Genomic DNA, 57,671 nt, shown 5'->3' with positions numbered 1-57,671 from the left:
CTGAAGGTCCGGGTTGGAGGAGTGGTAATATCAGCGTTCGAACATCATATTCGAACTCTGACATCATGAGCAAGCGCACCCCTGCCGCCAGCAAGGAAAACGACACGACACGCAACTCGCCCTCCATCCCCGAGCCCGGCCAGGGCAAGCGCGGTGAGGAAGGCTATCTTGGCTACCTGCTGCGCCAGGCCAATGCCGCCCAGCGGCTGCGCATGGAGCGCGCCATGGCCGACGTAGGCGTCACGCTGCCGCAATTCCTCGTGCTCACGATGCTCCGCGCCTACCCCGGCATCTCGAACGCCGACCTCGCCCGACTGACCCTGCTGACGCCCCAGACGGTGAGCGTGATCGTCACCAACCTGGAGCGCAGCGGCGCCATCACCCGCCGGCCCCACGCGGTGCACGGCCGAATCCAGCATATCGACGTCACTGCGGAGGGGGCCACCCTGCTTTCCGCGTGCCGGGAACGCTCGGGCGGCATTGAGCAGGACTTGCTGGAGGGGTTCTCACCCGAGGAGGAAGAGGTCGTGCGGCGCTGGCTTGTGCATGTCGCCAAGCTCGGTAGCAACAAAACTTCTCCGTAACCCTCGCACCATTTTTCCTCCGCTGCCCTTGACTTCTGGACGACCGTCACTATCATGCGATGTATCTTAAGATATATCTGATGATGTTCTTCAGGAGAATGGCAATGCGCGGTTGGTTCGGACACCACCACAAAATGTGGATTGAAAAGCACTTCATGATGGGTCGCCACGGCCATGGCGGACACGGTTTCGGGCGAGGCATGGGCGGCTTTGGCGGCCCCGGCGGCTACGGCGAAGGTGATGACGAAGGCGGCAGCCCGTGGCGCGGCCGCCGGCTCAGCTCGGCCGACCTGCAGCTCGTGCTGCTGGCGATGCTCAAGGGCACGCCCCGCCACGGCTATGAATTGATCAAGGCGGTGGAAGAGCATTCGCTCGGCTTCTACACGCCAAGCCCAGGCATGGTGTACCCGGCGCTGTCGTATCTGGAAGACCACGGTTTTGCTTCTGTCACGGTCGAAGGCAACAAGAAGCGCTACGGCATCACCCCCGACGGCGAAACATGGCTGGCCGAACGCCAGCACAGCGCCGATGCCATCCTTGCGCAACTGCGCGCCATGGGCGAGCGCGTGAAGCGCATGAACGAAGCCATGGCCTTCGACCGCGAAACCGACAACGCCGCCGAATGGACTGACACGGGACACGACCCGCTGCGTACCGCGCGCTGGCGCCTGAAGTTCGCCCTCATGGAAAAACGCTTCGCCTCGCGCGAAGAACAGCAGCGCGTGGCAGACATCCTGCTACGTGCTTTGAAAGAAATTACCGGCGAGCGGTAAGCGGTAAGCGGTAAGCGGTAAGCAGCAGCATCCGTCCAGCCGCCCCGGGGATGTTTCATCGCCCGGGCCACCGCCTCGATCCCCGGGTCGCAGTCTCGGTCCATTTCGCAGCCATCTATGTTTGCCTTCAATCGCACACAAGGTCTCATGTCGCAGCTGCTCAGTTCTGTCAAACCCGCCACACGCCGCGTGCGTGTGCGCGCCATCCATACGCTGTCCCCGCGCATGCGCCGCGTGGTATTTACCGGCGTAGCCGCGGCAGATCTCTCTGATCTGGCGGGTGCTGCCCCCGGCGCCGCCATCAAGCTGATGTTTCCGCACGATGCCGCAGGCTCCGGCCGCACGCTGGGGCGCGCTTACACCATCCGCCGCTATCACGCGGAGCGTGATGAACTCGAAATCGATTTTGTCGTGCACGACGAAACACCCGCCGCGCAGCACGGCCCTGCCGCACGCTGGCTCGAACACGCCGCCCCCGGCGATGAAGTGGAATTTGCGGGCCCCAAGCGCGGCTTCCGTGCCAACCCGGCTGCACCGTGGACGCTGCTCATTGGCGATGAAACGGCGTTACCCGCCATCTTCGCGATTCTCGAAACCCTGCCCACGCACGCGCAGGTGCTGACCTATATCGCCATTGGCGACGCCCGCGCCAGACTGCCCCTGGAAGGTGCCTTGGCCGCGCACCCGCGCAGCCGCAGCATTCATTGGGTGGAGAGCGATACGGCGCACGCCGGCGCCATGATGGTCGGCGCACTGAGTGCCCAGCCCATGCCGACCGGCACGCCACAGGTGTTCCTGGCCGGCGAGGCGTCATTGCTCAAGCAGGTCCGTACCCTGCTCGAAGGTGCCTGGGCGGTGCCCCGCGACGCCATCGATGCCAAGGGCTACTGGACGGCAGGGCTCTCGCGCGAAGAACGCAAGGCGGCCGAGGCGCGTTGATCTTCGAGTCGCCTCAGGTGGCGATCTCCGCACTAGGCGTGGCACCCCGCACCCAATCGCGCAGCAGGCGCTGCCCGTAAAGCAGCGCCGCGTCCATCGCTTCGCGCGGGGAGCCAAACGTGCATCCGGGTCGCACCGGTTGCGAGCCAGACAACGATTGCCCTTCCGTGCTGCGGAACACCACCTCGACACGCGCCTCCCAGCCCCGCCCGCCGGCGGGCACCACACGCGGGACGATCTCAACGTCTCCACAGATCTTGTGCACCTCGTTCCTCCGTCTGCAGCGCCTGAACAGCGCATTGCCAGCCAAGTAGCAACGGCCATGCCTGTCTATGAGGGCCTTGTGATTTGATCGAGATCAACTGCGGGCGCACGCATCACCTTTAGCCCGTCGCCAGTGTGCCGATGCAAAGAAGAACAGCGCGTCTCGCGCGCGCCCCTCCTTCCGTCCATCTGCGCCCACGAAGCGCGGCACAACCATGCGCAAGAATCTGCCGGTCACCCAAGCCGAAACCGCCCTCAACCCGACGGACTACCTCATCTCCCGGACCGACCTCAAAGGCCGCATCGTCTTCGCCAACCCAGCGTTCGTGCGCATCAGCGGCTATTCGCAGGAGGAACTAGTGGGTGCGCCGCACAACCTCGTGCGCCACCCTGACATGCCCGAAGCCGCGTTCGCCGACTTGTGGGCAACCCTGCAAGCCGGCAAGCCGTGGCGTGGCTTCGTCAAGAACCGTCGCAAGGATGGCGGCTTCTATTGGGTGCTGGCCAACGTGACGCCGGTGTTTCAGAACAACGCGGTGGTCGGTTATACGTCCGTGCGTTCGATGGCCACGCCTGCGCAGATCGGGCGCGCGCAACGTGCCTACACCGCCATCAACGAGGGCGACACGTCGTACACCGTGCGCGCCGGCCGCATTCTGCGCACGGGCTGGCGGCGCGCCGCGAACCTGCTCCAGCTCGAGAGCCTGCGCTTCAAGGTGATCGGTCTGCAAACGCTGATTGCGTCGGCCATCCTGATCGGTACGCTGTGGGCGCACATCGCGCTGGAAGCCGCCGATCTGCATGGCGCAGCGTGGCTCGTTTTCAGCCGCGACTGGCTGTGGCTCACCGGCGTGGGTTGCGCCGGGCTGGCGACGATGTCTGGCGTGCTGCTTGCGCGCACGCTCATCCGTCCGCTGGAAGAAGCCGCCATGCTGGCCACACGCCTGGCAGCCGGCGATCTGACCACCGTGGTCGAAGCCCGCTCCCACGACGAGCTGGGCGAAGTCATGCGCGCCATGGCGACCATGCGCGCGAGCCTGTCGTCCATCGTGCGCGACATCCAGGACGGTGCCGCCAGCGTCGCACACAGCACGCTGCAGATTTCGGCCGGCAACCATGACCTCTCTGCCCGCACTGAACAGCAGGCCGCCGCGCTGGAAGAAACCGCTTCAAGCATGGAAGAGCTGACATCGATGGTTTCGCAGAATGCCGACCACGCCCGTGCGGCCAGTGCACTTGCCGAGGAGGCCTCCACGATCGCGGCCGACGGCGGCCAGGTCGTGCAGCGCGTCGTGCACACCATGGATGCCATCCGCGCCGACAGCCAGCGTGTGACCGAGATCATCGCCACCATCGAGAGCATCGCGTTCCAGACCAACATCCTTGCGCTCAACGCGGCTGTGGAAGCTGCCCGCGCGGGCGAAGAAGGCCGCGGCTTTGCGGTTGTCGCGGGCGAGGTGCGCAGCCTCGCGCAACGCAGCGCCCAGGCCGCAGCGCAGAGCAAGGAGATCATTCGCGCATCCGATCAATCCGTGCGCGATGGCGTGGACCTCGTTCACAAGGCCGGCGCGACCATGACGCAGATCGTGCAGTCAGTGCAGACCGTCACGCAGCTCATGTCGGAAATCTCGGCCAGCTCGCGCGAGCAGAGCAGCGGCATTGCGCAGATCAACGCGTCGGTTTCGCAGCTCGATGGGGTAACGCAGCAGAACGCCACGCTGGTGGAAGAAGCTGCAGCGGCCACGTCGGTGCTGGCGCGCCAATCGGAAGATCTGAAGCATGCCATCGCGGTGTTCCGCGCGTAGCGCCGTGGCGGGTGCGGGCCTTACAGCGTGAAGCGCGTGTCGCGCTCCAGGAGCGCCGTCACCGCATCGGGCAACAGCGGCTCGCTGAAGAAATAACCCTGCAGCACGTCGCATTGGTGCGAAGCGAGGAAGGCAGACTGCGCGGCATCTTCCACGCCTTCCGCGCACACCTTCACGCCCAGGTTGTGCGCAAGCACCACGACCGTCGTGCAGATGGCGGCATCGTTGGAATCGCGGTCGATGTCCTTGACGAACGCGCGGTCGATCTTGATGAGATCAATCGGCAAGCGCTTCAGATAGGCCAGGCTCGAATAGCCCGTGCCGAAGTCGTCGATGGCAATGCGCACCCCAAGCTGGCGTATGGCCGTGAGGTCTTCGATCGTGCGCTCGGTGCCCTCCATCAGCATCGACTCAGTCACTTCCAGTTCAAGAAAGCCCGAGCCGAGGCCGTATTGGCGCTGGAGCTTGAGTAGCGTCGGCAGCACGGTGCCGCGCTTGAACTGCAGCGGCGAGACATTCACTGCCAGCGTCAGATCCTCGGCCAGGCCACGTTTGTGCCACTCGGCGCGCTGCTGCGCGGCCTCGGTCAAGACCCAGTTGCCGATCTCGACAATCAGCCCGCTTTCTTCGGCCACCGGAATGAACGCAGCCGGCGGCAGCAACCCCCGCGTCGGATGAATCCAGCGGATCAGTGCTTCCAGCCCGCACACGCGGCCCGTCTTGGTGTCGATCTGCGGCTGATACAGCAAGCGGAACTGCCCTTGTTCCAGCGCTGCCCGAATCTGGTGCTCCAGGTTCAGCCGGTACGACACACCGATGTCCATCTCGGGGGCGAAAAATTCCAGCCGATTGCGGCCGTTCTGCTTCGCGTAGTACATCGCCATTTCGGCATGGCGGATGAGGCTATCGGCGTCTGCGCCGTGCGCCGGGTATTCGGCCACGCCAATGCTTGCGGTCACGAATACTTCGTGCCCTTCCACGCGCACGGGCTCGGCAAACAGATCAAAGCCGAAATCGACGCCGCGCGAACCTGCGTGCGAGATCACCAGTGCAAACACGTCGCCGCCAAAACGCGCCACGGTGTCCACCGTATCGGCTGCATCGCGCAGGCGCTCGGCCACACGGCGCAGCACCTCGTCGCCCAGCAGGTGGCCAAGGCTGTCGTTGACGACCTTGAAACGGTCAATGTTGACCAGCGCCACATAGAAGCGACTGCGCTGGCGTGCAGCCATCTCCACCGATTGCTGCACGCGATCGGCCAGCAGCGTTCGGTTGGGCAGACCCGTGAGCGAATCGATGGTGGCGTGCTGCGCCAGGCGCGCGCGCGTCATCTCTTGCTCGGTCACGTCGTCCTGAATGCCAACGTAATGCGTGACCGCACCTTTGGCATCGCGCACCGGCGAGAGCAGGAAGTTGTTCAGGAACGCGTGGCCGTCCTTGCGGAAGTTGCGCAGCAGCACGCGGATCTCGCTCTCGTCGCGCAGGGCAGCACGCACTTCGTTGAGCGCAGGCTGCCCCGGTTCGGACGAATGCAGGAAGCGCGCGTTACGGCCCAGCACTTCTTCTGCGCGATAGCCCGTCATGCGCTCGAAGCCCGGGTTTACGTACACGACCGGAAGGTCAGGCTGCTGCGCGTCGGCCACGGTAATGCCGGACGGCACCGACTCGACCACGCGACGCAGCAAGCGCAGTTGCTCGTCGGATTCGCGCCGCTCGGTGATGTCCTGCATGGTGCCAAACAGGGCGACAACCTCATCACGATCGTTGCGCTCGATGTTGCCGCGCGAAAGCACCCAGCGGTGCTCCCCGTCGCGGCGGATCATCTCCAGGTCCAGCGCGTATGGTTCACCTTCGGTCACGGCGCGGCTGGCGGCTTCACGCAGTCGGTTATAGCTGTCGGCGGTAAAGAACTGCGCCTGCTGTGCAAAGGCAGGAGGCGCGCCCAGCGGCATACCCGTCAGCACATACATGCCCGACGACCATGTAGTCGAATCGCGCAGCACGTCCCAGCGCCAACTCCCCAGGAGCGCAATCTGCTCGGCGACGCGCAGGTTCGCTTCACTGCTGCGCAGCTCCTGCTCAATCGCCGAGCGCTGCGAAATGTCGGTCACCCCGCCGACCACGCGCACGGCGCGACCGTTCTGATCCCGATACAGGCTCGCACGAATTTCCACCGTGCGCGTGGCACGGTTGGCGTCGATCACCCGGCAGACGTGCTGCCAGCTGTCGCGGTCTGAATTCAGTACGGCGCGCAACTCTTGGGCGAAGGCATCGACGTCGTCCGGATGCACAAACTGATGGAACGTCAGCGTGCGCGAGGAGCCCCCACCTGTGCCGTCGTCGTCGCCCTGACTCAGCAGTGCGTCGCTACCAAGCAGCCGATGCAGGCTGGCGTTGGCCCAGGATTCGCCGGTGGCGATATCCCAGTCGAAGATCCAGTCGTTGGTGGCGCGCGCCACGCGCTGGAAGCGTTCGGTCAGGCGATGAACGGTGGCGTCGTGGCGCTGGATCGCGGCACGCATTTCGTTGAAGGTGCGCTCAAGCAGCGAGAGTTCATCACGCGAGCCGCCGTGCTCGGGCACGCGGGCAGAAAAATCACCCGTGGCGTAATGGCGCGCTGCATCCACCAGGGCATCGATGCGCGGCATCACCATCCGCCGAAGCGCCCACTGGATCAGCGCCAGCAGCATCACGACCATGAGCAGGATCGCGCCGCCGCCGGCCAGCGTCACGTTGCGCTGCTGGCGAACGATGTCGGTTGCATCCACGCCGCGCACGATTCGCAAATGTCCGCCGGCCGCATGCGGCACCACCATGGCGGCATAGGCACGGCGCACGCCGTCTGTATCGTCCACCAGAAGAGGCTCTCCCGGCTGCTGGGCCGCGGCAGCGACCAACTGCCCGTGCACGACAGCCGGCACCTGGGCGGACTCCAGAACACCGTGGGTCGACAACACGTTGCCGACGGCATCCACCAGGTAGACCGGCGCGTCCGGCATGCCGTCAACGGCCGCCGCAATCAACGCGCTCTGCCGCACGGCCGCGTACGCCACGCCACGGATGGCGCCGTCGCTGCCTGCCATCGGCCGCGCCGAAATCAACACCGCCTGCCCGGAGGCGCGTCCGATCACGAACGTCGAGAGGGATGGCCGCCCCGTCGCCATGATCGCGTTGATGTACGGCCGGTCTGACAGATCGACGCCGAGCTTCGCCGTGTCGGGGGTGCATACCAGCTTGCGATGCGCATCGATGATGCCGAGATTCGCGAGTTCGGTCTGGTTATGGAAGACGCGGTTGACGAAACTGCTGCACTCTTGCTGCTCCATGTGCAGGGCCGAATCGTCGGCGAGCAGCACCGAGAGCAGCGTATTGGCGTTGGAAAGCACCATGCCGACGCGGGCAGCAGCGGCCTCAGTTTCGTGGGTCAGGTGCTGAGCAAGATGATCATTGAGCCGGTCACGGTAAAGCGCCACACCAGCAATCGCCACGACAATGGCCGGCAAGGCGGCCACCGCGGCCAGAGCAAGCAAGCGGCCGCGCAGCGTGGTGGGAAAGAGAGCGTGCTTCGGCACTTGGATGACCGGTAGAGCCTTATGTGGAGAGCGGGTGCACTCTGCGGTTGCACGATGCGCGGCTCAAGGACCATCCCCCCGGCGCACGATGCAGTTGCGGCATCGTGCCGGCTGACGGCTGACGCAGTGCGCAAGCATTTTGCTTGCAATTCCTATCGCACGCAACTTGTGGATAGTCTGTAGTCGACCCGGCCGCAAATCGGCGTGGCAGGCGGCATGAGGGGTGGTAGCGGCGTTGGGGAAGCGGTGCCCGACCCGCCGTTGCCGCGATGCTGCTCAACCGTAACGCGAGCTGGTGATCACGGTGCCGGCTGCTTCTGGCGGGGGGACCCCAGAGCACGGCACGCGCCCATAGAAAAAGCCACCGGATAGCGGTATCCGGTGGCTTCAAGAATACGCTTTGAACGGGGAAGTTCAGCGCAGTTGAAGGATAGGCAATGGTCCCCGTTCAGGCCAATACCCAGGATAGGGTAATTTGGGAAAAACCCTGCATGGGCAGCGGTTTTGTCCGCCCCGCGCCTTCGCGTGTGCCTTCTGCGCAACGCCTGACTCCGTAACAACCCGTCCTCCGAAATATCCATCCTGGCGACCAGGTGCCGCAGCCCGTCACAAGGGATGTTGCGTTATAATGAAAACGATTCGCATTTAGCTTCCTTGCTTGTACCACGCTACGTTAACGATCACGCACGATGCGGCTTTCCGAGCTTTCCCGCCGGGCGACGGCGGTGGTGGATCACGTTGAAGACCGTGAACCCGCCGATCCCATCAGCCAACGCCTGCGCGAACTCGGGTTCGTGACGGGCGAAGAGGTGCGCGTGGTGGCCGTCGGCCCGTTCGGCGGCGATCCGCTGGTCGTGCAGGTGGGCTTTACCCGCTTTGCACTGCGTCGCCAGGAGGCTGCCCGCGTGCGCGTGCGCGCCGAATCGGCCACGCGACCCGCAGCCGCCATCGCCGCCCCCGAAACGGCCCCGCCCTCCAAGGTACGCGAGGCGGCGTAGCCCGCCTCCCATTGCCGCCTTCGGCTCCGCTTATCCGGCTTCATGCAGATGCACGCTTCTTCCTCCTCCGCTTCCACCCCCGCATTGCGCGTTGCCTTGGTCGGCAACCCTAACTGCGGCAAGACCGCGCTGTTCAACCTGCTGACGGGCAGCCGCCAGAAGGTCGCCAACTATGCGGGCGTGACGGTCGAGCGCAAGGAAGGCCGCTTTACCTCGCCGTCGGGCCGGCATGTGCAGATTCTCGATCTGCCCGGCGCCTACAGCCTGATCGCCACCAGCCCGGACGAAGCCATCACGCGCGATATCTGCCTTGGCACGTTCCGCGGTGAGTCCCGCCCCGACCTGCTGATCTGCGTGGTCGACGCCACCAACCTGCGGCTGCACCTGCGCTTTGTTCTGGAGCTGCAGCGCCTGGGCTTGCCGATGGTGTTGGCGCTGAACATGGTGGATGCGGCCGAGCGGCGCGGCATCCGCATCGATCGTGCCAAGCTGGAAGCCGCCCTGGGCGTACCGGTGGTGCAAACCGTGGCCATCAAACGCAACGGCGCAGCCGAGCTCGTGGCGCATATCGATCACGAACAACTCCCGGCCGTGCCGGTTGGGCTGCCGGCCGACGCCGATCCGCACGTTGAAGTGAAGCGCCTGCTCGATTCCGCCGTGACCATGCCGCGCAGCACGGCCGAGCTGGACGACCGGCTCGACCGCATCGTGCTGCACCCGGTATTGGGCCTGCTGCTGCTGGCCGTGCTGATGTTCTTTATGTTCCAGGCGGTGTTCTCCTGGGCGCAGCCGCTCATGGACGGCATCCAGGGCGGCGTGGAAGCCGTGGGCGTGTGGGTCGGCAACGTCATGCCCGACGGCATGCTCAAAAGCCTGTTGGTGAACGGCATCATCGCCGGCACGGGCAGCGTGCTGGTGTTCCTGCCGCAGATCCTGATCCTGTTCCTCTTCATCCTTTCGCTGGAAGAATCCGGCTATCTGCCGCGCGCGGCCTTCCTGCTCGACCGGTTGATGGCGGGCGCGGGGCTGTCGGGGCGTTCGTTCATTCCGCTGCTGTCGAGCTTTGCGTGTGCGATTCCCGGCGTGATGGCCACGCGCACGATTCAGGACCCGCGCGACCGGCTGGTGACGATTCTCGTGGCTCCGCTGATGACGTGCTCGGCGCGGCTGCCGGTGTATGCGCTGCTGATCGGCGCGTTCATCCCGGTGCGGCAGGTGTGGGGCCTGTTCAATCTGCAAGGACTGGTGCTGTTCGGGCTGTACATGGCGGGCATCGTGTCGGCGCTGATCGTCGCATACGTGCTCAAGTACCTGAAGCGCGATCGCAACGAGCACCCGCTCATTCTCGAACTGCCGTCGTACCGTCTGCCCAGCGTGCGCAACCTGATCGTCGGCCTGATCGAACGCGCACGCATTTTCTTGCGCCGCATCGGCACGGTCATCCTCAAGATGATGGTGGTGCTGTGGTTCCTCTCGACGTTCCCGGCGCCCCCGGCCAATGCCACGCTGCCGGCCATCGATTACAGCTTTGCCGGGATGATCGGCCGTGCGCTTGAAGTCGTGTTCGCGCCGATCGGTTTCACATGGCAGATGTGTATTGCGCTGATCCCGGGCATGGCCGCCCGTGAGGTGGCCGTGGGCGCGCTGGCGACGGTGTACTCGCTGTCGGCAACGCATGAAGATGCGGCTGCGCAGCTGGCGCCGATCATCTCCCAGCAATGGTCGCTGGCCACGGCGCTGGCCTTCCTGGCGTGGTACGTCTACGCGCCGCAATGCATCTCGACGCTGGCCACCATCCGCCGCGAAACCAACTCGTGGAAGGTCATGGCGGGGACCGCCGGTTACCTCTTCGCGCTGGCCTACCTGGCCGCGTTCGCCACCTACCAGATCGCACGGGTGCTGACATGAGCGTGTACCACGTTGTCGAAACCGGCGTTGTCGCCACGGTTGTGGCGCTGAGCGCCTTGTCGCTGACGGGCCGCTATGCGCCGGCAATGCGCGCTCGCACGGCCGCACGCGTGGCAGGCTGGTGTGATCGGCCGTCGCGGCCGGGCTGGATGCGCGCCTTCGGGCAGCGATTGCTCACGCCAGGCGAGTCGCCCTCGTGTCACTCCGATCCCCTTTCGGGCAGCGCATGCGGCAGCGGTTGCAGCGGCTGCGCCTCGGGCGACTCGGCATCCGCCGCGCCGATTGAACAGCCGATCCACTTCGTGCGGCGCAAATAACGGACGACGCAACGTCACAACACCAACGGGCTCGCATGACGCGGGCCCGTTTTGTTTTTGTCCAGCGCAGGCGTAGACTGGTCCAAACCTGAACGGGGGACGCGTCATGACCGAAGAATTGCTGGTCCAGTTGATTGCGGAAGTCGAGAAGGAAGACCCGGTGGATTTTGCCAACCTGCCCTTTGACGAGCAGATGTTGCGCGACCTGGTCTGCAAGCTGGTATCACGCCAGCTGACGCAAATGGAAAATGCCCACTTCAGCCAGGACGAGGTGATCGTCTCGCTCACCGCGAGCATCGCCAAGCTGGTCCTCGAAAATCTTGTGCTGAATGCGCGCCTGCTGGCACAGCAGGGGCAGGGTGAAAGCGCACGCGCGCTGCTGGAGCGGATTTCTCGCCAGGCGAAGGGATAGGCGGCGCGAGTTACTGGGCCGGCACCACGTTGTACTGCGTGCGGGCCCGCGTCAGTAAGCGCTTGGCGACGGACAGGCCGCGAATGGCGGCGTCATCGTCGTCGACCGGAAAATCAAACTCGGCGCTCCAGTTGCAGCCGGTGTGATCCGGGCGGTGGATGCACATCGCTCGCAGTTCGCACTGCGCGCATTCCGGATGTTGCTGGACGCAGCGGGCCAGCAAGGTCTTGAGTTCATGTTCGGACTTCAGACGGCGTTGCATCGGCATCTCCTGAATAACAGGAAGTTGGAACCCCGAGCGCGCAGTGAGTTTCGCCATGATTGCGCCGATACTGTTTCAGCAAGTTACCGGGTCACATCACGCGTTCAACCCGATCGCGCCGACCGCACCCGCACTTGCCTGACACGCGGGGCAGACGCCGTAGAGCGCCAGCGCGTGATCGCGCAGCACAAAGCCGCGCTCGTTGGCGACACGCTCCTGCCGCGACTCAATGGCGTCGTCGTGAAACTCCTCCACGCGGCCGCACGATAAGCAGATCAGGTGATCGTGGTGTGCACCCTCGTCTAGCTCATACACCGCATGGCCGGCCTCGAACGTATGGCGCAACAGCACGCCGGCATCCACCAACTGATTGAGCACGCGATAGACCGTGGAGATGCCGATGTCGAGTTCCGACGTGAGCAACTGGCGGTACACATCTTCTGCGCTCAGGTGACGGCCGTGTTCCGTACCAGCGGTGAGGATTTCCAGAATCTTGACGCGCGGCGAGGTGGCTTTAAGCCCGGCCCGGCGCAGGTCGGTCGAGTTTGGCATGGCGTTCGTTGGGGCGAGATTTGGGTACAGCAGGCGGGGCACTACAGCGGGCGAGAACCAGAAACGACCGGGCAGCAAGCGTGCAAGCCGGGTCGATGCGTTCCGAAAAAAAAGCGGCATGGCTGGCGGCCCGGAAAAGTCGCAGTCGGGAAAGCGGGGTCTGAGTGCTTTCCCGACTGTCGGGCGGCTTGCTACTGCCAAACGCTCTGTGTGTCAGAGCGGTCCCCACAAAAGATCGGTTGCCGGGCGCCGGCCCAAGAAACAGCGAGCGCACGCAGCGGAATTCAGCTCGATGCGCCGTGCAGTGGAGGAAGTGCCCCTGGGGGCAGATCCATCGGCTGCAGCGCCGTCGATGGACACACTATAAATGCGAATGATTCGCATTACAAGAATTTTCTTTGCGAACTGTTGAAGACCTTGATCCGAACACGGCTGCCCGGCACCAGAAGCGGCACCGAAAGCGGCATCACACAGGCCCGATCGCGCGGGCGTAACCCCTTGGAGCAAAGCGCAACGTGGTCACCATCGACGCGATCACGATGGCAATCAGCAGCGCCCAGGGCAGTTGGAAACCGCCCGTCACCTCGCGTAGCCAGCCGACTGCGTAGGGAATAAGTCCCGTGATGATGAAGCCGATGCCTTGTACGAAGGCCGCCAGGTAACCGGCAGCGCGTGCATCGGGCAGGTGATCAAGCGTGAGCGTCAGGCACAGCGAGAACATCGAGCCGAGCCCACCGCCAATGAGGGCGACCCACAGCGTGGTGCCGGTTTGCGGCGCGAGCAGCAAACCGACCATGCCCATGAGTTGCAAGACCAGCACCACCACCAACCATGGGCGGCGATCGGGCCAGCGGCGTGCGAGCAGCGGCGCTGCCAATGCCCCGATCACCTGGAAGATCGTCATCAGGCCAATCAGGCTGCCCGCGTCCTGTGCGCTCCAGCCGAGTTGGCGGTAGAACATCGGCAGCCACGCGATCATGCTCGTGTAGCCGCCGTTGGCCGCGCCAAAGTAGATCGCCAGCAGCCATGCGCGCCGGTTGCCGAAGAAATTGAGCACCGGCCCGCGCCGCGCGGGTGCGGAGGCTTCACGCGGGCGCGCGGTCGCCCACAATACGAGGGCCGCCAGCGCAGGCACCGCCCACACGCCGAGACCGACATGCCAATCGGCGACATGTGTAATGCGCGGGCTCAGCGTCGCCGCAATACCGCCGCCGGCCATCAGCGAGGCGGAATACAGACCCAGCGCCATCGGCACACGCTGCGGAAACCACCGTTTGACGATACCCGGCACCAGTGCCTGAACAATCGCCACGCCCGTGCCGGCCAGCGCGGCGCTTGCGATCAGCGCGGCGCCCTGCCCGGCCCACAGCCTCCACAGGCACGCGCCCGCAATGGCGAGCAGACTGCAAGCCACGCCACGATGCTCCGGCAACCAGCGCGCAAGCCACGGCAGGAACAGCGCCACGCTGCCCATGCAGAGCACGGGAATCACCGTGAGCAACGATGCGCCCTGCAAGCCAAGGCCCGTGCCGGCACGGATTTCCGCCAGCAGCGGCCCGATGGTCGTGAGAATCGGCCGCAGGTTCAGCCCAAGCGCAATCACGACCGCCACGCCGACCCAACCGGCATCGATACGCGCGGAAGCGGCTGCGGCACCCTGTGCGGCGACGTCGCTCACGATTGACGTGCCTGCCATGCGTCGTAGAGGCCCTGCTCGCCCGTCGGTCGGCACGAGCGCAGTTGCAACTCGCCACGCTCCGGTGCTCCGCGCATCTCGGCATACAGGGCGGCGGTGGACATACCGAACGGCTCGCCGTCTTCGTTCGAATACGCGAAGTACGCCGCACGAATGCCGCAGCGGTACATGGCCGCAAAGCACATCAGGCACGGATGGCCGCTGGCGTACATCACCGCGCCGCGCAGGTCGGGCGTGGCCAGCGTCTGGCTTGCCTGGCGGATGGCCTGCATTTCGGCGTGCGCGGTGGGGTCGTTGGTGGTGTGCACCTCGTTGACGGCACGCGCGACGATCTTGCCGTCGCGCACCAGCACCGCTCCAAACGGCAGGCCGCCGGCGTTGACGTTACCGCGCGCAAGCTCCACCGCCTCACGCATGTACTGCTCATTGGACATCGGGTTCTCCGCAGACGAAATTGCGGGTCGATTATGGTTGCGCCCCTAAACATGTTCAAATTAAATAGTGGAATGATGTTCAGTGGGTTTTCAAATGATTGATCTTGTCTTGCTGCGCAGCTTTGTCACGGTGGTCGATACGGGCAACTTCACCCGCGCGGCCGAGCATCTGCACCTGACGCAATCGACCGTGAGCCAGCAGATCCTCCGGCTCGAGCAGCAGTTGGACTGCCGCCTGCTCGACCGCAGCCAGCGCCAGGTGCTACCGACGGAAGAAGGCGATCGCCTGCTTGGCTACGCCCGCCGTCTGCTACGGCTGGCCAACGAAGCCAGCGAGGCGCTGAGCCCCGAACACACCGGCGGCGTGCTGCGCCTGGGCGTGCCGGAAGACCTCGGCAGCGGCGCGCTGATGCCGCTCATCGCCAGCTTCGCGCGCGAGCGCCCGCGGCTGCGTCTGGAAGTGGAAAGCGGCCTCTCCCACCACCTGCTGCGCCTATACCGCAATGGCGATCTCGACATGCTGCTCGTCAAGCAATGGGGTACCGATAGCGACTGCCATGCGCGCTGGGCCGAGCCGGTTTGCTGGATCGACAGCGCCGAGCGGCCGCACACGCTGCCGCTCGGGCCATCGCAACCTGCGTTGCCGCTGGTGGTGTTTCCGGTGGGCGCGCTGTATCGGCAGGAGATGCTGCACGCGCTGGAATCGATCGGCCAGCCGTGGCGCATCACGTATTCGAGCCCGAGCCTGGCGAGCCTGTGTGCGGCGGTCAGCGCGGGGCTGGGTGTGAGCCTGCTGCCCGCCAGCACCGTGCAGGCCGGACATCGCGTGCTCGGCGCTGCGGATGGTTTTCCGGAGATCGGCGGGCTGGAGCTGGCGCTGTTCGCGCGACCGGACCTCGACAGCGCGGGGCGTGCGCTGCGCGATCGTCTTGTCGAGATGTGCGCGGCGCGTGCGCAGGCGCTGCAATCTGCCGCCGGCTGAGCGCCGAAGCACCAAAGAAAAAGCCGGACCCGCTTGTCGCGAAGTCCGGCTTGGTACGGGTACGGCTGCGTTCAGCTTCAGGCAGCTTCGGCCAGCGGCACGCGGATCAGATGATCGAACGCCGACAGTGCGGCCTTCGCGCCATCGCCGGTGGCGATGATGATCTGCTTGTACGGCGTCGTGGTCGCATCGCCTGCGGCAAACACACCTTCCGCACTGGTCTGGCCACGCGCATCGACGACGATCTCGCCAAAGCGGTTGCGCTCGAGCGCGCCATCCAGCCATTCGGTGTTGGGCACCAGGCCGATCTGCACGAACACGCCTTCGAGCGCGACCGTGTGCTCGACGCCATCCACGCGGCTCTTGTAGCGCAGGCCGTTGACCTTCTGGCCGTCACCGGTGATCTCGGTGGTCTGCGCGTTGGTGACGATAGTCGCATTCGGCAGGCTTTGCAGCTTGCGCACCAGCACGGCATCGGCCTTCAGCTCGCTGGCGAATTCCAGCAGCGTGACGTGGCTCACGAGGCCGGCCAAGTCGATGGCCGCTTCCACACCCGAGTTGCCGCCGCCGATCACGGCCACGCGCTTGCCCTTGAACAGCGGGCCATCGCAGTGCGGGCAGTACGCCACGCCCTTGTTCTTGTATTCCTGCTCACCCGGCACGTTGACGTTGCGCCAGCGTGCGCCGGTCGACAGAATGACCGAGCGGCCCTTGAGCACCGCGCCGTTGGCCAGCGTCACCTCGGCAAAGCCGCCCGGCTTGTCTGCCGGCGTCAGCTTGACAGCGCGCTGCGTGTTCATGATGTCGACGTCGTACTGGCGCACGTGCTGCTCCAGCGCGACGGCAAACTTCGGCCCTTCGGTCTCCTGCACGGAGATGAAGTTCTCGATGCCCAGCGTGTCGAGCACCTGGCCGCCAAAACGCTCGGCCACCACGCCCGTGCGCACGCCCTTGCGCGCCGCATACACCGCAGCCGCCGCACCCGCTGGGCCACCGCCGACGATCAACACGTCAAACGCCTCCTTGGCGGCAAGCTTTTCAGCGTCACGCGCAGCGGCGCCGGTGTCGATCTTGGCGAGAATCTCTTCCACGCCCATGCGGCCCGTGCCGAACGTCTCGCCGTTCAGGAACACGGTCGGCACAGCCATGATCTGGCGCGCTTCGATCTCGCCCTGATACAGCGCGCCGTCAATGGCGACGTGCTGGATGCGCGGGTTGATCACGGACATCACGTTCAGCGCCTGCACCACGTCCGGGCAGTTCTGGCACGTGAGCGACATGTAGGTCTCGAAGCGGAAATCCCCTTCGATATTGCGAATCTGTTCGATGACGTCGGCTTCGAGCTTGGGCGCATAGCCGCCCACTTGCAGCAGCGCCAGCACGAGCGAGGTGAACTCGTGACCGGTCGGAATGGCAGCAAAACGCACGCTCACATCGGCGCCGGTGCGACGGATCAGGAACGACGGCGCGCGCTCGGCGGCGTCGCGTTGTTCGGTCAGCACGATCATGCTGGACTGCTCGGCCACGTCGCGCAGCAGGTCCATCATGTCGCGGGAGCCCTCGCTGTCATCGACGTTGGCGACCAGCTCAATGGGCTGCACGAGGCGTTCGAGGTAGGCCTTCAGTTGGGCCTTGACATCAGCATCCAGCATGACGACTTCCTTTATTCGTTTTGATTCAGTGACAGGGCGCGGCACATGCCTGCGCCCTTAAGCAAACGGCCGGCAGAGCCGGCCGTTTTTTCTCGCTGCATTTCTGCAGCAAACAGCCTTACAACTTAGATCTTGCCGACCAGGTCCAGCGACGGCTTGATCGTCTTGGCGCCTTCGTTCCACTTGGCCGGGCACACGTTGCCCGGGTTGTTGGCGACGAACTGGGCAGCCTTGAGCTTGCGCAGCGTTTCCTTCACGTCACGGGCGATGGCGTTGTCGTGCACTTCCATCGTCTTGATCACGCCTTGCGGGTCGATCACGAACGTGCCGCGCAGTGCCAGGCCTTCTTCCGGGATGTGCACGCCGAAGGCGTTGGTCAGTTGGTGCGTCGGGTCACCCACCAGCGGGAACTGCGCCTTGCCCACGGCCGGCGACGTTTCGTGCCACACCTTGTGCGAGAAGTGCGTGTCGGTCGTGACGATGTAGACCTCGGCGCCAGCCTTCTGGAATTCAGCGTAGTTGTCCGCTGCGTCTTCCACTTCGGTCGGGCAGTTGAAGGTGAATGCGGCCGGCATGAAGATCAGCACGGACCACTTGCCCTTGAGCGACTCATCCGTGACTTCGATGAACTTGCCGTTATGGAACGCTTGGGCCTTGAACGGTTGGACTTGAGTATTGATCAGCGACATAGTGGTTTTCGGTTGGGTTGCTTGGTTGACAACGGAGTGGATCGTATCGTCGATCGATGTATTGCACAAGTTGATTGATATGATTTTATCGATTGTTTTTTTCTATTGCCCGGGCAACCGAGCGTCTCCGACCTGAAGCGCCATCTATCCCAAACGTGCGCCTGCGTGCATAGACGAAATTACACAGCGCACCCGCAGGTTGCACACCCCGCACGTGGTCCCGCAGCGCGCACATGACGTACAGCCAAGGCGGCGCGGGCCAAGACTACAGCCTTGTCAGCGTCTGTCTGACTGGCATAGGTCTTGCGCGAAGAGGTCGATCGCAAACCTCCGCCGCGCATCGGCGCCGTCCACTGCTCACGCAGTTGGCTGACGGCCCGGCGGGCGAATTCCCCCGGGAGCATGACCTTGTCGCTGAACGTTCTCTTTGTCGCTTCTGAAGCTGTGCCGCTGGCCAAGACCGGCGGGCTTGGAGATATGGTCGGGGCCTGCGCGAACGCACTGCGGCGCGCCGGCATGAAAGTGACGGTGATGCTGCCGGGCTATCCCGACGCCATCACGCAGTTGCAGCACACGCGCACCGTGTGTGAATGGACTGACCTGCCCGGCGGCCGCGCCCGCCTGCTGAGTGGCCGCATGGGCGCACAGGGCATCCCGGTGCTCCTGTTCGACGCGCCGGCGCTGTTCGCGCGGCCCGGCAACCCTTACCTCGACGACCACGGCGAGCCGTATAACGACAACGCGCTGCGCTTTGCGGCGTTCAGCCAGGCGGCTGCGCGCATTGCCGGCGGCGTGCCGGGCGTGCATCGCTTTGACATCGTGCAGGCGCATGACTGGCATGCGGGGTTGGTGCCGCTGTTCGTCAAGCGTGCGCAGGTGCCGGCGAAGACCGTCTTCACGATCCATAACCTCGCGTTCCAGGGCAATTTCCCGATGCACATGGTGCCGGACATTGGCGTGCCGCCCGATGCGGCGCACGAAGCCGAGTTCTGGGGTCAGTTCAGTTTCCTGAAGGCCGGCCTGCTGTGGGCGGACCGCATCACCACCGTGAGTCATGCGTATGCGCGCGAAATCCTGACCGACACGGCGGGTTGCGGCATGCAGGATCTGCTGCGCACACGCCAGCAAGACCTCGTCGCGATCCTCAACGGCATCGACAACGACGTCTGGAACCCGTCGAAAGACCCGCTGCTTCCCCAGCAGTTTGTTGCCGCCAACCTGAGCGGCAAGCACACCGCCAAGCGCGTACTGCAGCAGCGCTTCGGGCTGCCGGAAGACGCGAAGGCGCCGCTGCTGGCCGTGGGCAGCCGCCTGACGCATCAAAAGATGGCCGACGTGACGTTGCAAGCGCTGCCTCAGTTGCTGGAATCCAACCCGCAATTGCAGGTCGCCGTGCTCGGCTGCGGTGAACACGCCTACGAGACCGGCATGGCCGAACTGGCAGCGCGCTATCCGCGCCAAGTGGCCGCGAAGATCGGCTACACCGAGGCCTATGCCCACCTGCTGCACGCCGGCGCCGACATCCTGCTGCATGGCAGCCGCTTCGAGCCATGCGGCCTGACGCCACTCTATTCGATGCGTTACGGCACAGTACCGGTCGCGTCGCGCGTCGGGGGGCTGATGGACACGATCACCGATCGCGGCTCGCCCGAAGCAGCCTTGCATGGCGCGACGGGCTTCCTGTTCGACGGCGACACCGCCGACGCCATGGTGGCCGCGGTAGAGCGTGCCCTGCGCGTCTTCGCCCAGCCGCAGGCGTGGCGCATCCTGCAATACAACGGCATGACGACCGACTTCGGCTGGTCGCAGCCCGCACGTGAATACATCGCGCTGTACCGCAACCTCGTGCCAGCCGCCACGCCCATGCCTGCCGTGGCGCTTGCGCAGACGCCCGCTACACCTGACGCGCTGCACTCGCCCCGACCCGACCAACCTGTGCGTACGCCGGCGCGGCGACGCTCGACGGCACTGTCCGACGAGATCCGAGCGCACGCGGTGGCGCGCGCCGCCAGTGCCGAGAAGATCCGTGCCTGACCGCGCCTGACGCCCTGCCCGCTTTCACGCATGCCCGAGACCAAGTCGCCCAAGCCCGCCACTCCACGTAAAACCACGGCCGCACTCAACGCGGCCAAGCCACCCGGCAGCAAAGCCAAATCGGTGACCAGGCCGGCAGCAATGCCGAGCGCGGCACCGCCCACCACGGCAGCGCCCCCATACGCCCCGGCCATCTGCTACGTGCATCCGCTGCAACTGGGCAGGCTCGACCGATGGGACGGCGTGCTCGATCGCATCGCCTCGTTGGGTTTCGATCATGTGTTGATGGCGCCGCCATTTGCGGTGGGTGCCGCCGGCAACGTCTTCGTCACCCGCGACCATGCGCAATTGCATACGGCGCTGGGCGGCGGGCCGGCTGACGCAGCCCTCGCCAAGCTTACCGAAGGCTGCCGCTCGCGCGGGCTTACTTTGCTGCTCGATCTGGTGATCGACCGCGTGGCCGTTGATGCGCCCCTGCGCGCCGACCATCCCGACTGGTTCGCAAGCCACGCCGAAGACGGCGACGCGCTGGACCCACGCCTGCCGCCCTCGCACTTTGAAGTGGCGTCCTTCCGGCACGACGACTCGCGCAGCGCAGATGCCATCCTCACGTGGTGGGCTCAGCAACTGCGCGCCTGGGCCACATTGGGCATCGGCGGGTTCCGCTGTGAAGCGCCCGCCCGCCTGCCTGCAGATCGCTGGCGCACGTTGATTGCGGACGTGCGCAAAGACGCCGGCGCCGTGCGATTCCTGGCGTGGACGCCCGGCATGGATGGCGCGGCGGTTGATGCGCTGGCAGGTGCCGGCTTTGACGCGACATTCTCATCGCTGCGCTGGTGGGATTTCCGCGCCGGCTGGATGGTGGAAGAACACGCCCGCCTGGCGGCCGTCGCACCGCCCATCGCCACTGTGGAAGCGCCGTTCGGCACGCGCTACGGCCAGGCGTTTGGCGACGCGATGATCCGAGAACGCGCCTATCGCCGCCTCCTGCACGTGGCCGACACGCTCGACGCCGGCTGGCTGATGCCGCTGGGCTTCGAACGGGGCGCCCTGCTGCCGATGCTGGCTGAGCGCGGTGACCCATCCGACCAGCAATGGATCGATGCCCATGCCGCGTTCGACCTGAGCGACGCCGTGCGCGATGTGAACGCCACCATCCGCGCCGCACGCGAGACGAACACTGTGGCTCCGCACGCCGAACTGCGCATGCTGACCGGCCCCGACGCGCCCGCCACCGCCCTGCTGCGCGCCGACGGCCCCGACCTGCGCGCGGGCGATGCCGCCACGCTGACCGTCATCAACCCCGATCTGCACATGGGGGTGTCAGTGCATGCCGACCACTTCCTGCCCGGCGTGGCTGGCGGCTTTACGCGCGGCGTGGCGCTCGACCTGCTGACCGAACCGGTGGGCAGTTGCGACGACACGCTGCGCGCCAATGCACGGCCCTTGGCCGAGATCGACCTGCTACCCGGCGACGTGCAGGTCTGGCGCGTGTTCCGCAATGCCCCGGTGCGCACTCCCGCAGCGGGCAAACCCGTCAAGAGCCAGCGTGCCAAGGCCGGCGAAGCGAAAGAACCTGTCAACGCCGCCATTGCGTCGTCGCGCATCGGCATCGAGCAGGTGCAGCCCTCCGTTGAAGACGGCCGCTTTGCCGTGAAGCGCCTGGTGGGCGATGACATCATCGTCGAGGCCGATGTGCTCATGGACGGGCACGACAAGTTGGCCGTGCACCTGCTGTGGCGCGCGCAAGATGAAGACACGTGGCAGCACGTACCGATGATGCCGCTGGGCAACGACCGCTGGCGTGGCGCGTTCCGGCCCGAACGGCTGGGGCGGCACGCCTATGCCGTGGCCGCGTGGCGCGATGCGTTCGGCACCTACCGGTCTGAACTGGAGAAGAAGCACACCGCCGGCGTGGACGTAACGCTGGAGCTGGAAGAAGGCGCGCGGCTCGTCGCACAGGCCGCAGAACATGCGCCGAAGGACGCACCGGTCGACGCATTGCACAAGCTGGCCCACCTGTTGGCCGAGGCGGACCACGCGCACCGTCTCAAGCTGCTGTTGGACCCCGTGACCGCCCACGTGATGGCGCAGGCTTCGCACTACCGGCCGTTCTATGTAGAAAGCGTGGCGTATCCGCTGGACGTGGAACGCGGTGGCGCGGCGTTCGCGAGCTGGTACGAGCTGTTCCCCCGCTCGGCATCGGATGACGAACAGCGGCACGGCACCTTTGACGATGTGATCCGCCGGCTGGGCGCCATTCGCGGCATGGGCTTCGACGTGCTGTACTTCCCGCCCATCCACCCGATCGGCCGCACCAACCGCAAGGGCCGAAACAACAGCCTGCGCGCCGAAGCCGATGACCCCGGCAGCCCGTACGCCATTGGCGCTGCCGAAGGCGGGCACGATGCCATCCACCCGCAGCTCGGCACGCTGGAAGATTTCCGCCGACTGGTGCGCGCCGCGCATGAGAAAGGCCTGGAGCTGGCGCTCGACTTTGCCATTCAATGCTCGCCCGACCACCCCTGGCTGCGCGAGCACCCCGGCTGGTTTGCATGGCGGCCCGACGGCAGCATCAAATACGCCGAGAACCCGCCCAAGAAGTACGAAGACATCGTCAACGTCGACTTCTATGCCGATGACGCCAAGCCCGGCCTGTGGACCGCCCTGCGCGATGTGGTGATGTTCTGGGCCGACGAGGGTGTGCGCCTGTTCCGCGTCGACAATCCGCACACCAAGCCGCTGCCGTTCTGGGAATGGATGATCGGCGAGGTGCGTGCGCGCTATCCGGATACGGTGTTCCTGTCCGAAGCCTTCACGCGCCCCAAGGTGATGTACCGGCTGGCGAAGGTTGGGTTCTCGCAGTCGTACACATACTTCACGTGGCGGCATACCAAGCAGGAATTCATCGATTACCTGACCGAGCTGACGCGCACGCCGGTGCGTGAATATTTCCGCCCGCACTTCTTCGTCAACACGCCAGACATCAACCCGGTGTTCCTGCAGACGTCGGGCCGGCCCGGCTTTTTGATTCGCGCCGCGCTGGCGGCCACGCTGTCTGGCCTGTGGGGCGTCTATAACGGGTTCGAGCTGTGCGAAGGCGCTGCGGTGCCGGGCAAGGAGGAGTACCTCGACTCCGAGAAGTACCAACTGCGCGCGTGGGACCATAACCGCCCCGGCAACATCGTCAAAGAGATTGCGCTGCTCAACCGCATCCGCCGGGCCAATCCGGCGCTGCACTCGCACCTGGGGGTGACATTCCAACCCGCCTCGGGTGAGCAGATCCTGTTCTTCAGCAAATCGACGCCGCCCGTGGTGCCGGCGCAGATGGGAACCTCGCCGGCCGAATTGGCCAATGCCCTGCCGCCAGACCGCTTTGGCGACAACACGGTGTTCGTGGCCATCAACCTCGACCCGCACCACGCGCACGAATCCGATATCGAACTGCCATTGTGGCAATGGGGCCTGCCTGACCACGGCGCGCTGATGGCCGAGAACCTGGTCAACGGCCAGCGCACCGTGTGGCGCGGCAAGTGGCAGCACATCCGTCTTGAACCCGAGCAGCCGTTTGCCATCTGGCGCGTGCGCCCGGCCCTGCCATCGGAGGAACAACCGTCATGACGCGCAATCCGACCGCGCTGCTGGTGGACGACGCGCTCTGGTACAAGGACGCCGTCATCTATCAGCTGCATGTCAAATCGTTCTGCGATTCCGACAACGACGGCGTCGGGGATTTTCCCGGGTTGATCTCCAAGCTCGACTACATCGCCGAGCTTGGGGTGGACGTCATCTGGCTGCTGCCGTTCTATCCGTCGCCGCGCCGCGACGACGGCTACGACATCGCCGAATACCGCGGCGTGCACCCCGATTACGGCAGCATGGCCGACGCGCGCCGCTTCATTGCCGAAGCGCATGCGCGGGGCCTGCGCGTGATCACGGAACTCGTTATCAACCACACGTCGGACCAGCACCCGTGGTTTCAGCGTGCGCGGCGCGCCAAGCCGGGTTCTGCGCTGCGCGACTTCTATGTGTGGTCCGACAATGACAAGAAGTACGCCGGCACGCGCATCATCTTCATCGATACCGAGCCTTCCAACTGGACGTGGGACCCGGTGGCCAAGGCGTATTACTGGCACCGCTTCTATTCGCACCAGCCCGATCTCAACTTTGACAACCCGCGCGTGCTCAAGGCCGTGATCGGCGTGATGAAGTTCTGGCTGAACCTGGGCGTGGATGGCCTGCGGCTGGATGCGGTGCCTTACCTCGTGGAACGCGAAGGCACCTCGAACGAGAACCTGCCCGAGACACACGACGTGCTGCGCAAGATTCGCGCGGCCATGGATGGGGAATTCAAGAACCGCCTGCTGCTGGCCGAGGCCAACCAATGGCCAGAAGACACCCAGGAATACTTTGGCGCCGGCGACGAATGCCACATGGCGTTCCACTTCCCGCTGATGCCGCGCATGTACATGGCGATTGCGCGCGAAGACCGCTTCCCGATCACCGACATCATGCGTCAGACGCCGGAGGTGCCCAGCGGCTGCCAATGGGCGATCTTCCTGCGCAACCATGACGAGCTGACGCTCGAGATGGTGACCGACGCCGAGCGCGACTACCTCTGGGAGGTCTACGCCAGCGACCGCCGCGCGCGCCTGAACCTCGGCATCCGCCGCCGGCTGGCACCGCTGCTGGAACGCGACCGCCGCCGCGTCGAGTTGATGAACAGCCTGCTGTTTTCGATGCCCGGCACGCCCGTCATGTATTACGGCGACGAAATCGGCATGGGCGACAACATCCACCTGGGCGACCGCGACGGCGTGCGCACGCCCATGCAGTGGTCACCCGACCGCAATGGCGGATTCTCTCGCGCCGACCCTGAACAGCTCGTGCTGCCCGCCATCATGGGCTCGCTGTACGGCTATGAATCGGTGAACGTCGAAGCGCAAAGCCGCGACGCGCATTCGCTGCTGAACTGGACGCGCCGGCTGCTTGCCACACGCAAGCGCCATCGCGTCTTCGGGCGTGGTTCCATCCAGTTTCTGCAGCCGTCCAACCGCAAGGTGCTGGCGTATGTCCGGGCGCTGGAAGGCGAGGCGCCCATCCTCTGCGTGGCCAATCTCTCCCGCGCCTCACAGGCCGTGGAGTTGGACCTGTCCGCCTTCGCACAGCGCGTGCCGGTGGAGTTGATTGGGGGGACGGCGTTTCCGCCGATCGGCCAGTTGTCGTATCTGCTCACGCTGCCACCCTACGCGTTCTATTGGCTGGAGCTGCGCGAGAACGAGCCCGGCCCGAGCTGGTCGCAACCGGCCGCCGAGCAGTTGCCCGAATTCACGACGCTGGTGCTGCGCGCGGGGCTCGATGCCCTGGCCGACACGCGACAACGCGAGGCACATCGCCAGTTGATCGAGCGCGAAATCCTGCCGACCTATCTGCCCAAGCGCCGCTGGTTTGCCGCCAAGGACAGCGTGCTGCGCGGCGCGAAGTTTGCCTGGGGCGCGACCGTGCCCGTGGATGCTGCATCCACCAATCGCCCGCTGGCCGGGGCAACACGGCCCGAGGTGTTCTTCAACGAAGTGGCCGTCACGCTGGGTAGCCCCGACGGCAGCGAACGCGTCGAGCGCTACCTGCTGCCGCTTTCCATCGCATGGGAATCGTCCACACTGCCGGCACTGCCGATTCAGCTTGCCCTGGCGCGCGTGCGGCGCGGCCGCCATGTCGGCTACCTGACCGACGCCTTCACCACCGAGACGTTCGCCCGTGCGCTGCTCACCAACCTCGTGCGCGGCACCACGCTGGAAGCCAATGACGGCACCGTGCGGTTCGAGCCCGAGCCGAACATCGCAGAGCTGGCAGAACCTGCCGTGTCGCCTGAAGCGGGCAGCACACGGCCCGCACCGCTACCGCTGGCGCCCGACACGCCCATCCAATGGCTGGCGGCGGAGCAGTCGAACAGTTCGCTGGTGATTGGCGAGTCCGTCATCGTCAAGCTCATTCGCCGTATCGCCGCGGGCATCCACCCCGAGGTTGAGATGACGCGCCACCTCACGCGCGTGGGCTATGCCAATACGGCGGCGCTGATCGGCGAGGTCTCTCATCACGCTGCCGACGGCGAACGCTCGACGTTGGCCGTCATGCAGAGCTTCGTTCCCAACCAGGGCGATGCCTGGACATGGGCGCTGGACTACCTGCGACGCACCATCGACGAACTGGCTGTGCAGATGGAAGGCGTGACCTCGGGCGATGGTGAATCGTCCCCCGTGGCTGTCTCGGAAGCGCGCATGGATACCGACGAGGCACTGGCGGGCTACGTCAACTTCATCGGCGTGATTGGCACACGGCTGGGCGAACTGCATGTCGCGCTGGCCGCGCCCACCGAAGACCCGAACTTCGGCGCGCGAATTGCTGATACCGACGATGCCGCCTACTGGACCGCGCGCGTGAGCGAACAGCTCAATCGTGCGCACGACAACCTGACGGCATGGCAACAGCAAAACCCGGACAGCCCCCGGCAGCCTGATGTGCAATGGCTGCTGTCGCAACACCAGGCGCTGCTCGACGCTGCGCGCGCGCATGCCGAAGACGGCCTGGGCGCCACGCTCTCGCGCATCCATGGCGATTTCCACCTCGGCCAGGTGCTGGTGGCGCAGGGCGATGCCTACTTGATCGATTTTGAAGGCGAGCCCTCGCGCCCCGTGGAAGAGCGCCGGCGCAAGACCAGCCCGTTGCGCGACGTGGCAGGGCTGATGCGCTCGCTCGACTACGTGGTGGGCGCCATGCGCCAAGGCCCTGAACACGTGGCCGGCCCAGCGCAGGAGCGCCGCAACGTCCTGCTGGAGCGGTTCCGCGCTGCGTCCACTGAACGCTTCCTGGAGGCGTATGCCGCTGCCATTCGCGGGCCCGATCTGAACGCGCTGGATCAGCCCGTGGTCGACTTTCACCTGCTGGATCTTTTCCTGCTGGAAAAGGCCGCATACGAAGTCAACTACGAAGCGTCCAACCGCCCAACCTGGCTGCCGATTCCGCTGGAAGGCTTCACGCGCGTGGCACGCCGCCTGCTGCATGCAGAGCCACCCTCACCTGCTGCAGAAGACTCGACGGGAGGCCCACCGTGACCGCACTCGACTTTGCCTCTCCAACCAAAACCGCCGCCGCCCCTGAGGCGCCGATCGTGCTACCGCCCGGTGTCGACCAGATGCGCGTCGACGCGCTCACACATGGCCGCCTGGGCGACCCGTTTGCCGTGCTCGGGCCGCATCGCGTGGACACCGACGACGGCACGCGCTGGGTGGTGCGTGCCTTCTATCCCGGCGCGCGCCGTGTGCAGGCCATCGACGCACGCGGCCAGATCATCACCGAGATGACGCCGGTAGGCCGCACGGGACTGTTCCACGGCCCGCTGCGCGCGGATGCGCAAGACGTGTACGGCCACCCCGACCTTTATCGCCTGCGCATCATCTGGCCTGCAGGCACCGGCCATGAAGCCGTACAGGAAACCGAAGACCCATACGCCTTCGGCCTGCTGCTGGGCGACCTCGACCTGCACCTGCTCAACGAAGGCACGCATTGGGCGCTGGCGAGCTGCTTGGGCGCGCAGGCCATCCGCATCGACGGCATCAGCGGCGTGCGCTTTGCGGTATGGGCGCCGAATGCGCAGCGCGTGTCGGTGGTGGGCGAGTTCAACCAGTGGGACGGCCGTCGCCACCCCATGCGCCTGCGCCATCAGGCTGGCGTGTGGGAGCTGTTCCTGCCCAGCGGCCTGGGCGTCGGCCCCGGCACGCGCTACAAGTTCGAACTGATTGGCGCCGATGGTCGGCTGATGGTCAAGGCCGACCCCGCCGCCCGCCAGACCGAACCGCCGCCCGCCACCGCATCGGTGGTGGCCGACCCGGCCCCGCTGCGCTGGAGCGATGACGACTGGATGCAAACGCGCGCTGAACGCCACAAACCTGACGCACCCATCAGCATCTATGAAGTGCATGCCGGCTCGTGGTTGCGCGATCTGGAAGACGGCGGCCGCAACCTCCATTGGGATGAGCTGGCCGACCGGCTGATCCCCTACGTGACGGCGCTCGGCTTCACGCACATTGAACTGCTGCCGGTGGCGGAACATCCGTTCGGCGGCAGTTGGGGATATCAACCACTCGGGCTGTTCGCGCCGTCCGCGCGCTTTGGCTCGCCCGAGGCGTTTGCGCGCTTTGTTGATCGCTGTCATCAGGCAGGCCTGGGCGTCATCGTCGACTGGGTGCCCGCGCACTTCCCTACCGACGCGCACGGGCTGGCGCAGTTTGACGGCACCGCGCTGTACGAACACCAAGACCCGCGCGAAGGCTTCCATCAGGACTGGAACACGCTCATCTACAACTTCGGCCGCAATGAAGTGCGCGGCTTCCTGATCGCCAGCGGGCTGGAATGGCTGGAGCGTTTCCATATCGATGGCCTGCGTGTGGATGCCGTGGCCTCGATGCTCTATCGCGACTACTCGCGCCGCGCCGGCGAATGGGTCCCCAACCGCTACGGCGGCCGCGAAAACCTTGAGGCCGTGGCGTTCCTCCAGCAGATGAACACGGTCGTGCACGAACGCTGCCCCGGCGCCATCACCATCGCAGAAGAGTCAACCGCGTGGCCCGGCGTGACCGCGCCCGTCGAGTTCAACGGCCTGGGCTTCGACTACAAGTGGAACATGGGCTGGATGCACGACACGCTGCACTACATGCAGCGCGACCCGGTGTACCGCCAGCACCATCACGACGGCATGACGTTCGGGCTGGTGTACGCATTCTCCGAGCACTTCATCCTGCCGATCTCGCACGACGAGGTGGTTCACGGCAAGGGCTCGCTGCTGGGCAAGATGCCCGGCGATGAATGGCAACGGCTGGCGAACCTGCGCGCCTATCTCGCGTTCATGTGGACGCATCCGGGCAAGAAGCTGCTGTTCATGGGCTGCGAGTTTGGGCAGGTGGGCGAATGGAACCACGATGCATCGCCCGAATGGCACCTCTTGGATGACCCGCGGCACCGTGGCGTGCAGCGACTGGTGCATGACCTCAATGCGCTGTACCGGAACGAACCGTCATTGCATGCGCGAGACACCGCGCCGGAAGGGTTCAACTGGGTGATTGGCGACGACCGCACCAACAGCGTGTTTGCGTTCCTGCGGCTCGACGGCGAAGGGCGGCCGATGCTGGTGGTGGCAAACATGACGCCGGTGCCGCGAGAGGGATATCGCATTGGTGTGCCACCCGCCAATGGCGCCAGGCATTGGCAGGAGGTACTGAACACAGACGCCGCCGTGTATGGCGGCAGCGATCTCGGGAATGGTGGAGCGGTGGATGTGGACCACGTGGCTGCGCATGGGCAGGGGCAGTCGTTGGTGTTGAGGCTGCCGCCGTTGGGGGTTGTGGTTTTGAAGGGTTGAGTTTTTTTGCTGGTGGTGCATCCCTTGTTTCATCCCCTGCCGGGGCTGACTCACTTTCTTTGTCTTGCCAAAGAAAGTAAGCAAAGAAAGGCGCGCCCAAGATGGCGACCCATTCCTTGAATTTTCATAACCGGACGGAGACGGGGAAAACTCGCTTCGCTCAGACAGTTCCCCGTCTTTTTTCCGCCCGCTTACGAAAATTCAAGGCGCCATCTAGGGCAACAACGGCCAACGCGGCGGAGCACTAAGGTAAGCGACAAAGCCGGGGCGCTGCTCGGCGAACTGATGGAGAGAGAACGTATTGCGCTGGCAATCGATGGTTTGCTTTTCCTGCCCTTGATGGCGCCTTGGATTTTTGTTGCGGGGAGGATCAAGAAGGGAGGCCTGTCTGAGCGCAACGAGTTTGCCTCCCTTCCCTCCCCGCGACACAAATCCAAGGAGTCTTTCGCCATCTCGGGCGCGCCTTTCTTTGCTTACTTTCTTTGGCAAGACAAAGAAAGTGAGTCGGCCCCGGCAGGGGGCGAAAGGGAGGCAACCCACCAACGCAAAGACAACTCTGAAACCAACGAACTGATGCTCCGCTTCCCCAAAACCCTTGCCCCCGGCAAACCCTTCCCCCTTGGCGCCCAATGGGACGGCCTAGGCATCAACTTCGCTGTCTTCTCCGCCAACGCCAGCAAGATCGAACTCTGCATCTTTGATCCGACCGGCCGCAAGGAACTGACCCGCTTCGCCCTGCCCGAATGCACCGACGAGGTCTGGCACGGCTACCTGCCCGGCGTGGAAGCCGGCCTTGTCTACGGCTACCGTGCCTACGGCCCGTGGGAGCCGCAGCATGGCCATCGCTTCAACCCCCACAAGCTGCTACTCGACCCCTACGCCCGCCGGCTGGTGGGCGCGCTGCGCTGGTCCGATGCACTGTTCGGCTATCGGCTGAACTCCAACCGTGGCGACCTTTCATTCGACCGCCGCGACAGCGCCCCCGCCATGCCCAAGGCCGTGGTCACCGACGAGTCGTTCAATTGGGGCAACGACGTTCGCCCGAACACGCCGTGGTCGCGCACGGTCATCTATGAAGGACACGTGCGCGGGATGTCGATGCTGCGCGAAGACTTGCTGCCGCCTGAGCGTGGCACGTTCAGCGCGCTCGGCGACAGCGTCTTCATCGAGCGCCTGCAGCGGCTGGGCATCACCGCCATCGAACTGCTGCCCATTCACGCCTTCCTACAGGACCAGTTCCTAGTGGAGCGCGGCCTGCGCAACTACTGGGGCTACAACACGCTGTGCTTCTTTGCGCCGGAGCCGTCGTACCTGTCGGCGCCATCGCTGCATGAGCTGAAGGTGGCGATCCGCCGGCTGCATGCGGCGGGCATCGAGGTGCTGCTCGATGTGGTCTACAACCACACGTGTGAAGGCAGCGAACTGGGGCCGACGCTGTCGTTCCGTGGGCTGGACAACGCGAGCTACTACCGTCTCGTGCCGGGCCAGGAGCGCTACTACATCAACGACACGGGTTGCGGCAACACGCTCAACGTGTCGCACCCGCGCGTGCTGCAGATGGTGATGGATTCGCTGCGCTACTGGGTCAACGCGTTCCATGTGGATGGCTTCCGCTTCGACCTGGGTGTCACGCTCGGGCGCGAGGGCAACGGCTTCGATCCGGGCTCGGGCTTTTTCGATGCCATACGTCAGGACCCGGTGCTCTCCACCGTCAAGCTCATCGCCGAGCCTTGGGACGTAGGCCCCGACGGCTATCAGGTCGGCAACCAACCGCCGGGTTTTGCGGAGTGGAACGACCGATTTCGCGATGGCATCCGCCGCTTCTGGCGTGGCGATTCCGGGCAGCGCCCAGACCTTGCCGCACGCCTGACCGGCAGTGGCGACCTCTTCGACCGCCGCCACCGCCGGCCCTGGGCGTCGGTCAACTACGTGGCCTCGCACGACGGCTTCACGCTGCACGACCTCGTGAGCTACGCCGACAAGCACAACGAGGCCAACGGCGAAGACAACCGCGACGGCCACAACGACAACTGCAGTGCCAACTGGGGCACCGAGGGCCCGACGGACGACACCGCCATCCAAGCCCTGCGTGAACGCGTGACACGCGCGCTGCTGGCCACGGTGTTCTTCTCCAGCGGCACGCCGATGCTGCTGGCGGGCGACGAGTTCGGCCGCACGCAAGACGGCAACAACAATGCCTACTGCCAAGACAACGCGCTCTCATGGCTCGACTGGTCATTGCTGGATAAAGACCCGGGGCAGGCGCTCGCGCGCTATACGGCACGGCTGATAGCGTTGCGCAAGGAAAGCCCCGCGCTGCGCTGGCCACATTACGTGCACGGCAACACCGAGATTCTGCCCGGCGTGCCGGACATCGCCTGGTTTGATGAGCGCGGTCAGGTGCTCTCGCCCGACGCGTGGAACGACAGCGAGGCTCGCGCGTTGGCGCTACGGCGCGCATGCGTCGAGACCATCGACGCGGAGGCCCGCCCGCATGTGGCGCTGCTGCTCATCAACGGTGCCGCAACGGACCTGACCTTCACGCTGCCTGAGCCAGCCATGGATTGGCAAATCGCCATCGATAGCGCAGCGCCAGAGCAGGAGGCCCGTCCGCACGGCAACGGCACCCTGACAGTGGCGGGGCGCAGCGTCGTGCTGCTGTTCGCCACGCAGCTCGCCACGATCGCCCACATTGCCGGGCAGCCTGATGCGGACGTCAGCGGTGAAACCCTCGGGCACGTTCCCGAAACGCACAACGCACCGCGGAGCGCACCGCAGGACGACAGGCCCGAGCAACCCATCACCGACGACGAGCGCACCGCACCAACTGCAGGCCAAGCAGCCAACGACGACAATGGAGACGCCTCGCGATGACCGCACTCGCTCCCCGGTTTGCGCACGACATGCCGTTTGGCGCCACCGTCCTGGTTGACGGCAACACCCGCTTCCGCCTGTGGGCACCTGACGCGACCGCCGCCTGGATCGACCTCGACGAGGCGCGCGGCAACGAGGCCATCCGCATGGACGCTGAACCCGACGGTTGGTATGCAGGGGTAGCACCCGTGGGCGCCGGTACGTGCTATCGGTACCGCATCACCAATCGGGACGGCGTGACGCTGTCCGTACCCGACCCCGCCGCACGCGCACAGTGGCAGGACATCCCCGGCCCGAGCCTCGTCGTCGATCCGCAGCGCTACCGCTGGCAGCACGCCAACTGGCAGGGGCGGCCCTGGCACGAGACGGTGCTATACGAACTGCACGTCGGCACGCTGGGCGGCTTCAAGGGTGTGCGCGGACGGCTGCCGGAACTGGCGCGGCTGGGCATCACGGCCATCGAGCTGATGCCGGTGGCGGAGTTTCCGGGCGCGCGCAACTGGGGCTACGACGGCGTCCTGCCCTTTGCGCCCGACGCCAGTTATGGCACGCCGGACGATCTCAAGGCGTTGATCGACACCGCGCACGGGCTGGGCATGATGGTGTTTCTCGATGTGGTCTACAACCATTTCGGGCCCGACGGCAATTACCTGCACCACTACGCACGCAGCTTCTTCCGCGACGATGTGCATACGCCCTGGGGCGCGGCGATCGATTTCCGCATGCCGCAGGTGCGTGAGTTCTTCATCCAGAACGCGTTGATGTGGCTGATGGAATACCGCTTTGATGGTCTGCGGCTCGACGCCGTGCACGCCATCACCGAGCGCGACTGGCTGGGCGAACTCGCCGCTCGCGTGCGGCTATCGGTCGAACCTGGCAGGCATGTGCATCTGGTGCTGGAGAACGAGCACAACGCGGCATCGCTGCTGCGCGATGGCGGCACCCATGGCGACTTCGAAGCGCAGTGGAACGACGACGGCCACAACGTCCTGCACGTGCTGCTGACCGGCGAGCGCGAGGCCTATTACGCAGCCTACGCAGATGCGCCGGCAGAGCGCCTGGCGCGTGTACTGCAGGACGGATTCTGTTACCAGGGCGATCCGTCGCCCATCCATGAAAACGCACCGCGCGGCGAACCGAGCGCGCACCTGCCGCCCACCGCATTCGTGCTGTTCCTGCAAAACCACGATCAGATCGGCAACCGCGCCTTTGGCGAACGGCTGACGCAACTTGCGCACCCCGATGCGTTGCATGCTGCGCAAGTGCTGTTGCTGCTGAGCCCGCAGATTCCGATGCTCTTCATGGGTGAAGAATGGGGCAGCACGTGCCCGTTCCAGTACTTCACCAGCCACCACGGCATGCTGGCTGAAGCCGTGCGGGAAGGCCGGCGTCGGGAGTTTGCGAAGTTCGAGGCGTTTGCCGATCCACATCAGCGCGAGCGCATCCCCGACCCGAACGACGAGCGCACCTACCTCGCCTCCCGCCCCGGCGAGGCGGACCTGACCCTACCCGGTCCCCTCAATGTGCTGAACCGCATGCACCGCCTGTTGGCGCTGCGTCATGCAGAAATCATCCCGCGCCTGCCCAATGCGCGCGCACTAGATGCGGTCGCGCTGGGCCACGCCGGCGCCATTGCCCGCTGGCGCATGGGCGACGGCAGCGTGCTTACGCTGATGCTCAACCTGGCCGATCAGTCCGTGGCGGTGCCCACAGTGCTGGCGGGCAACCCCGCCGATCTGCTGTACGAATCGCGTGAAGGTGCGGCCGCAGCGCTCATCGCGCATCGCCTGCCGGAGCGCGCGTGCGTGGCATTGCTGCACACGCCGTCGCCTGCCTGAGGACAACCGCAACGTACCAACGCATCATGGACCGCACGACTCACTCCTCAGGCACGCAGCGCACGCCGCTCCAGCAACTGGCCACGGATGCCGGGCTACTCGTCGACTGGGAAGACGCTGCCAGCCGCCCCATGCGCGTGGCCGACGAAGTGCTGCGCGCGGTGCTCTTTACGCTGGGCCTGCCGGCCGGCACGTCGGCCCAGGTGTCGGAAAGCCAGACCCGCCTGCGCGCAGAAGCCGAAGCGGTCGCCATACCGCCGCTTGTGACCGGCGTGGCCGGACAGCCGATCGTGCTGCAAACCTCGGCGCCCCAAGCCGCGTTGCTGGGTGGACAAACCTATCGCGTCGACTTTGAGTCCGACGGCAGCACCGATGGCAAGATCAGCGTCAGCGCAAGCGAGCGCCATGCAACGCTGCACCTGACGCCGGTGCAGGCCGTGGGCTACCACCGCCTGACCATTGACGCCGGGCCGGGCACCGTGATCGAAACCACGCTCGCCATCGCCCCAGCGCGTTGCTATGGCGTGGCCGATGCCCTGCGCCGGCACGATCGCCCGGCCGACACCCGCCTGTGGGGCGCGTCCGCCCAGCTCTACGGCTTGCGATGCGATGCCGAACGCGCCGCCAGCAGCGCCGGCCTGGGCGACTACACCGCGGCGGGCACCCTGGCGCGGCACCTGGCGCAGCGCGGAGCGGATGCCTTGGCGCTCAGCCCCGTGCATGCCATGTTCACGGCCGACGCGCGCCGCTATTCGCCGTACTCGCCATCGAGCCGCCTGTTCCTGAACGCGTGGATGATCGACCCCGCCGCGCTCTTTGGGGACGAAGCCGTGCGGCAGACCGTGGCCGACTGCAACCTCGTCGACGACTATGCCCGCCTGGAAGCCGCGCAGCTCATCGACTGGCCGGCCAGCGGCAACGCGCGCATGACGGTGCTGCGCGCGTTGCATCGCCGTCTGCTGCAGGCCCCGCTCGGGGACACCGTCGCTCAGATGCTGCTGGACGATTTTCGTGCGTACTGCATTGATGGCGGCACCGGCCTGCGCGATCACGCGCACTTTGAGGCACTGAATGCGCACCTTGGACCCGCCCATTGGAAGCAGTGGCCCGAGCAATATCAAGATCCGAGCTATCTGGGCGTACAGGCTTTCGCTCGCGAGCATGAGGATGCGGTGAATTTCCACCTCTTCCTGCAATGGGCGGCGGCACGCCAGTGGGCCCTTGCGCAGCGCACTGCCGAGAACGCCGGCATGGCCATCGGCCTCATCGCCGATCTGGCTGTGGGCACCGACAGCGCGGGCAGCCATGCGTGGGCGCGGCAGCGCGACTTGCTGATCGGCGTGACGGTGGGGGCGCCGCCCGACGTGTTCAACGCGCAGGGCCAAGGCTGGGGGCTGACCACCTTCAGCCCGCGCGCCATGCGCACGCAAGGCTTTTCGGCATTTATCGAGATGCTGCGCGCGGTGATGGCCGTGCCCGGCGGCGTGCGCATCGACCACGTGCTCGGGCTCATGCGGCTGTGGGTGATTCCAGATGGCGCACGACCGCTGGACGGCGTGTACCTGCGCTACCCGATGCAGGATCTGCTGCGGCTGGTCGCGCTGGAATCGTGGCGCAACCGCTGCATCGTCATTGGCGAAGACCTTGGCACCGTGCCACCGGGCCTGCGCGACAAGCTTGCCGACGACGGCCTGCTTGGCATGCGCATCCTCTGGTTTGAACGCGAGTACACCCGCGACGATGCCCCCTTCAAGGCGCCGCGCACATGGGCGCCGGCGTCAGTCGCGATGACGAGCACGCACGATCTGCCCACGCTCGTCGGCTGGTGGATCGGCAACGATCTGCGCTGGCAAGCCCAGCTTGGCCTGCTACCGGCCGGCATGACCGAGGGCGAGGCGCACGCGCGCCGCATGGACGATCGCGCCGCGCTCGTCGCCGCCTTTGCCGAGCACAACCGCCTGGTGCTGGCCGATGGCGGTGTGCCGATGATCGGCGTGGCGCCGCTGCAGGCCGCGTTGGAACAGGCGCGCGTGGCAAACGCGGCACAAGCCGAAGTCATCCTGCAAGCCAGCGCGCAGGACTTTGCCACGGCGGCCACCGTGTTTACGGGTGCGGCCAACACGCCGCTGGCGCTGGTGCCGCTGGAAGACCTGTTGGGCCTTGTCGAGCAGCCGAACCTGCCAAGCACGATCGACACCCACCCGAACTGGCGGCGTCGCCTGCCCGGGCCGTCCGGCACGCTGCTCGACGCGTCCACCGTGCAGGCCCGCCTGTCCGCGCTGGCCAACGCGCGCATCAGCACGCCATGAGTGAACCGACCACACCTCTCCCGCCCGTCGCCCTCCAGCGTGTGCCGCGCGCTACGGTGCGGCTGCAATTGCACCGCAACTTTACGTTCGACCATGCGCGCGCGTTGGTGGATGACTTCGCCGCACTCGGCATCTCGCATCTCTACACGTCGCCCATCACCACGGCGCAGCCAGGCTCCACACACGGCTATGACGTTGTGGACCCCACTCACGTGAACCCCGAGCTGGGCGGCGAACGCGCGCTCGAACAGTTGGTGGATGCGCTGCATGCGCGCGGCATGGGGCTCATTGTCGATATCGTGCCGAACCACATGGGCGTGGGCGGCGGACACAACGGGTGGTGGCTGGACGTGCTCGAATCCGGTCCCGACAGCGCCTACGCCAATTTCTTCGATATCGACTGGCAACCGTCCAACCCGGCGCTCCGCAACAAGGTGCTCGCGCCCTTCCTGGGCGAAAACTACGCTGACGCGCTGGCCGGCAGCCGACTGCAGCTGACCTACGACGACACGGCCGCGCGGCTGGCGATGGCGTATTACGACCACCGTTTTCCGATCGCGCTGGCCGACTATGCCGCGCTGCTTCGCACCGGCAACATAGACACCGCCACCCACGCGGTGGCCGACCGTTTTGCCGCGCTCGACACGATCCGCTCACTGCGCACGCGCCGCGAACGCACCGACGAAGCACGCGACGCGCTGCGCAACCTCGCCACCACGCAAGCAGGTGCCGCACACATCGCCGAAGCCGTGCGCATGCTCAACGCGCAACCCGATCAGCTTGATGCGTTGATGGCGCGGCAGCATTGGCGCCTTGCCCACTGGCGCACCGCCAACGACGAGATCAACTGGCGCCGCTTCTTCGATATCGGCTCGCTGGCTGGCCTGCGCATGGAGCGCACCGAGGTGTTTGAAGCGACGCATGCGCTGCTGTTCCGGCTCTATCGCCTGGGTTGGATTGACGGCGTGCGCATCGACCACGTTGATGGCCTGGCCGACCCGGCCGCGTACTGCCGCCAGCTACGCCGCCGCCTGCAAGCCGAACACGCCACGCGCCCCGCCGACAGGCTCACGAGCCACCCGTGGATCGTCGTCGAAAAAATCCTCGCCAGCGATGAAGCCATGCGCACCGACTGGGCCGTCGACGGCACCAGCGGCTACGATTTCATGAACCAGGTAGGCGCGCTGTTGCACGATGCGCACGGCGAGACCGCTCTCACCCAGGGCTGGCTTGAATGGATTGGCGCACCGGTGGCTGAAGCGCCGTTTTCGGCCACGGCGGTACCTGCTCGCCGCCAGATCCTGCATGCGAACTTTGCCGCAGAACTCGATGCAGCCACGTCAGCACTGCACGCGGTGGCACAACAAGAGCGCAGCAGCCACGACGTGACGTGGCACGCCATCCGCCGCTCGCTGGCCGAGGTGATCGTCCACTTTCCGGTGTATCGAACCTATGCGAATGCGCAGCAACGCGATGCGCAGGATTCGGCGATCTTGCAAACCGCCATGTCCGGCGCGGCGACCTGTCTGCGGCGCGTCGACACGCCTGTGCTCCGCTGGCTCGACGCATGGCTGGGCGGGCAACCGGCGGGGCAGGACAAGCTGCGCCAACTGGCGTTGCGCCGGTGCCAGCAGTTGTCGTCGCCGGTGGCGGCCAAGGCGGTCGAAGACACGGCGTGCTACCGCTACGGCCGGCTGCTGTCGCGCAACGAGGTCGGCGCGGATCCGGGTGCGTTTTCCATGAGCGCCAACGCGTTCCATCACGCCATGCAAGCGCGCGCCCACACCTGGCCGCACGCGATGCTCACCACCGCCACGCACGACCACAAGCGCGGCGAAGATGTGCGTGCGCGGTTGGCCGTGCTGTCGGAGCGCCCCACGCAGTGGCTGGCCGCCGCGCACCAATGGCGCACGGAACACGCCGCGTGGGTGCGTCAACTGCCTCCCGGCCCAGCCCCCTCACCCGCCGCGCAGTGGATGCTGTATCAGACGCTGGTTGGCATCTGGCCCGCGGATCTCGACTGGCAGGACGCCGATGCCGTGCGCGAGCTGGCCGAGCGCGTCGCGCAGTGGCAAGAAAAAGCGCAGCGCGAAGCCAAGCTGCGCACTGACTGGTTCGCGCCCGATGCGGACTACGAAGCTGCCTGCCGCGATTTCGTCTTGACGCTGCTGACGGGCGAGGCGGCCTCGACCTTCCTGCCTTCGCTCTCCGCCTTCGTGCAAAGCGTAGCGCCGGCCGCCGCCGTCAACGGCCTCGCCCAGACCTTGCTGCGCACCACACTGCCCGGCGTGCCCGACCTCTACCAGGGCGCGGATTTCTGGGACACCAGCCTCGTTGATCCCGACAACCGCCGCCCCGTCGACTACGCCGCGCGGCATCGCGCATTGCGGGCATTGCACGTGCATGCCGGGCACAGCCTCGCGTCGCTGCTCACGCATTGGACCGACGGCCGTATCAAGCAAGCCGTGCTGGCACGTGCACTGGCCCTGCGCGCCGCCATGCCGGCCGTGTTCGAATCCGGCGACTACCAACCCCTGGCCGTGACCGGCAGCGGCGCGCAGCACGTGTTGGCGTTTGCGCGCGTGCATGGCGCCCAGGCGGTCATCGCGATCGTGCCGCTGCATGCCTCCGCCCTGCTGGGCCATGCCGCCACACCAACGTTTGCGGATGGCGCATGGCGGGACACCACGGTCTGTCTGCCGTCCGCGCTGTCGCACGCTCCGTTGCATAGCGCTTTTGACGGCCAGACGCTGCACAGCCCCCGCCTGGCGTTGGGCCAGGTGCTCGCCCACCTGCCGGTCGCCCTGCTGCATACCTGATCCGCACGCTACGCACCCGCACGGGTTAACACCGACTGCGCCGCTCCTTGGCTCGCCCTAAAATTCCTCTATTCATATAGATGACTAGAGCAATGTGTGGTGAACACGTCGCTCACGTCACCCGGAGGAGACCGCATGTTCGGCTGGTTCAAAGAGATTTCAAAAGGAGAAAAGCGCACGTTCTGGGCCTGCTTTGGCGGCTGGGCGCTCGACGCGCTGGACGTGCAGATGTTCAGCCTCGTCATCCCGACCATCATCGCGGCGTGGCACATCGGCAAGACCGAGGCCGGGCTGGTGTCGGGCGTCACGCTGGTGGCGTCGGCCCTGGGCGGCTGGATTGCCGGCGCGCTGACCGATCGTTTCGGCCGCGTGCGCACGCTGCAGTTCACGGTGCTGTGGTTCTCGCTGGCCACATTCGCCTCGGCCTTTGCGCAGAACTTCGAGCAGTTCCTGGTGCTCAAGGCCATTCAAGGCTTCGGCTTTGGCGGTGAATGGGCGGCGGGCGCCGTGCTGATGGCCGAGAGTATTCGCGCCAGCCACCGCGGCAAGGCGATGGGCACGGTGCAGAGCGCCTGGGCGGTCGGCTGGGGCGCCGCGGTGCTGCTGTATGCGCTCACCTATTCCTTCATCGAGCCCGACCTCGCCTGGCGCGTGATGTTTGCTGCGGGGTTGCTGCCGGCGCTGCTCATCATCTACATCCGCCGTGGCGTGAAGGAGCCCGTGCCGGCCGCCAAGCCGGGCGCGAAAACCGATGCGATGCCGATCTCGCGCTTTCCGCTGCTCGATATCTTCCGCCCGCAGGTGCTGCGCATGACGCTGATCGGCGGGCTGCTGGGGGTAGGCGCGCACGGCGGTTACTACGCGCTGATGACGTGGCTGCCGACGTATCTCAAGACAGAGCGGCACCTGTCCGTGCTCGGCACGGGCGGCTACCTGGCGGTGATCATCTTCGCCTTCTGGTGCGGTTGCGTGGCCAGCGCGTGGTTGCTGGACGTGCTCGGCCGCCGCGGCAACATCCTGCTGTTCTCGTGCTGCTGCGTGGTGACCGTGCTGGTGTATCTGCTGGTACCGCTGTCGGATGGCGCGATGCTGGTGCTGGGCTTTCCGCTGGGCTTCTTTGCGGCGGGCATTCCGGCCAGCATGGGCGCGCTGTTCAATGAGTTGTATCCGCAGGGCGTGCGCGGCACGGGTGTGGGCTTTTGCTACAACTTCGGCCGCGTGGTATCTGCCGCCTTCCCGGTGCTGGTGGGCAAGATGAGCGCATCAATGTCGCTCGGCACGGCCATCGGCATCGACGCGGCCATCGCGTATTCGATCGTCGCGGTGGCGGTGCTGATGCTGCCCGAAACGAAGGGCCGCGATCTCGCTGCCGTCACGGTCTGAACGCCCATCACAACATCATGACGACGCACTTGATCCGTCGCCGCCAGGAGACCCCATGCCCACTCGCCGCGCCTTCAACACCGGGTTGCTTGCCATGCTAGGTTCCACCGCCCTTGTCGGCTGCGCTGCCACCGGCAGCAGCGACGTCTCGCGCGGGGCGTCCGTGCGCATCACGGCCATCGACACGCATGCGCATGTGTTCGAACGCGGCCTGCCACTGGCCAATGCCCGCCGGTATGCGCCCACGTATGACGCTCCGCTGTCGTCCTACCTTGCGCAGCTCGACGCGCACGGCGTGTCGCACGGGGTGCTGATCCAGCCGAGCTTCCTCGGTGTCGACAACAGCTATCTGCTCGCCGCACTCAAGCAAGCGCCCCAGCGCTTGCGCGGTGTGGCCGTGATCGACCCGGCTGCGCCGGAGACCTTGCTCACGCAGATGAATGCCGAGGGCATCGTCGGCATTCGCCTGAACCTGATCGGCGCGGCAGATCCACAACTGAAATCGCCCGTATGGCAGGCCGCGCTCGCTCGCCTGCATGCGCTCGGTTGGCACGTGGAATTGCATGTCGAGGCACGCCGCCTTCCCACGCTGCTGCAGCCCCTGCTGGAAGCGCAAGTGAACGTGGTGGTCGACCATTTCGGCCGCCCCGATCCCGCGCTCGGTGTGGACGACCCGGGCTTTGCCGCATTGCTTGCCGCGGGCCGCTCCCGTCGCGTGTGGGTAAAGATTTCCGGCGCATACCGGAACGGCGCCAACGGACGCGGCGAAGCCATCGCACAGGCCGCCATGCCGCGCCTGAAAGATGCGCTCGGCCTCGACCGCCTCGTCTGGGGCAGCGACTGGCCGCACACGCAGTTCGAATCGCAGATCAACTACGACAAGATGTGGGCCTTCGCCGGCGTGCTGCTGCCCAGCGCAGCGGACCGCAAGCAGGTGCTGGTCGACACGCCCGCGCAGTTGTTCCGCTTCGTCTGAACGCGCAACAGCTGCAGCGCCCCCGCGCGATACCCCATTTCGCGAATCACGAATTTCGCCGCGCGGGCGGCGCTCCTACACTGGCCGCTCCTCATCCCCACAAGCCGCAAGGAGCAGCCATGCAGCAGCATCGACTCGTCGACCAGCAATTCGGCCAAGTCGCCCAGGCCTACCTGACCAGCGCCGTGCACGCGCAGGGCGCCGATCTGGACGCGCTGGCTGCGCTGGCGCAATCGATGCCGCACGCCAAGGTGCTCGATCTGGGCTGCGGCGGCGGGCACGTGAGCTTTGCCATGGCGCCGCACGTGGCTGCCATGGTGGCGTATGACCTGTCGGAAGACATGCTGAACGTGGTGGCCGCCGAAGCCGCGCGCCGCGGCCTCGCGCAATTGCGCACGCAAGCGGGCCGCGCCGAGACCCTGCCGTTTGACGATGCCGCGTTCGACATCGTGGCCACGCGTTTTTCCGCTCACCACTGGTACGACGTGCCCAAGGGCCTGGCCGAAGCACGCCGCGTGCTCAAACCCGGCGGCAAACTCGTTGTCGTGGATATCGTGGCGCCGGAAGTGCCGCTGCTCGACACGCTGCTGCAAACCGCCGAGGTGCTGCGCGATGCGTCGCACGTACGCGACTACCGTGTGTCCGAGTGGCAGGCCATGCTGGCCGAGGTCGGTTTCCAGCCCGGCACGCCGCGCACGTGGAAGCTGACGATGACCTTCGACAGCTGGATCGCCCGCATTCGCACGCCCCAGGTGCGCGCAGATGCCATCCGCGATCTGTTCGACCGTGCAGCCGACGAAGCACGCACGTACTTTGCCGTGGCGCCCGACCATTCGTTTGCGATCGACGCGATGCTCATCGAGGCGACATGAGGTACGTGAGGGGCTTTGGCGCCTTGATCCCCTCTCATCCTTTTTGTCACACCCGTTCGAGGGGTGCCGCGATGCGACGCCATTTCAGGGTTTCGCTTAATCCTGAATGAAAAAAATGTGATATCGGAACACGTGTACGAACGCGGGGTTGCCGGTAGCCTTCCGGGTTACCGTCGACTCCGGTCGGCATTGGCGCGCGGCCACTGCGCCGACTTCCGATTTCCATGTACGCCCTGTTCCCCGCCTTCGTTTCGTCGCTCTTCCTGTTCTACGGCGTCTACGTCGTGACCACGCGCGGCCGCACGCGCGCGAGCCTGGCGTTTCTCGGCATGACGACGCTCACGTGCCTGTGGCAAGGCATCTGGGCGTTTCTGTTCCAGACCCAAGACGTTGGCACGGCCCAGGTGCTCGCCAAACTCGGTTGGATCGCCATCCTCGTCATGCCGACCATGCTCTACCACTTTGCCGTGGAGGTCGCCGAGGCACAAAGCGAGCGGCGCTGGCTTCTGGTCGCCTATGCGCTGGACGCCGTGCTGATCGCGTTGCTGCTGACCACCGATCTCGTCATCGACGGCGTGCATCAGTTCCACTTCGGCTTCTATCCGAAGGCGGGCCCGCTGGAAGCCGTCCACATCATCCAAACTACCGCGCTGGTTACGCGCGGCATGTGGGTGCTCTACCTCGAGCAGCGACATGCCACCGCAGAAAAACGCAAGCGTTTGCTGACGTGCCTGTTCGGCGTGGGGCTGATTTCGTTGGCGGCGGCTGATTACGCAGTCAACTACGGCATTGCGTTCTACCCGCCGGGTGTGCTGCCGTTGGCCATTGCGCTGGGCATCATCGCCGTGGGCGTGGTCAAGTTTGACTTGATGCGCCCCTACGCACTGGCGGCCACCGTTGCGCACGAGGTGCGCACGCCGCTGACCACCATCCGCTTGCAGGCCGCTGAAATCGCCCGCGCCTGGCCCGACGTCTACCGCGGTTATCAGCTTGCCATCGACAACGGCCTGTGCCAGCCGCCGCAGCATCCGGCGATGCTGGACCGTCTTTCCAAACTGGCGGGGGCCATCACGTCGGAAGTCGCGTCCGCACATAGCGTGATCGAGATGGCCCTGGCCTCCGTCACGCTGGAGCGCCTGGACCGGCGCACCTTCGCGGCACATTCGCTGCACGAATGCGTCGAGACGGCCGTGGCGCAGTATCCGTTCCAGGCCGGTGAGCGCGAACGCGTGCAAGTGCAGCCGTTCAACGCCGACTGGCGTTTCGTGGGCTCCGACACGCTGCTTGTGTATGTGCTCTTCAACCTGCTGAAGAATGCGCTGCATGCCATCCAGATCGCGCGCAAGGGCCACATCGAAATTTCCGCCCGCCAGGATGGAGACGCCTATGTGCTTGTGGTGCGCGACAGCGCCACCGGCATTCCGCCCAGCGTGCAGCGTCGCATCTTCGACCCGTTTTTCTCCACCAAGCATGTCGGCAAGGGCTCGGGCGTGGGGCTGACATTCTGCCGCCGTGTCATGCAGGCATTTGGCGGGCGCATCCAGTGCGAATCGGTGGTTGGGGAATACACGCTGTTCTCCATGCGGTTTCCCCAACCTCCTGCTATCTGACGCTCACATCTTCAAACCGCGTCAGGACACGTGCGCCAGCTCCGGCAGCGTGTCCAGCTCGTACGCCTTCACACGCAGGCGCACGTGTTCCGGCAACCGCTGAATCACGCGCTCGGCGTTGGCGCACACCACCTGCTGATACCCCAGCGACACCAGCCGCCCGCCCGAAACAAACCGGAACACCATGTAGAACGAGCAGGGCTGCACCCGGAATGTGTTCAAGTGGCATTCCACGCGCTGAAACGGGAATGTCTCTTCAACGAATTCCTGATGCGCGAGCTTGGTCACGAAGATCACGCGCCCGCTCATGAGCAGGTCTGCGTCGATGCATTCGTGAAACCACCGTTCGCGCACCACGCCCTGCCACTCGAAATACCGGGCGAAATACGTGTTGGCGTAGGCGTTGGAATCCTTCAGATAGACATCGAAGGCGTGCTGGAACGTCTGCTGCGCAGAAATGGCTTCGGGCAGCTCGGCATTGCGCAGATAGTGGTTGACGACTGTGGCAATGGATTGGCCTGTCGGCATCGCATACTCCAAGAATGGAATTGGCTGCTGGCGGCAGCCGCGCATGCGCGGTGGTCCCGCGCATGTATCCATTCTTCCGATGCACTTGCTGTTGCGTAACAAGGCAATGCCGTAGCCCTACGAATGGGCGGTCTACTCCCGGCCCGCAACACTCCGCAGCCCCGGCGGACTCTGATGAAAGCGGAATGTATTGCGCCCGCTGCGCTTCGCATCGTAGAGCGCCGCATCGGCCCATTCGAACAGAGCGTCCACGTGTTCGTCGGCGGGCGTGAGCGTGACGGCGCCGGCTGACAGCGTGACGTACGGCGCGGCAACAGACGCCGCGTGCGGTTCGGCTCGTTCGGCCACCATAGCCACGGCCCGCGCAACCGCCTGCCGGGCCTCGTCGCGGTCCAGGTCAAACAGCATGGCGACAAATTCTTCGCCGCCCACCCGCGCAATGAAGTCATCGGGGTGCCGGCACGCCATGCCCAGCGTGTCGGCCACCATGCGCAGGCAATCGTCGCCGCGCAGGTGGCCGTAGGTGTCGTTGTATTGCTTGAAGCAGTCGATGTCGAACAGCGCCAGCGTGACTGGGCGCTTGTCGCGGCGGGCGTGGTCGAACAATCGCGGGGCCTGCGTTTCAAAAAAGCGGCGATTGAACAGCTGCGTGAGTGCGTCGCGGTTGACGTCGTTCTCCAGCACGCTGAGCAAGGCGCGCGTGCGCTGCAGCTCGCCGCGCAGCGCATCCTGGGCGCTGGCCATGCCGGCACGCTGCAACTGCTCGACCGTCACGTCGCGCAGCAGCAGGAAAACGCCGGCATGCCGGCCGCGCGCGTCGCTCAAGCCCTCGAGCGTGACTTCCAGCGTGCGGCCCGTGTCGGGCAGCCAGACTTGGTAGCGGTTGGGCAGGCGCGTACGCTCAAACTCGCGCACGATGCCGGCCACGTTCAGCACGGCGGGCGGCATTGCATGCACCTGTGCAGTCGGCAACAGGTACTTCGCGGCGGCATTGATGCTTGCGATGGAACCATCGCGGGCCAGCACGATGCAGCCGTCACGCATGGCTTCGATGATCTTGCCGCGGGCATAAGCGGCGGTGTCGCGAAGGCGCGGCCGCAAAACGATCCAGCCGAGCAACGCGGTGCTGACGGCAAACGTGGCGGGGGTGAGATCGCCGCCGAGCGCCGTCGTCCAGCGCTGCAGATAGGCAAGATGCGCGACCAGCGGCAGCAGTTGCCCGATGACAAGCGCCAGCCGCACCTGCGTGCGCGACGACACATAGAGCCCGGAGGCAACTTCGTCGATGGGCAATACCAACAGCACAAGGCTGATGGCCAGCAGCACGTAGTTGTAGGCGGTGGCCACCCAGAACATGCGCCCGTGCTCGAACACCGCGCCCCGTATCCCGTCGATGACGACGAAACGCGCATCAAGCCATACTAGGTGATGCAGTTCATTGGTAGCGACCAGCCCGACGAATCCGGCGCCCACGAGCAGCGCCAGCAGCCAACCCACGCGCACCAGCACCAATGCATTGAGTTCTGGCCGGATGAGGCCAACGACCATGCGCAGCCATGCGGCCGGCACCATCATGATCCCGAGATAGGCGACCTTGGCCCAGCCCACGCGCGCGGGCATGTCAAAGGTCACGACCTCCATGAGGCGCGCGCCGCTCCAGAGCGCGGTACCGAGCGCCAACAGCATGAAGGCGGAGACTTCCGCGTCATCGCGGCGCGGCCATGAGAGGCCGATCAGCGCGATCGAAACGAGCGCAGCGCAAGCCAGTGCAGCGATCAGCATGATCGGCACGCCCGGCGCGCATGGCGATGCCGGCGAATGACGACGCCAGCCGGTTGGTCCACGTGTATTCCCCGTTCGGTTGTTGTTCTTGCAGTGTATTGGGCACTGTTGCCGTGCGATTGACTGCGTGGTGCGCACCCGATCACCTTCCCCTCCCATCGGCAGGAAATGTAAAAACTGAAGGCCCGTGCGGCTTTGCGGCGCATGGCGCGGCCTACGCGTGCTGAGAGGGGCATATCGAGCTGCAGACGAATTCGTTTGCGCGACGTAGAAATCACCTTCGTGCTTGACTGCCGAAAAGCTCGGAGGTGTCACGCGCACCGTGTTTTTTGGGTATTGGGCGCGGAGGCCGTGCTGCGCTTTCCCGCTATGCAGAGGGGGATTGGAGCGTCGCCAATTGGGTGCCGTCAAGCCCTCCGGACGACCCCTGCCACAGGCCGACCGGACAACGTTTTTGCCCTGGCGCGAACGTCCCGTTTCAGATGTCGTGACTTGAGCGACACCGCTATCTTGGCTTCACAAAACGTCGGTATCATCGAACACATGACCGATACCCGCGCCACAGCCCATCTCTATCCTGCGCACGACCTGGCGATCTGCACCGACGCCAACACCGCCGTCGAGCGCATCACCGCCATCTACGAGCGCTCCGCACAAGCGATCCGCGATCGTTTCCACGCCTTTGCGCGCGGAGAGGACTGCAGCGAAGACCTCTCCGCCTGCTACCCCTACCTCGGCATCACCGTCGATCCGAAAACGCTGGTGAGCGACGCGCGGCCGGCGTGGGGCACGGTGGCATATCCGGGCGTGTACGGTACGACGCTCACGCGGCCGGACCTCTTCCGCGATTACTACCGCGTACAGATCGAACGGCTGCTGCACTATCACAACAGCCCCGTCGTGGTGGGCGTGAGCAACCGGCCGATTCCGCTGCCCTTCGTGGTGGAAGCGTCCACCGTAGATATCACGCCCGAACAGGCGCGCGCGCTGGGCGGTGCGTTTACGCTGCCCGACCTCGCACAGATTGACGACTCCATTGCCAACGGCACGTACCGCCCCATCGGCGACGAACCGCAGCCGCTGTCGATGTTCACGGCCGAGCGGGTCGACTTGGCCCTGCAGCGCCTGTACCACTACACCGCCACGCACCCGAAGCACTTCCAGCGCTTCGTGCTGTTCACCAACTACCAGCGCTACGTCGATGAGTTTGCCGCCCTCGGCCGCAAGCTGATGGAAGACGGCAACGACGAGGGCTACATCCGCTTTGTCGAGCCCGGCGACACCGAACACGAACTTGGCACGCCCGCGCCGGACGACTCGCACCGCATCAAGGGCCTGCCGCAAATGCCCGCCTACCACCTGGTGCGCGAAGACCGCCTGGGCGTAACTCTGGTGAACATTGGCGTGGGCCCGTCCAACGCGAAGACCATCACCGACCATCTGGCCGTGCTGCGTCCGCACTGCTGGATGATGATCGGCCACTGCGGCGGCTTGCGCCGTTCGCAGCAGCTGGGCGATTACGTGCTCGCGCACGCCTATGTGCGCGACGACCATGTGCTCGATCAGGATCTGCCGCCGTGGGTGCCCGTGCCCCCCATCGCCGAGATTCAGGTGGCGCTGCAGGAGGCTGTAGCGCGCATCACGGGGCTGTCGGGCGCCGACATGAAATCGCGCATGCGCACCGGCACGGTGGTCTCCACCGACGACCGCAACTGGGAGCTGAAGTACCAGGCGCTGTACAGCCGCTTCAATCAGTCGCGCGCGATTGCCATCGACATGGAAAGCGCGACGATTGCCGCCAACGGCTTCCGCCTGCGCGTGCCCTACGGCACCCTGCTGTGCGTGTCGGACAAGCCGCTGCACGGCGAGCTGAAGCTGCGCGGCATGGCCAACCTGTTCTATCGCCAGCGTGTCAGCCAGCATTTGGACATCGGCATGGAGGCCGTGCGCCTGTTGCGCGAAAGTGGCGTTGAAGCGCTGCACTCGCGCAAGCTGCGCAGCTTTGACGAGCCCGCGTTCCGGTAGCGCGGGTCAGCGCGGGGGCTGCTCCGGCAGCGCCTCGCGCAGGAAGTCGAGAAACACCCGCACCACCTCGGGCAAGGTGCGGCCCGCCAGGGTCTGCAGTTCCACCGTCCGCCCGCGCATGCCGCGCTCGCGGATCTCCGCGGCATGCAGCTCACCGCGCTGCACGCGCTCGCGCACGGTGATCTCCCCGGCAATGCCCAAGCCGCCGCCTTGCAGCACGAAACTCAACAGCCCATCGAAGCGGTTGCTGACCAGCACCGGCTCGAACACGAGCCCGCGTTGACTGCAGCCCATGTCGAACAGCTGGCGCACCGTGTTGTCCGGCCCCGAAAGCGCAATTGGAAATGGGTGCATCTGCGCCAGCGTCACGCTGCTGAACTTCGCCAGCGGGTGGTCGGGCCGCATGATGGCAAACACTGAGCCACGCTGCTGATACGCCACGCGAATGCCGTGCACGGCGGCGCGACTGTAGGTCAAGCCGATGTCCACGTCGCCACGCAAGACGGCCTCTGTCACGCGCATCGGCTCTTCTGCGCGCAGATCGAACTGAATGCCCGGATGCCGCTCCCGAAACGCCACGATGGCGCGTGGCACAAACTCGATCGCAAAGCCATCGGAGCACGCGATGCGCACTCGGCCTCGCTGCAGCCCTTGCAGGCGCTGAATATCCGAGACCACGCGCTCTGCCTCCAGGGCCCCGCGCAGCGCATGCGCGGCGAGCAGCTCGCCCGCTGCGCTGGGCCGCATACCGCGCGGTTGCCGCTCGAACAGCGGCACGCCCAGAAGCTCTTCAAGCATGGCCACTTGCCGGCTGATGGCCGATGCGCTGACGTGCAGGCGCGCGGCCGCCTCCGTCAACGAGCCAGTGCGCACAACCTCGAGAAAATAGCGGAGGGACGTCTCCTGCAGGCGATGAGATGACATAAGCGATGTAGGCGCGGGCCCTTTTGCTTTGCAGAAAACGCAAAGATATCCCAAGAAAATTCTAATGGTCAAAAAGGTGTGGTATGCGCAGACTCACCCGGAACTGTTCGACCAGCGGAGTGTCCTGATGCCCCTTCAGCAAGCAGCCCGTCAAACGACCGCGCACCGCGCTTCCCATCGCCTCCGGGCCGTGGTGCCGGCCCTCATGCTCGGTGCCGCTGGCCTAGCCGGCGCCGCCGAGCTGTCTACGGCAGACGCCGAACGCCATGCCCAGGCAACCTACCGCGAATACTTCGAGCTGCTTTCCCTGCCTAACGACGCCATCGCGCCAGAGGATGTTCGCAAGAATGCCGACTGGCTGGAGCAGGCGTTCCGCAAGCGCGGCTTCACGACAAAGCAATTCGCCAACAACGGCAAGCCGATGCTCTATGCGGAAATGCCGAACCCGGACGCTGCCCGCAAAACGGTGCTGTTCTACATGCACCTCGACGGCCAGCCCGTGATTCCCGCGCAGTGGGCACAGAAGAGCCCGTGGACACCCGTGCTCAAGCACAAGACCGCTCAGGGCAACTGGGAAGAGATCGACTCGGCGCAGTTGTTCAGCGGCCCGCTCGATCCGGAATGGCGTGTCTTCGGCCGTTCGTCTGCCGACGACAAGGGCCCGATCATGATGATGCTGGTCGCCCTTGACGCATTGAAGGCCGGCGGCGGCCAGCCCGCCGTCAACATCAAGATCATTCTCGACAGCGAGGAAGAGAAAGGCTCGCCGTCGATCAGCAAGGTCATGCAGGCAAACCGCGAGCTGCTGCGCTGCGACGCCATCGTCATCCACGACGGCCCCATGCACGCGACCAACCGGCCAACGCTGGTCTTTGGAAACCGCGGCGCGGCCGAAGCCCGGCTGACCGTCTATGGCGGCAAGGTGCCGTTGCACAGCGGGCACTACGGAAACTACGCCCGCAACCCGGCCCAGCAGTTAGCCAACCTGCTGGCATCGATGAAGAACGACGAGGGCCGGGTGACGGTGCCGGGCTATTACGACCACGTGAAGATCAGTGCGGCCGACCGCAAGATCATGGCCGCCGTGCCCGACGACCAGGCAGCGCTCAACAAGCGCCTGGGCATTGCGCATGCCGACAAGGTCGGCGCCAATTACCAGGAAGCGATGCAGTACCCATCGTTGAACGTGCGCGGCATGGCGTCTGCGGCCGTGGGCGACAAGGTGGCGAACATCGTGCCCGACAAGGCCGTCGCCGAACTCGACCTGCGCACCACGCCAGACTCCACTGCGGCCTACCTCGGCAAGCTGATCGAGCAGCACGTCGAGCGCCAGGGCTACCACCTCGTCAAGAACGCGCCGACGGATGAAGAGCGCAGCCGTTACGACAAACTGGCCACCTTCACGTATCAGAGCGAAGGTGCAGACGCTGCCGGTTCACCGATCGACTCGGCAGTGGGAACATGGGCCTACAAATCGCTGACCGACACGTTTGGTGCCAACCCGGCGCCGGTTCGCATCCGCATGATGGGCGGGACCGTGCCCACCGCAGAAATCGTCGGTGTGCTGCAGGTGCCCTTCGCGATCATTCCGCTGGTCAATGCCGATAACAATCAGCACGCTGCCAACGAGAACCTCCGGATGGGCAACTACGTGAGCGGCGTGCGCACGATCTACGGCCTGCTGACGCACCCGCTCTGACGGGCCACTCTGCCTATGCGGGGCGAAACAGCCCATGCAGCCCGAGCGGCGCCACGCCGTTCAGGCTTGCCATGGCGACGGGCCCCGCAGAAACACTCTGTGCATCGAACGCCGTCAATCTGGTGCAGCCGGCGTCTACATCGAACACCGTGCCGATCAGCCAGCCCTCGCCTTCACGCGCACTGGCCGATGCCGGCACGAACACGTGTTCTTCCACCAGCGTGCGGTGCCCGAAGCGGTACTGCTGCACCTGCCCCGAATTCGTATCGACGCGCATGACGGTGTCGAATCCATTCAGCGGCTGAGAGCTGCTGCTGGACGACGGCGCCGTGTGGGCCACCATGAACAGCGCGTGATGACGCTGCGCGGTGCGGCGTGTGTCGATCTTAGGGAATTCGGCCACATGCTCGGTGCTGAACTGCTCGGCGCGGCCGGTGCGCAGGTTCAACTGCACTTGCGTAAGGCGAGCGCCGGGCGACGGACGAATCTGCCCGCGCATCAATTCACGCAGCGACGTGGTGACGACCGAGGCATCGTCCGAGCGGATGTAATCGAGATGGACCTCCAGCCCATCCGGCGACGACCACGCATTGCCCAGATGGAAGACGAAGCCGGCCGGCAACTGCAGCCAACGCATGCGCGTGACGTCGTCCTTGTCGAGCACGAGCACACGCATGCCCAGCTCCGGCCGCCAGACATGGGAATCCAAAAACGACTTGCCTGCGCGCGAGCGTTCCACGTCGTACACGAACGGCGGCAGCAGAAACACCAGATGGCGCTGCGTTACTGCAAAGTCATGCACCATCGCCACGTCCGGCACCTTGAGCGTTTCCACACGTTTGAGTGCGCCGTCCGCACCGACGCAGTAGACGGTCAGCAGACTGGCCGCGCTGCTCACGCCAAAATTCCATAGCGTGCCGTCGGCTTCGACCTTGGGATGGGCGGAAAACGGCATGCCCTTGTAGTCGTCGCGCCAGGTCTGCACCCCCAGCGTGCGCAGTGAATCGGGATCGACACGCGTGGCCGAGCCACCTTCCCACAGCGCGAGCATCTCGTCGCCGTGCATCACCAGGCTGGTGTTGGCCACATTGATGCTGTCAGGCGATGCAACCGGCTCCATGTCGGGGTTGGCGGTGCCGAACGTCGCGCGCAACGGCCGGCCGGCGGCGGTGTCGGCAACAAACTTGTCGGTGCGCACAAACACGCCGCGGTGCGTCACACCCTGCTCGCTGATGTCGTAGCGCTGGATCATGCCGTCGCCATCAAACAGATGGTGGTAACGCACGCCGCCGATCTCATGCCGCGCTGGGCCATTTCGATAGAACGCGCCGCGCAACGCGGGCGGGAACCTGCCTTCCACTTTCAGCGCGCGAGTCGGCATGTCGGCACTGACGCCCTGGTAACCCGCCAGCCACGGATACTGCGCGCGCGCCGCTGCAAACCCCGCAGCCCACGGGTCCGGGGTGGCGGCCATTACATCGGTCAGGGTCAAGCCAAACGGTGCGGCGCCCAAGGCCGCAATGAAGGATCGGCGTTGCATGACGGGGCCTCGCTCAACATCAATGCAAGTGAATCGTCACGCGCTGGTCGCCCTGCACGTCGATGGCAGCATCGTCAAATGCGGGCGGGCCGAAGCGGCCGCGTGCATCGCGGCTAAAACCGTAAGGCTCGATGGGAATGCCGGCCGGGTTGGTGCCGAGCTTGGCGTCGTTGTTGGCGTCATGGAAGACCGACAACGCGTAGCGCCCCGCCGGCAAATCCGGATACACGAAGGTGACGCTTGCGCCGGACACGCTATCGAGCGCAGCAATGTCAGCCCGGATGGCCGAATCGGGCTTGAGCCAGCCCGCGGCGTCGCGGAACATCGCCGCGCGCACGGCGCCCTGGCGCCCTTGTGCGCCTTCCACCACCACAGTCAGCGTCGCGGCGGATGCACTTGCTGCAAGTGCTGTCAGCATCAGGGCCAGCGCAAGGCGCGGCAAAGAAAACATGGCAGTCATGAACGTCTCCTGTGGGCCCGGCGATGCGTTTGCAGGCCGGCGATCAGGAGGCAATGTAGACAGAGACTTCAGGACAGTCAGCGCGGATGCGACGAAGTGCAGATGCCACGGCGCAAACGGTCGCTTGCGAGAGATGAGCGCATCACTGCAGCTTGAAGGGAGCACGTGAGAGGTGCTGACTAAAACGCCCGCGAGGTCGGCGGGCGCTTTGTGGGGTGATGCTAATGCGGCAAGCTAGACAAGCGGTGCTCGGCCAGCAACACACTCGCACTCAGGGCAAGCTGGGCGGAGATGAAGCCTTCCGGCATCTCAACGTCTTCCCAGTCACACACGATGTGGCCGGCGCGACAGACTTGGAAACGGGCCGTCCATCGATGATCGTCGCGTTGCAGCGGATCAACGACGATGACATGCGCTCCATGTGTCACTTCCTGAATCGCCATTGTGATTCCCCCGTTCGTGATCGTTGGGAGACCACCTTAGCAAAGGCACATGACACAAATCTGTCCGCCGCCCACCTACAAATGGGGGAGGACGCACCTCATCCGACCAGCGGATCGGGCCGGGCAGACGAGCGCGTGCCAGGCAGCGGATGGTTATTGGGGCCGTAATACGTGAACACCGCCGAGAACTTGACAGCGCCCGTCTGGTTGGCGCGGGCCGCATGGAAGGTGTTGCAGTGGAAGAGCAGCACGTCGCCGGGTAGCAGCGGCACGGGGCGCGCGGTGTCGATCAGCGCGCGATTCTCTTGCAGCTCCTGGCGCAGGAACAGCTTCGCATCGAACCGATCCGCAGGCAGCTCAAGCGTGTGGCTGCCGGGGATCACCCACAGGCAGCCGTTGTCGACCGTCTCTTCCACCAAGGCCAGCCACGACGACACCAGCGCGTTGCGTGCGAACGACCAGTAGCGGCTGTCGCGGTGCCAATGCGTGGCGGTGCCAAACGCGGGGTGCTTCGTCATCACGCAGTTGTGGTGCGCGAGCGAAAGATGCACGGGGCTACCAATCAGTTGCGCAATTGCGCCGGCCACGCGTGGGTCGCGCGCCCATTCCGTATAAGGCGTGCCGCGTGAATCTGCGTCGAGCAGGCGGCGCACCGTCTGCCCCCCCTCGGCTTCGCGCGAGAGCGGTGCCCCGGCATAGCCGACGTCGGTTTCCAGTTCCACCGGCGCTTCAGCGCGGGCCAGTCCGTCCTGCGCGGCCGCAAGCAACGCGGCGCTCACCTGCTGGCTGACGAAGCCGCGCAACACGACGTAGCCGTGCTCCTTGAAGAAGGCTTGTTGCTCGTCGGAAAGCGGGCGGGCGTGGGTGGCGGTGGGGGCAGACGCGGACATGGTGGAAAAAGCGTACGGAGACGGCGAAAGACAACGAGTGTAACGCGCCGCCGTATGCGTTGCAGGCCCGCCCCACGACTGGCCTGCTCAGGATCAAACGCAATGCGCGTTGTCCCGATCGGGCTTTACCAAAAGGCTTGTTGGCCCGACAGCCGGAAATATTTTGCAATCACCATCAACCCGAGTAAGCGCTCCTGATCGCGATTCATGAATTGCGCCACCCAGCGATTGGCGTTGCGGACGATCGCCAGTGCATCGCCCGGGTGCTTCCGGTAATGCTCCATTTTCTCCTGAAGATCAGAATAATCGTCCTTCAGCAAAACATAATGCACATCCGGAATCAGCCTCCCCTCCATGAACCACGTCTCATACCGGGGGCGCCTCATAAAGCAAAGCGAATTGGAGGACATGATCCATTTGAGGTTCGTCGCAACGTCGTTCCCCTCGACACTCACAATGAATTTGTATTGCAATTGCTCGGCAATCGTCATGGGAGACTTGTAAGTCGCCTTCCCAAGCTCTGATTTTCGAGTATCGCCAATATCAACGTTTGCCAAGTCGTGACAACGCTCGACAAACGCTTTGCGATGTTCTTGGTGGCAAGGACCGCGAAAAACCGCCATGGGCTTCTTGTCGTGAAAATCGATCGTGTCGCGCGCCAGTGAAAAATGCCGGATGGCGTCCAGCTTCAAGAGAATCCCATTATGGGAGCTGCTCTTGATGGGGCGGCTTTTCACAAATGCCGGGTGAATCGGCTCGGCCGTCACGTCGCCGCAGTCGTAGTCGAAGCAGTAGCCCGGGCCAAAATAGTCCATCAGATCGACAAGATCATAGAAATAGGTGCTGCCTATTTCACGGCCCTTGTTCACAATGGTGCTGGTTGAAGATTTCAACAAGAACCTTGAATACTCGACGGCATTGCGGCTTGGGTCGAATGACTCCGAAATCGAGTTGTAATAACTCAATCGATCGATGATATCTTGCATGCCACTGTGAGCGCCTTTTCTTTTCAGGAGAGTCTCGGCTCTTCCATTTTTTGTAGCGCGCGCCAGGAAATGGCTTGAAGCATTCGAAAAGTAATACCAGAATTTTCTTGCAGAGAATCTGCTCAAGCGGTATTTGAGATGACGCATGAACCAAAAGTTGCCGCGGAAATTGAACCCAGGGCGTCGCTTTCGAGCGAAATGTTCCAGCCCCCAATACGCAGATAAAGTAGCGCATGAACCACTTTCTGCCCGCCGCTGACGCACGGTGCGGCCGATCGTGCATCTGCCACCAGACGGCACATCGACCCCGTTTGCCACTCGCATTCGCGGCGGCCCTCACTTTACCGTAAGTACCCTGCGGCTCATTGTGTTTCTTGGGGCCGAGCCGCCCGCTTCGGCAGTCGCCCCGCTTCGCGTCGCTCGGCTGTTGTCCCGGCGTAACACTTTGCTGCCGTCCGAGGCTGAACGCGCCATGTCAGCCTCGGCCACGGCATTGACGGGGCGGGCAGCCGACAGGCGCCCGCCTTCGTGTTATTGCACGTCCAATGCGGTCACGGTCAACGCACCATTCACCTTCTCGGCGACAAAGCGCACTTTGCTGCCAACCTGCACTTTGGCGAGCATTGCCGGATCCTGGACTCGGAACACCATCGTCATGGGTTCCATACCGAGGTTCTCAAGCGGGCCGTGCTTGATGGTCAGCTTGCCCGCAGCGGTGTCGATCTTCTTGATCTCACCTTCTGACATCGGGGCAGCAGCGGCAGCCGCAGGGGCGGAAGCGGCATCTTCAGCCGCGTGAACAAACGGTGCACCGGCCAGCAGCACGGTCAGCATCAGGGCGTGACGAAACATCTTGGGCTCCTTGTTCAAAGACGGGGTCGGGAAGAAATCAGGATTTGTTGCCGCGCACCTGCACGGCGCCGCGCATGCCGGCTTCGAAATGTCCGGGCTGCAGACACGCAAAATCGACGGAGCCGGTGCGCGTGAAGTGCCAGACGATCTCGCCGCGCTGTCCTGGGTCAACGGTGACGGCGTTGCCGTCGGCGTGCTCCATCTCGGGGTGCTTGCGCATCTGCTCGGCATGGGCTGCGAGGTCGGCCGGCGTGCCCAGCGTCATCTCGTGCCGCACGTGGCCGGTGTTGACGACTTCGAAGCGGATCGTCTCGCCGCGCTGCACCGTGATCTGGGCAGGCGTGAAGCGCATGGTGTCGGCCATGTCGACACGCACGGTGCGTGAGATGTGGGCGGCGTCGCCGGGTTCGCCGATGGCTGCATCGTCATGATCATGCCCGCCGGCGTGACTGCCGGATGCGTGAGCGATAGCGGCCATCGACATCAGCGCGGCCAGGAAGGTGGAACGGATCAGATTGCGTTGCATGTTGGGTCTCGTATTGGATGTGGATTCAGGCATTTGCTCAGTCGTCGATGCCGGTGCCGGTGTATTCGTAGGCGACGGTGCTCTTGGGGTGCTTGTACCAACCGGGGTCTGCGTAGCTGTTGCGCGGCAGATCGCGGCGCACCTTCATCACCGTGAACATGCCGCCCATTTCAATGGCGCCGAACGGGCCCTGCCCCGTCATCATCGGCAGCGTGTTGTCGGGCAGCGGCATTTCCATCTCGCCCATGTCGGCCATGCCGGCCTGGCCCATGCCCATGTAGTCGGGCACCAGCGCGTTCATCTTCTTGGCGAGGTCTTTCTGCTGCACGCCGATCATGGTCGGCACGTTGTGCCCCATGGCGTTCATGGTGTGGTGCGACTTGTGGCAGTGGAAGGCCCAGTCGCCGGGGTTGTCGGCAATGAACTCGATCGCGCGCATCTGGCCCACGGCAATGTCGGTCGTCACCTCCGGCCAGCGCGCGCTGGGCTGGACCCAGCCGCCGTCGGTGCCGGCCACTTCGAAGGTGTGGCCATGCAGGTGCATCGGGTGGTTCGTCATCGTGAGGTTGCCCATGCGGATGCGCACGCGATCGCCAAGGCGTACGGGCAAGGGGTCGATGCCGGGGAAGACGCGGCTGTTCCACGTCCACATGTTGAAGTCGGTCATCTGGGCCACGCGCGGCGTGTATGACCCCGGGTCGATGTCGTACGCGGCGAGCAGGAAGACAAAGTCGCGGTCGACACGGTGCTGCGCCGGGTCTTTCGGATGCACGACGATAAAGCCCATCATGCCCATCGCCATCTGCACCATCTCGTCGGAATGCGGGTGATACATGAAGGTGCCGGACTTCTTCATCTCGAACTCGTAGACGAAGGTCTTGCCCGGTGGAATGTGCGGCTGCGACAGGCCGCCCACGCCGTCCATGCCGGCGGGCAGGATCATGCCGTGCCAGTGCACCGTGGTGTGCTCGGGAAGCTTGTTGGTGACGAAGATGCGCACGCGATCGCCTTCCACGCATTCGATCGTCGGGCCGGGGCTCTGGCCGT

Annotated in this window: 42 protein-coding genes (1 of these 42 cut by a window edge); 23 read left to right on the top strand and 19 right to left on the bottom strand. The window is 65.1% G+C overall.

The window, feature by feature from the left end; translation table 11 throughout:
- The first annotated feature begins 65 nt into the window (after nt 1-65).
- The 3 genes from ACEN9T_RS07460 to ACEN9T_RS07450 all read left to right on the top strand — a co-directional run bounded on the left by ACEN9T_RS07460 (nt 66) and on the right by ACEN9T_RS07450 (nt 2,296).
- Complete coding sequence (locus tag ACEN9T_RS07460) at nt 66-584, top strand: MarR family winged helix-turn-helix transcriptional regulator (protein WP_413705963.1); 519 nt, start codon at nt 66-68, stop codon at nt 582-584.
- 104 nt (nt 585-688) lie between these two features.
- On the top strand, nt 689-1,357 hold the full coding sequence (locus ACEN9T_RS07455; RefSeq protein ID WP_092975005.1) for a PadR family transcriptional regulator: 669 nt from the start codon (nt 689-691) through the stop codon (nt 1,355-1,357).
- Nucleotides 1,358-1,474: 117 nt separating this feature from the next.
- Nucleotides 1,475-2,296, top strand: coding sequence for a siderophore-interacting protein (locus ACEN9T_RS07450; RefSeq protein ID WP_413705962.1), 822 nt, complete (start codon nt 1,475-1,477; stop codon nt 2,294-2,296).
- 13 nt (nt 2,297-2,309) lie between these two features.
- On the opposite strand, the gene ACEN9T_RS07445 is transcribed toward ACEN9T_RS07450, so the two are convergent.
- Entirely contained in the window at nt 2,310-2,561 is a 252-nt protein-coding gene (locus tag ACEN9T_RS07445) for a hypothetical protein (RefSeq protein ID WP_413705961.1), read from the bottom strand.
- A 214-nt stretch (nt 2,562-2,775) separates the two neighbouring features.
- On the opposite strand from ACEN9T_RS07445, the gene ACEN9T_RS07440 reads away from it, so the two are divergent.
- Nucleotides 2,776-4,365 (top strand): methyl-accepting chemotaxis protein, encoded by a 1,590-nt coding sequence (locus ACEN9T_RS07440; protein ID WP_413705960.1) that lies wholly within the window; start codon nt 2,776-2,778, stop codon nt 4,363-4,365.
- Between the two features lie 20 nt (nt 4,366-4,385).
- Here ACEN9T_RS07440 and ACEN9T_RS07435 read toward each other — a convergent pair whose 3' ends face one another.
- The gene (locus ACEN9T_RS07435; protein ID WP_413705959.1) at nt 4,386-7,937 is read right to left on the bottom strand and encodes an EAL domain-containing protein; all 3,552 of its coding nucleotides are present in this window, start codon (nt 7,935-7,937) and stop codon (nt 4,386-4,388) included.
- Between the two features lie 689 nt (nt 7,938-8,626).
- On the opposite strand from ACEN9T_RS07435, the gene ACEN9T_RS07430 reads away from it, so the two are divergent.
- From ACEN9T_RS07430 to ACEN9T_RS07415, 4 genes are all read left to right on the top strand, one after another.
- Nucleotides 8,627-8,935: a FeoA family protein gene (locus tag ACEN9T_RS07430; protein ID WP_092974990.1), complete on the top strand. Its 309-nt coding sequence runs from the start codon at nt 8,627-8,629 to the stop codon at nt 8,933-8,935.
- Nucleotides 8,936-8,977: 42 nt separating this feature from the next.
- Nucleotides 8,978-10,843 carry a ferrous iron transport protein B gene (gene feoB, locus ACEN9T_RS07425; protein WP_413705958.1) on the top strand — a complete coding sequence of 622 codons (1,866 nt, stop codon included), beginning with the start codon at nt 8,978-8,980 and terminating at the stop codon, nt 10,841-10,843.
- Nucleotides 10,840-11,160 carry a DUF6587 family protein gene (locus ACEN9T_RS07420; protein ID WP_413705957.1) on the top strand — a complete coding sequence of 107 codons (321 nt, stop codon included), beginning with the start codon at nt 10,840-10,842 and terminating at the stop codon, nt 11,158-11,160. The genes feoB and ACEN9T_RS07420 overlap by 4 nt, the downstream gene beginning before the upstream one ends.
- A 106-nt stretch (nt 11,161-11,266) precedes the next feature.
- On the top strand, nt 11,267-11,572 hold the full coding sequence (locus ACEN9T_RS07415; RefSeq protein ID WP_092974981.1) for a hypothetical protein: 306 nt from the start codon (nt 11,267-11,269) through the stop codon (nt 11,570-11,572).
- Nucleotides 11,573-11,582: 10 nt separating this feature from the next.
- On the opposite strand, the gene ACEN9T_RS07410 is transcribed toward ACEN9T_RS07415, so the two are convergent.
- From ACEN9T_RS07410 to ACEN9T_RS07395, 4 genes are all read right to left on the bottom strand, one after another.
- Entirely contained in the window at nt 11,583-11,834 is a 252-nt protein-coding gene (locus ACEN9T_RS07410; protein ID WP_092974978.1) for a hypothetical protein, read from the bottom strand.
- Between the two features lie 96 nt (nt 11,835-11,930).
- Nucleotides 11,931-12,386 carry a ferric iron uptake transcriptional regulator gene (gene fur / locus ACEN9T_RS07405; protein WP_413705956.1) on the bottom strand — a complete coding sequence of 152 codons (456 nt, stop codon included), beginning with the start codon at nt 12,384-12,386 and terminating at the stop codon, nt 11,931-11,933.
- Between the two features lie 466 nt (nt 12,387-12,852).
- Entirely contained in the window at nt 12,853-14,064 is a 1,212-nt protein-coding gene (locus ACEN9T_RS07400) for a CynX/NimT family MFS transporter (RefSeq protein WP_413705955.1), read from the bottom strand.
- Nucleotides 14,061-14,516 carry a nucleoside deaminase gene (locus tag ACEN9T_RS07395; RefSeq protein WP_413705954.1) on the bottom strand — a complete coding sequence of 152 codons (456 nt, stop codon included), beginning with the start codon at nt 14,514-14,516 and terminating at the stop codon, nt 14,061-14,063. Before ACEN9T_RS07395 ends, ACEN9T_RS07400 begins: the two co-directional genes overlap by 4 nt.
- Before the next feature lie 94 nt (nt 14,517-14,610).
- Here ACEN9T_RS07395 and ACEN9T_RS07390 point away from each other — a divergent pair, with 94 nt between their 5' ends.
- Nucleotides 14,611-15,498 (top strand): LysR family transcriptional regulator, encoded by an 888-nt coding sequence (locus ACEN9T_RS07390; RefSeq protein WP_092974967.1) that lies wholly within the window; start codon nt 14,611-14,613, stop codon nt 15,496-15,498.
- A gap of 77 nt (nt 15,499-15,575) precedes the next feature.
- On the opposite strand, the gene ahpF is transcribed toward ACEN9T_RS07390, so the two are convergent.
- Together ahpF and ahpC are read right to left on the bottom strand one after the other, a co-directional pair.
- Nucleotides 15,576-17,150 (bottom strand): alkyl hydroperoxide reductase subunit F, encoded by a 1,575-nt coding sequence (gene ahpF / locus ACEN9T_RS07385; protein WP_413705953.1) that lies wholly within the window; start codon nt 17,148-17,150, stop codon nt 15,576-15,578.
- A 125-nt stretch (nt 17,151-17,275) separates the two neighbouring features.
- Nucleotides 17,276-17,839, bottom strand: coding sequence for an alkyl hydroperoxide reductase subunit C (ahpC, locus tag ACEN9T_RS07380; RefSeq protein ID WP_024978277.1), 564 nt, complete (start codon nt 17,837-17,839; stop codon nt 17,276-17,278).
- A gap of 402 nt (nt 17,840-18,241) precedes the next feature.
- On the opposite strand from ahpC, the gene glgA reads away from it, so the two are divergent.
- The 12 genes from glgA to ACEN9T_RS07320 all read left to right on the top strand — a co-directional run bounded on the left by glgA (nt 18,242) and on the right by ACEN9T_RS07320 (nt 43,969).
- Nucleotides 18,242-19,873: a glycogen synthase GlgA gene (gene glgA / locus ACEN9T_RS07375; RefSeq protein ID WP_413705952.1), complete on the top strand. Its 1,632-nt coding sequence runs from the start codon at nt 18,242-18,244 to the stop codon at nt 19,871-19,873.
- Between the two features lie 30 nt (nt 19,874-19,903).
- Nucleotides 19,904-23,494 (top strand): maltotransferase domain-containing protein, encoded by a 3,591-nt coding sequence (locus ACEN9T_RS07370; protein WP_413705951.1) that lies wholly within the window; start codon nt 19,904-19,906, stop codon nt 23,492-23,494.
- Nucleotides 23,491-26,985, top strand: coding sequence for a maltose alpha-D-glucosyltransferase (gene treS / locus ACEN9T_RS07365; RefSeq protein WP_413705950.1), 3,495 nt, complete (start codon nt 23,491-23,493; stop codon nt 26,983-26,985). Before ACEN9T_RS07370 ends, treS begins: the two co-directional genes overlap by 4 nt.
- Nucleotides 26,982-29,288, top strand: a complete 2,307-nt coding sequence (glgB, locus tag ACEN9T_RS07360; RefSeq protein WP_413705949.1) for a 1,4-alpha-glucan branching protein GlgB — start codon at nt 26,982-26,984, stop codon at nt 29,286-29,288. The genes treS and glgB overlap by 4 nt, the downstream gene beginning before the upstream one ends.
- Before the next feature lie 573 nt (nt 29,289-29,861).
- A complete protein-coding gene (glgX, locus tag ACEN9T_RS07355) occupies nt 29,862-32,162 on the top strand; it encodes a glycogen debranching protein GlgX (RefSeq protein WP_413705948.1) in 2,301 nt (766 codons plus the stop codon).
- Nucleotides 32,159-34,000, top strand: a complete 1,842-nt coding sequence (gene treZ, locus ACEN9T_RS07350; protein ID WP_413705947.1) for a malto-oligosyltrehalose trehalohydrolase — start codon at nt 32,159-32,161, stop codon at nt 33,998-34,000. The genes glgX and treZ overlap by 4 nt, the downstream gene beginning before the upstream one ends.
- Before the next feature lie 26 nt (nt 34,001-34,026).
- Nucleotides 34,027-36,309, top strand: coding sequence for a 4-alpha-glucanotransferase (gene malQ, locus ACEN9T_RS07345; RefSeq protein WP_413705946.1), 2,283 nt, complete (start codon nt 34,027-34,029; stop codon nt 36,307-36,309).
- Nucleotides 36,306-39,128, top strand: coding sequence for a malto-oligosyltrehalose synthase (gene treY / locus ACEN9T_RS07340; RefSeq protein ID WP_413705945.1), 2,823 nt, complete (start codon nt 36,306-36,308; stop codon nt 39,126-39,128). Before malQ ends, treY begins: the two co-directional genes overlap by 4 nt.
- A 135-nt stretch (nt 39,129-39,263) precedes the next feature.
- Nucleotides 39,264-40,511, top strand: a complete 1,248-nt coding sequence (locus ACEN9T_RS07335) for an MFS transporter (RefSeq protein WP_413705944.1) — start codon at nt 39,264-39,266, stop codon at nt 40,509-40,511.
- A 55-nt stretch (nt 40,512-40,566) separates the two neighbouring features.
- Nucleotides 40,567-41,487, top strand: coding sequence for an amidohydrolase family protein (locus ACEN9T_RS07330; protein ID WP_413705943.1), 921 nt, complete (start codon nt 40,567-40,569; stop codon nt 41,485-41,487).
- Nucleotides 41,488-41,606: 119 nt separating this feature from the next.
- On the top strand, nt 41,607-42,359 hold the full coding sequence (locus ACEN9T_RS07325) for a class I SAM-dependent methyltransferase (RefSeq protein ID WP_413705942.1): 753 nt from the start codon (nt 41,607-41,609) through the stop codon (nt 42,357-42,359).
- 224 nt (nt 42,360-42,583) lie between these two features.
- Nucleotides 42,584-43,969 (top strand): ATP-binding protein, encoded by a 1,386-nt coding sequence (locus ACEN9T_RS07320; protein WP_413705941.1) that lies wholly within the window; start codon nt 42,584-42,586, stop codon nt 43,967-43,969.
- Between the two features lie 21 nt (nt 43,970-43,990).
- Here the strand turns inward: ACEN9T_RS07320 and ACEN9T_RS07315 are convergent, their stop codons facing one another.
- Both ACEN9T_RS07315 and ACEN9T_RS07310 read right to left on the bottom strand, forming a co-directional pair.
- Nucleotides 43,991-44,497, bottom strand: coding sequence for an acyl-CoA thioesterase (locus tag ACEN9T_RS07315; protein ID WP_024978265.1), 507 nt, complete (start codon nt 44,495-44,497; stop codon nt 43,991-43,993).
- A 132-nt stretch (nt 44,498-44,629) separates the two neighbouring features.
- Nucleotides 44,630-46,279 carry a diguanylate cyclase domain-containing protein gene (locus tag ACEN9T_RS07310; RefSeq protein WP_413705940.1) on the bottom strand — a complete coding sequence of 550 codons (1,650 nt, stop codon included), beginning with the start codon at nt 46,277-46,279 and terminating at the stop codon, nt 44,630-44,632.
- A gap of 543 nt (nt 46,280-46,822) precedes the next feature.
- On the opposite strand from ACEN9T_RS07310, the gene ACEN9T_RS07305 reads away from it, so the two are divergent.
- Nucleotides 46,823-48,304 (top strand): AMP nucleosidase, encoded by a 1,482-nt coding sequence (locus ACEN9T_RS07305; RefSeq protein ID WP_092975103.1) that lies wholly within the window; start codon nt 46,823-46,825, stop codon nt 48,302-48,304.
- Nucleotides 48,305-48,310: 6 nt separating this feature from the next.
- On the opposite strand, the gene ACEN9T_RS07300 is transcribed toward ACEN9T_RS07305, so the two are convergent.
- A complete protein-coding gene (locus ACEN9T_RS07300; protein ID WP_260772916.1) occupies nt 48,311-49,228 on the bottom strand; it encodes a LysR family transcriptional regulator in 918 nt (305 codons plus the stop codon).
- A gap of 64 nt (nt 49,229-49,292) precedes the next feature.
- On the opposite strand from ACEN9T_RS07300, the gene ACEN9T_RS07295 reads away from it, so the two are divergent.
- Nucleotides 49,293-50,927, top strand: a complete 1,635-nt coding sequence (locus tag ACEN9T_RS07295; RefSeq protein ID WP_413705939.1) for a M20/M25/M40 family metallo-hydrolase — start codon at nt 49,293-49,295, stop codon at nt 50,925-50,927.
- A gap of 13 nt (nt 50,928-50,940) precedes the next feature.
- On the opposite strand, the gene ACEN9T_RS07290 is transcribed toward ACEN9T_RS07295, so the two are convergent.
- The 8 genes from ACEN9T_RS07290 to ACEN9T_RS07255 all read right to left on the bottom strand — a co-directional run.
- Nucleotides 50,941-52,467 (bottom strand): carotenoid oxygenase family protein, encoded by a 1,527-nt coding sequence (locus ACEN9T_RS07290; protein ID WP_092974923.1) that lies wholly within the window; start codon nt 52,465-52,467, stop codon nt 50,941-50,943.
- A 19-nt stretch (nt 52,468-52,486) separates the two neighbouring features.
- A complete protein-coding gene (locus tag ACEN9T_RS07285) occupies nt 52,487-52,927 on the bottom strand; it encodes a DUF2141 domain-containing protein (RefSeq protein WP_092974920.1) in 441 nt (146 codons plus the stop codon).
- 221 nt (nt 52,928-53,148) lie between these two features.
- Nucleotides 53,149-53,370, bottom strand: a complete 222-nt coding sequence (locus ACEN9T_RS07280) for a hypothetical protein (RefSeq protein WP_092974917.1) — start codon at nt 53,368-53,370, stop codon at nt 53,149-53,151.
- Nucleotides 53,371-53,468: 98 nt separating this feature from the next.
- On the bottom strand, nt 53,469-54,260 hold the full coding sequence (locus ACEN9T_RS07275) for a phytanoyl-CoA dioxygenase family protein (protein WP_413705938.1): 792 nt from the start codon (nt 54,258-54,260) through the stop codon (nt 53,469-53,471).
- Nucleotides 54,261-54,385: 125 nt separating this feature from the next.
- The gene (locus ACEN9T_RS07270; protein ID WP_413705937.1) at nt 54,386-55,246 is read right to left on the bottom strand and encodes a glycosyl transferase family 90; all 861 of its coding nucleotides are present in this window, start codon (nt 55,244-55,246) and stop codon (nt 54,386-54,388) included.
- Nucleotides 55,247-55,777: 531 nt separating this feature from the next.
- Nucleotides 55,778-56,098, bottom strand: coding sequence for a copper-binding protein (locus ACEN9T_RS07265; RefSeq protein ID WP_092974911.1), 321 nt, complete (start codon nt 56,096-56,098; stop codon nt 55,778-55,780).
- 37 nt (nt 56,099-56,135) lie between these two features.
- Nucleotides 56,136-56,624 (bottom strand): plastocyanin/azurin family copper-binding protein, encoded by a 489-nt coding sequence (locus ACEN9T_RS07260; protein ID WP_092974908.1) that lies wholly within the window; start codon nt 56,622-56,624, stop codon nt 56,136-56,138.
- A 37-nt stretch (nt 56,625-56,661) separates the two neighbouring features.
- Nucleotides 56,662-57,671, bottom strand: the 3' portion of a protein-coding gene (locus ACEN9T_RS07255) for a multicopper oxidase domain-containing protein (protein ID WP_413705936.1). It continues 289 nt past the right edge of the window; 1,010 of the gene's 1,299 nt are visible here — the last part of the coding sequence; the start codon falls outside the window, past its right edge — the gene reads right to left on this strand; the stop codon is at nt 56,662-56,664.

Source organism: Ralstonia sp. Ralssp110 (assembly GCF_047325135.1).
Lineage (GTDB): Bacteria > Pseudomonadota > Gammaproteobacteria > Burkholderiales > Burkholderiaceae > Ralstonia > Ralstonia mojiangensis.
Note: the sequence above shows the minus strand (reverse complement) of the source record. Positions and strands in the feature narration are given on the sequence as shown.

Excerpts from the sequence above, each read along its gene's own strand:
- ACEN9T_RS07460 (WP_413705963.1), top strand. The coding sequence starts at position 66 with ATGAGCAAGCGCACCCCTGCCGCCAGCAAGGAAAACGACACGACACGC.
- ACEN9T_RS07455 (WP_092975005.1), top strand. The coding sequence starts at position 689 with ATGCGCGGTTGGTTCGGACACCACCACAAAATGTGGATTGAAAAGCAC.
- ACEN9T_RS07450 (WP_413705962.1), top strand. The coding sequence starts at position 1,475 with ATGTTTGCCTTCAATCGCACACAAGGTCTCATGTCGCAGCTGCTCAGT.
- ACEN9T_RS07440 (WP_413705960.1), top strand. The coding sequence starts at position 2,776 with ATGCGCAAGAATCTGCCGGTCACCCAAGCCGAAACCGCCCTCAACCCG.
- ACEN9T_RS07430 (WP_092974990.1), top strand. The coding sequence starts at position 8,627 with ATGCGGCTTTCCGAGCTTTCCCGCCGGGCGACGGCGGTGGTGGATCAC.
- feoB (WP_413705958.1), top strand. The coding sequence starts at position 8,978 with ATGCAGATGCACGCTTCTTCCTCCTCCGCTTCCACCCCCGCATTGCGC.
- ACEN9T_RS07420 (WP_413705957.1), top strand. The coding sequence starts at position 10,840 with ATGAGCGTGTACCACGTTGTCGAAACCGGCGTTGTCGCCACGGTTGTG.
- ACEN9T_RS07415 (WP_092974981.1), top strand. The coding sequence starts at position 11,267 with ATGACCGAAGAATTGCTGGTCCAGTTGATTGCGGAAGTCGAGAAGGAA.
- ACEN9T_RS07410 (WP_092974978.1), bottom strand. The coding sequence starts at position 11,834 with ATGCAACGCCGTCTGAAGTCCGAACATGAACTCAAGACCTTGCTGGCC.
- fur (WP_413705956.1), bottom strand. The coding sequence starts at position 12,386 with ATGCCAAACTCGACCGACCTGCGCCGGGCCGGGCTTAAAGCCACCTCG.
- ACEN9T_RS07395 (WP_413705954.1), bottom strand. The coding sequence starts at position 14,516 with ATGTCCAATGAGCAGTACATGCGTGAGGCGGTGGAGCTTGCGCGCGGT.
- ACEN9T_RS07390 (WP_092974967.1), top strand. The coding sequence starts at position 14,611 with ATGATTGATCTTGTCTTGCTGCGCAGCTTTGTCACGGTGGTCGATACG.
- ahpF (WP_413705953.1), bottom strand. The coding sequence starts at position 17,150 with ATGCTGGATGCTGATGTCAAGGCCCAACTGAAGGCCTACCTCGAACGC.
- ahpC (WP_024978277.1), bottom strand. The coding sequence starts at position 17,839 with ATGTCGCTGATCAATACTCAAGTCCAACCGTTCAAGGCCCAAGCGTTC.
- glgA (WP_413705952.1), top strand. The coding sequence starts at position 18,242 with ATGACCTTGTCGCTGAACGTTCTCTTTGTCGCTTCTGAAGCTGTGCCG.
- ACEN9T_RS07370 (WP_413705951.1), top strand. The coding sequence starts at position 19,904 with ATGCCCGAGACCAAGTCGCCCAAGCCCGCCACTCCACGTAAAACCACG.
- treS (WP_413705950.1), top strand. The coding sequence starts at position 23,491 with ATGACGCGCAATCCGACCGCGCTGCTGGTGGACGACGCGCTCTGGTAC.
- glgX (WP_413705948.1), top strand. The coding sequence starts at position 29,862 with ATGCTCCGCTTCCCCAAAACCCTTGCCCCCGGCAAACCCTTCCCCCTT.
- treZ (WP_413705947.1), top strand. The coding sequence starts at position 32,159 with ATGACCGCACTCGCTCCCCGGTTTGCGCACGACATGCCGTTTGGCGCC.
- malQ (WP_413705946.1), top strand. The coding sequence starts at position 34,027 with ATGGACCGCACGACTCACTCCTCAGGCACGCAGCGCACGCCGCTCCAG.
- treY (WP_413705945.1), top strand. The coding sequence starts at position 36,306 with ATGAGTGAACCGACCACACCTCTCCCGCCCGTCGCCCTCCAGCGTGTG.
- ACEN9T_RS07335 (WP_413705944.1), top strand. The coding sequence starts at position 39,264 with ATGTTCGGCTGGTTCAAAGAGATTTCAAAAGGAGAAAAGCGCACGTTC.
- ACEN9T_RS07330 (WP_413705943.1), top strand. The coding sequence starts at position 40,567 with ATGCCCACTCGCCGCGCCTTCAACACCGGGTTGCTTGCCATGCTAGGT.
- ACEN9T_RS07325 (WP_413705942.1), top strand. The coding sequence starts at position 41,607 with ATGCAGCAGCATCGACTCGTCGACCAGCAATTCGGCCAAGTCGCCCAG.
- ACEN9T_RS07320 (WP_413705941.1), top strand. The coding sequence starts at position 42,584 with ATGTACGCCCTGTTCCCCGCCTTCGTTTCGTCGCTCTTCCTGTTCTAC.
- ACEN9T_RS07315 (WP_024978265.1), bottom strand. The coding sequence starts at position 44,497 with ATGCCGACAGGCCAATCCATTGCCACAGTCGTCAACCACTATCTGCGC.
- ACEN9T_RS07310 (WP_413705940.1), bottom strand. The coding sequence starts at position 46,279 with ATGCTGATCGCTGCACTGGCTTGCGCTGCGCTCGTTTCGATCGCGCTG.
- ACEN9T_RS07305 (WP_092975103.1), top strand. The coding sequence starts at position 46,823 with ATGACCGATACCCGCGCCACAGCCCATCTCTATCCTGCGCACGACCTG.
- ACEN9T_RS07300 (WP_260772916.1), bottom strand. The coding sequence starts at position 49,228 with ATGTCATCTCATCGCCTGCAGGAGACGTCCCTCCGCTATTTTCTCGAG.
- ACEN9T_RS07295 (WP_413705939.1), top strand. The coding sequence starts at position 49,293 with ATGGTCAAAAAGGTGTGGTATGCGCAGACTCACCCGGAACTGTTCGAC.
- ACEN9T_RS07290 (WP_092974923.1), bottom strand. The coding sequence starts at position 52,467 with ATGCAACGCCGATCCTTCATTGCGGCCTTGGGCGCCGCACCGTTTGGC.
- ACEN9T_RS07285 (WP_092974920.1), bottom strand. The coding sequence starts at position 52,927 with ATGACTGCCATGTTTTCTTTGCCGCGCCTTGCGCTGGCCCTGATGCTG.
- ACEN9T_RS07280 (WP_092974917.1), bottom strand. The coding sequence starts at position 53,370 with ATGGCGATTCAGGAAGTGACACATGGAGCGCATGTCATCGTCGTTGAT.
- ACEN9T_RS07275 (WP_413705938.1), bottom strand. The coding sequence starts at position 54,260 with ATGTCCGCGTCTGCCCCCACCGCCACCCACGCCCGCCCGCTTTCCGAC.
- ACEN9T_RS07270 (WP_413705937.1), bottom strand. The coding sequence starts at position 55,246 with ATGCAAGATATCATCGATCGATTGAGTTATTACAACTCGATTTCGGAG.
- ACEN9T_RS07265 (WP_092974911.1), bottom strand. The coding sequence starts at position 56,098 with ATGTTTCGTCACGCCCTGATGCTGACCGTGCTGCTGGCCGGTGCACCG.
- ACEN9T_RS07260 (WP_092974908.1), bottom strand. The coding sequence starts at position 56,624 with ATGCAACGCAATCTGATCCGTTCCACCTTCCTGGCCGCGCTGATGTCG.